Here is a 56,830-nt window from a genome sequence, read left to right as displayed (position 1 = left end):
CTTTGTGTCGAGTTCAGACAAGCCGCCGCCACGCCGTTGGCCAGCAGCTGATCGACCTGGTCCTTCATCAGCGAGATCAGCGGTGAGACCACGACCGTCAGACCGCCCATGACCAGCGCCGGCACCTGATAGCACAGCGACTTGCCGCCACCGGTCGGCATGACCACCAGGCAGTCCCGGCCTTCGAGCGCCGTCTCGATAATCGTTTCCTGGCCAGGACGGAACTGCTGGTAGCCGAAGGTCTCTTGTAAAACCTGCTTAGCCAGCGATTCCTGATTTAATACTTCCGCCTGTGCCACGTTGACCCCATTTGCCTGAAAAGAAAACAGGCGCTATTTTCAGCGCCTGCGAGCCAGAGTGCAACGATTAAAACAGATCGTTGAGCATTAGCCCGACGCCGACGCGCGTTTGGTTAAAGTTATAGTCGATAAGCGACTCGCCATAGCCGCTGTAGATCTGCGTATAGGCGCGAACATGTTTGGTAATGGGATAGCTCACGCCAAGTTCCGCCCCGCCGTAGCCGGTGTTCCAGTTGTATTGCCCCTGCGCGCTGAGGATCGCCTCTCCCAGCTGGTAGCCCACCTTCAGCCGGTAATAGCCCATATATTTGGTGATATCCGGGTTATCATCGGTGTTGCCCACCACATACCAGGGCTTCACTTCCACCAGCCAGTTACCGTTTTGCGCCATCAGGCGGGCATAAAGCCGATTCCAGCTGCGCGAGGTGGGGTCGGAACGCCCATTCGAGTCGTGGTTATACCCCATCTCGATATCGCGCAGCGTCCAGCCGGCAAACTGGTAGTCGGTCGCAAAGCCCAAAAACAGCTGGGGTTCATAATTGGTTTCGCGAAACGGCGCCGACTCTTTGCTGTTAGAGAGCTGCCACCAGGATTTCTGGGTATAGGACGCGCCCAGCAGCGAATTATCGCCCAGGATACCGCGCCACAGCGGGAACGCCAGGCTTAGCTGAAACTTCACTTCATCTTTACGGGCATTTTCGGCCCAGTCATAGCTGCGGATCGCCTCTTTATTGAGGTCGCTGGTCCACGTATAGAGCAGATAGTTGCTCTCATAAGGGTAGAGCAGGAAAGGATTATCATGGTCCTGGAGCAGGTTGGCGATAATGCTGCCGCGCACTGCCGGTTTGTCGTGTACCGACGCGTCCTGCGCCATAACACCGGCCGGTAGCGCGCACAGCGCCACCAGGCAGGCCAAAGAGATACGCATGCTGGTCTCCTGAAAAATAGTTTTTATTTTTGTTTAACCTGAAGCCATTCTACCTGTTTATTAATCACCTGCCCCCTAATCCGCTCCGAAAGTGGAAATCAATATTTTAGAAGCATAAAATCAACATTTTATTAACGAATGGAACCGGTGTTATGTCTGAACTTACTGCCGAAGCAGCCCTGAAACTGGTAGGGGAGATTTTCGTCTATCACATGCCGTTTAACCGCGCCCTCGGTCTCGAACTGGAACGCTACGAAAAAGCGTTTGCCCAGCTTAGCTTTAATAATCAGCCGATGATGGTCGGCAACTGGGCGCAAAGCATTCTGCATGGCGGGGTGATCGCCTCCGCGCTGGACGTTGCCGCTGGCCTGGTCTGCGTCGGCAGTACCCTTACCCGCCATGACACCATCAACGAAGAAGAGTTGCGCCAACGGCTTTCCCGTATGGGAACCATCGACCTGCGCGTGGACTACCTGCGTCCGGGCCGCGGCGAACGTTTTACCGCCACTAGCACCCTGCTGCGCGCCGGCAATAAAGTGGCGGTTGCCCGCGTGGAACTGCATAACGAAGCTCAGGTCTATATTGCCAGCGCAACGGCCACCTATATGGTGGGTTGATTGGCCAAAATCGAGTAACATCACTCTCTTTGGCAATGGATTTTACCGATGGATGCGAAACAGACGCGGTTGGGGATCATTCTGGCCCTCGCCGCCTACTTTATCTGGGGTATCGCGCCAGCGTACTTCAAACTTATCTACTATGTTCCCGCCGATGAAATTCTAACCCATCGCGTGATCTGGTCTTTCTTCTTCATGGTGGCGCTCATCAGCGTCAGCCGCCAGTGGCCACAGGTGAAAAAGCTGCTGAAAACGCCGCGCAAGATCTTCCTGCTGGCGCTCTCGGCAGTGCTGGTCGGCGGTAACTGGCTGTTGTTCATCTGGGCGGTGAATAACCACCATATGCTGGAAGCCAGCCTCGGCTACTTTATCAACCCGCTGGTGAATATTTTGTTGGGGATGATTTTCCTCGGCGAACGCTTCCGTCGTCTGCAGTGGCTGGCGGTGCTCCTCGCCTTTTGCGGCGTGCTGGTCCAGCTGTGGACCTTTGGTTCGCTGCCGATAATCGGTCTTGGGCTGGCTTTCAGTTTTGCCTTTTACGGCCTGGTGCGAAAGAAAATTGCTGTCGATGCGCAAACCGGCATGCTGGTGGAAACGCTGTGGCTGCTGCCGGTGGCGGCAATCTGGTTGTTCGGCATCACCGACAGCCCGACCAGCCATATGGGCGAGAACCCCTGGTCGCTCAATCTGCTGCTGATGGCCGCGGGCGTGGTGACCACCATCCCTTTGCTGTGCTTTACCGGGGCGGCAACGCGTCTGCGGCTCTCCACGCTGGGCTTTTTCCAGTACATCGGCCCAACGCTGATGTTCCTGCTGGCGGTGACGTTCTACGGCGAAGTGCCGGGCAAGGATAAAATGGTGACCTTTGGCTTTATCTGGGTCGCGCTGGCGGTGTTTATCGTCGATGCGCTGTATACCCAGCGCCGGTTGCGCAGAGGCTAAGCCTGCATCAGCCAGTAAAGAAGGGAGCCGACGCTCCCTTTTTTTACAGCCAGTTTTTACGCTTGAAGTAGAGATATGGCGCCAGGCCGGCCAGCATCATAAACACGATGGCTCCCGGATAACCAAAGCTCCAGTGTAGTTCCGGCATAAATTCAAAGTTCATCCCGTAGCTGGAGGCCACCAGAGTTGGCGGCAGGAATACCACCGAGACCACCGAGAAGATCTTGATGATGCGGTTCTGCTCGATATTGATAAAACCCATCGCCGCCTGCATCAGGAAGTTCACCTTCTGGAACAGCGATTCGTTGTGCGGCAGCAGAGATTCGATATCGCGCAGGATCTCCCGCGCCTGCTCCAGCTGGCCCGCCGGCAGGCGCGCCTTGCGCACGAGGAAGTTCAGCGCGCGCTGGGTATCCATCAGACAGAGTCGCACCTTCCAGCCGATATCTTCCAGTTCCGCCAGCGTCGACAGCGCTTCGTCGTACTCGTCGCCCTGATGGCCTTCCATAATGACGCGGCTCAGCTTTTCCAGGTCGCTGTAGATGTTTTCAATTTCATCCGCCAGCTGCTCGATTTTGGTCTCGAACAGGTCGAGCAGCAGTTCGTAGGCGTTGCCGTCGACCAGCGTCTGGTTACGCACGCGCATACGGTAGAGGCGGAAAGCGGGTAGTTCGCGCTCGCGCAGCGTGAACAGGCGGCCTTCGCGGATGGTAAACGCCACGGTAGAGTTGCCGGCGTGATCGTCGGCATCTTCAAAAAAGAAGAACGAGTGGATGTGTAACCCGTCTTCATCTTCAAAGAAACGCGCGGAGGCTTCGATATCTTCCAGTTCCGGGCGCGTCGCCAGGTTTTGACCCAGTTCCGTCTGCACGCGGCTTCGCTCATCGTCGTCAGGCTCGACCAGATCGACCCACACCGAGCTGGCGAGGTGTTTGATCTCATCGGCTTCCAGGCGCGTTAAACGATTGTTTTCCAGTTGAAATGCGCTCAGCATGACCGGGACTCCCAATGCAAAAAAATTATCGGACAGTTCGGTGGGCACACAGAAACAAATTGGGTTTCAGACCATTAAGCCTGACTCAGCGCGACGGGAATGGGGCAGGTCGCTGACAACCGCTAAGGCTATCAGCATAAGAGGATAGCCTTAGGAGTTGTTCCTGAATGACAGGAAGTTGAGCCAGCATCTACTGGGTGTGTCCAAGGCGAATGTCCTCTTAGCGTAATCGTGCGCGCATGTTACGCCAGCGCAAAATCGGCGTCAACACGCAACGGAACGCGAAAGCGCAAATCAGGCGCCTTAACGTATAAAGGTAGCAGAATATTACAAAATAATGATATTTTTCTTAAAGTTACACTGCCTCCAGCCGGGCGTAAGCCGCCACCAGCCATTTGATTCCCTGGCCCTGAAAAGCCACCTGCAGTCGGCTGTGCTCGCCGCTGCCTTCGAGGTTGACAATAGTGCCTTCGCCAAACTTCGGATGCCGTACGCGCTGGCCTAACTTGTAGCCGGTATCGCTCTCGGCAATCGGCGCGCCCAGTCGCTGATGGTTTACCGGGCGGCTCACCGTGGCTCGCAGACGCACTTCTTCTACGCACTCCTGCGGCAGCTCGCCGATAAAGCGCGACGGGCGGTGATAAACCTCTTTCCCGTACAGACGGCGGGTTTCCGCATAGGTCAGCGTCAGCTTCTGCATGGCGCGCGTTACGCCGACGTAGGCCAGGCGACGCTCCTCCTCCAGGCGGCCGCCTTCATCAAGGGCCATCTGGCTCGGGAACATCCCTTCTTCGACGCCGACGATGAACACCTGCGGGAACTCCAGCCCTTTCGCCGAGTGCAGGGTCATCAGCTGAACCGCGTCCTGCCAGGTGTCCGCCTGCCCCTCGCCCGCTTCCAGCGCGGCGTGGGAGAGAAACGCCTGCAGCGGCATCAGATCTTCATCTTCTTCGTTGTAGCTGAACTGGCGCGTCGCCGTCACCAACTCCTCTAAGTTTTCAATACGGGTCTGGCCCTTCTCGCCTTTCTCCTGCTCGTACATCGCGCGCAGGCCGGAGTCTTTAATCACCCGATCGGTCTGAACGTGCAGCGGCATATCGGTGGTCTCCTGCGCCAGCGCGTCAATCAGCTCCATAAAGCGCTGCAGGGCGCTGGCGGCGCGACCGGCCAGCGCTTTTTCTTTCAATAGCTCACGACTGGCCTGCCACAGCGTCAGCTGGCGATCGCGCGACGTCTGGCGCACCACGTCCAGCGTGCGGTCGCCAATGCCGCGGGTCGGCGTATTGACTACGCGCTCAAAGGCCGCGTCGTCGTTGCGGTTGGCGATAAGGCGCAGGTAAGAGAGCGCGTCTTTGATTTCCTGACGCTCGAAGAAGCGCATGCCGCCGTAGATACGATACGGCATGCTGGCCTGCAGGAGGGCCTCTTCCAGCACACGCGACTGGGCGTTACTGCGATAGAGAATGGCGCATTGCTCCAGCGCGCCGCCGTTCTCCTGCCAGGTTTTAATTCGGTTCACCACAAAGCGCGCTTCGTCGAGATCGTTGAAGGCGCAGTACAGCGAAATCGGCTCGCCGTCGGCGCCGTCGGTCCACAGCTTTTTGCCCAGCCGACCGTTGTTGTTTTCAATCAGGGCGTTGGCAGCGCTAAGAATATTGCTGGTTGAACGATAGTTCTGCTCCAGGCGAATAGTTTCCGCGCCGGGGAAGTCGTTAAGGAAGCGCTGAATGTTCTCGACCTGCGCGCCGCGCCAGCCATAGATAGACTGATCGTCATCGCCGACGATCATCACCTTGCCGGTATCGCCCGCCAGCAGGCGGATCCAGGCGTACTGAATGTTGTTGGTATCCTGGAATTCATCGACGAGGATATTGGTGAAGCGCTCGCGGTAGTGCTGCAGGATATGCGGTTTGTTCAGCCACAGCTCGTGGGCGCGCAGCAGCAGCTCGGCGAAATCCACCAGCCCGGCGCGGTCGCAGGCCTCCTGGTAGGCCTGATAGACCTTCTGCCAGGTCTGCTCGACCGGATTGCCGTAGCTCTGAATATGATGCGGGCGCAGCCCTTCATCTTTCTGGCTGTTGATGTACCACATCGCCTGGCGCGGCGGCCACTGTTTCTCATCGAGGTTCATCGCCTTAATCAGACGCTTCAGCAGACGCAGCTGGTCTTCGCTGTCGAGGATTTGGAAGTCCTGCGGCAGGTTGGCATCCAGATGGTGCGCGCGCAGCAAACGGTGCGCCAGGCCGTGGAAGGTGCCTACCCACATGCCGCCCTGGGTGGTGCCCATCAGCTGGCCGATACGGTGACGCATCTCCGCCGCCGCTTTGTTGGTAAAGGTCACCGCCATAATGGAATACGGGGAACAGTTCTCCACGCTCAGCAGCCAGGCGATACGGTGCACCAGAACGCGCGTCTTACCACTGCCCGCCCCTGCCAGAACCAGCATATTGGTGCGCGAGGCCGCTACGGCTTCACGCTGTTTGTCATTAAGGCTGTCGAGCAGGTAAGAAACGTCCATTGGCACCGCCGGAAGAGAAGGGGTTCCACGAACCCCTGTTAATATATACAGAGTGACTGGTGATTATATCAGCGAGGTCAGAGATGCCAACCGTGAAATTTCAATATGCGGCAGCAGGCGGCTGTCCGCGGTGTGCATCAGGTCCGCGCCTTGCGGTTTGATCCAGCAGGCCTGCATCCCACAGCGAATAGCGCCGGCCACGTCGGTAGTCAGATCATCGCCGACGTGCAGAATCTGCCCGAGCGGCACATTCAGACGCTCCGCCGCAAGGTGGTACATGTCGGCAAACGGCTTGGAGCGGCCATCCGGCCCGGCGCGCAGCACGAAGCGGAAATAGTCGCTCAGACCGAACAGTTCCGGGCGGGCGTTGCCATTGGTAATCGCCACCAGCGGCCACTTCTTCGCCAGCTTCGCCAGCGTATCGTGCGTTTCCTGCGGGACATCGACGCGGCTGCGCCAGTGGGCGAAGTGTTCCATCGCCGCATCGGCCCCCGCTTTCGCCGCTTCGGCGGAGAGCCCGGCATTACGCATACCTAACTCCAGCGCACGGTGGCGCCAGACGGTCACGTCATGATAAATCTCAGGTTCAGCAGCCAGCAGCGTCTGACGCAGCTGATTAAGCTCATGGGCGTCGAACTGGCTGAGCGAAGGATGGTAGCTGCGCACAAAGGCTAGCGACTCGTGCATCGTCCGGTCAATCACCGGGCGGTTATCGTAAAGGGTATCGTCCAGGTCAAACGTCAGCGCGGAAATCTGGCCCAGAGGTCGGTAAAAACGCATTATTTCCCCCGTTTAGCGCGCGGATGCGCGGCATCGTACACCGAGGCAAGGTGTTGAAAATCAAGATGGGTATAGATTTGGGTGGTGGAGAGGTTAGCATGCCCCAGCAGCTCCTGCACGCCGCGCAGATCGCCGCTCGACTCCAGCATATGGGTGGCAAAGGAGTGGCGCAGCTTGTGCGGGTGCACATGGCTGTTCAGCCCCTGCTTAATCCCCCACTCGGCGAATCGCTTCTGTACGTTGCGCGCCGAAATACGTTTGCCCAGCTTCGACAAAAACAGCGCGTCGTCGTCGGTACCGAACAGGCCGCGCAAATCCAGCCAGTGCTCAATCCATGCCACCGCGTTGCGACCGATCGGTAAACGGCGCTCTTTGCTGCCTTTGCCCATCACCCAGACCTCACCGCTTTCGAGATCGAGGTGTTTGATATCCAGGTTGACCAGTTCGGACAAACGCAATCCCGCGCCGTACATCACCTCCAGCATCGCCCGATCGCGCACCGCCAGCGGATCGTTGAGATCGATATCCAGCAGTCGATTGACGTCATCGACGTCAATATTTTTTGGCAGGTGGCGGGGAATTTTCGGCGCGGCAATCCCCTTCGCCGGATTGGCGCTGAGCTCGCCCTGGCCGACCAGCCAGTCGAAGAAACTGCGCAGCGCCGACAGGCGAAGCGCCAGGCTTGCCGGGCCTAACCCCGCGCGGCGACTACGCACCGCAAAGCTTCGCACCTGAGCGGCATCGCACTGCGACCAGCTTTTCAGGCCCGCCTCATCCGCCAGGGCGATCAGCGCGTCCAGCTGTCGCTGGTAATTCAGTAACGTGATCGGGCTGAGCTGGCGTTCAACGCCAAGATGGCGAAGAAAGCGGGCGACGGCGGAGAAGAGAGGAGAATCGGTCATGCGCGTTCAATCCAGCGCTCCAGCAGGCCGGGCAGCATCTGGGCAATCTCCTGCAACAGCTGCGTCCCCTGCCCTGGCTGATAATGCTGCGCATCGCGGCTGCTGAAGAGCATCACCCCCGGGGCATTATCGCCCCCCAGCAGCGATATCGCCACAGACCCAATGGCCTTCGCCTCCGGCAGCACCACCAGCAGCTCCGGGCCGTTCAGCGGTCCAAGATAGTGGCGCGCCTGGCCCAGACGTTGAATACGGATCGGCTCAAACGCCTGCCGGTTTAATGCCAGATGGGTAAACTTCGAGGGCGCGCCGAGGCGCCAGCAGTCAGGAAACAGGCGCACCGTGGCGCCCGCCAACCCCAGCTCGCGTGCCCAGCGGTGAAGGCGGTTGAGCATATCGTCGAGGCTCTCCGCCGCCGCCAGCCGCGTTTGCAGCTGCAGCAGGCGCTGGAACAGGCTTTCATTAGCGACCGCCTGCTCCATCAGCAGCGACATATTCTCTTCCAGCACATGAATATGGTTACGCGCCCGCATCATGTGCCACTCCACCAGCGAAATCGTACCGCGTACCGGATGCGGGACGCGGAGATGTTCGACCTGGGCGGCATTACGAATAAAAAATTCAGGATGTTGCAACAGATAGTCCACCACTGCGCGATCGTTCAACGCGCTGGCAACCTCCTGCTGTTCTTCCCCGATTGGTTTCATAAATGAATAAATCCATCATAGACATGGGCCGCCGGGCCGGTCATAAACAGCGGCTGGCCCGGGCCTTTCCAGGCGATATCAAGACGACCGCCGGGTAATTCCACGCGTACCGTTTCCGCCAGCAGCCCCTGCTGGATCCCCACCGCCACCGCGGCGCAGGCGCCGCTGCCGCAGGCCTGGGTTTCCCCCGCGCCGCGTTCGTAGACGCGCAGACGGATATGAGACCGGCCGACCACCTGCATAAAGCCGATATTGGCGCGCTCCGGAAAACGCTCATGTCTTTCCATTACCGGGCCGAGAGTTTCCACCGCCGCCGTATCCACATCATCAACCTGGATGACGCAGTGCGGATTTCCCATGGACACCACGCCGCACAATACTGTCTGCTCGGCGGCACGCATGATATAGGTCTTTTCCGCTTTGTTGGCGCGGAACGGCACCTGGGACGGCTCGAAGTTGGGCTCGCCCATGTTCACCCGCACCAGATCGTCTTCCGTTACGCTTAATACCATACGCCCGTTGGCCGTACTCACGCGGATATCACGTTTATTGGTCAGGCCTTTCAGCCGGACGAAGCGGGCAAAACAGCGCGCGCCGTTGCCGCACTGCGACACTTCGCTGCCGTCGGCGTTAAAGATCCGGTAGTGGAAATCCAGATCCGGATCGTAGGGCGGTTCGACGACCAATAGCTGATCGAACCCGACGCCAAGGTGGCGATCCGCCAGGCGGCGAATCAGCTCCGGCGAGAAAAAAACATTCTGCGTTACCGCGTCAACGACCATAAAATCGTTGCCAAGGCCATGCATTTTAGAGAACTGCATCATCTACTCCAGTTGCGCGGAACAGAACGTTATCGTTAGTAATTGACCTGGCTCGGACCACCGGTATCGCCACGATCGTTACGATCCGGCGTTGCGCTCTGAATGCCAGGGTTAACCGGTTTGGTCGGCGGCGGCGCGGTTTTGTCCGCCGGTGGGAAATAGAGAGGCCCTTTCAGACCGCAGCCGGTCAGGCTGAAGATCGCAAACAAAACGGCAAGCGTAGGAAAAACGTTTTTCATTGATAGTTGCCCGTGATTCATTCTTTCTGCTTTCTATCATCGCAGGAGAAGACGTAAAAGCAAGCCTTTAGCATCCGACTGCGCGCGCTTTTGTTTCGCGCTATACTGCGACCCATCTTCAAAAATCAAAAAAGCAGAATCAAATTATGAACGACAGTGAATTCCATCGCCTGGCCGATAGCCTGTGGATGACCATCGAAGAACGTCTGGACGACTGGGACGGCGATAGCGACATCGACTGCGAAATCAACGGCGGCGTGCTGACCATCAGCTTTGAAAACGGCAGCAAAATCATTATTAACCGTCAGGAGCCGCTGCACCAGGTGTGGCTGGCCACCAAACAGGGCGGCTATCACTTCGATCTCAAAGGCGACGAGTGGATCTGCGATCGCAGCGGCGAAACCTTCTGGGATCTGCTGGAGCAGGCGGCGAGCCAGCAGGCCGGTGAGACGGTGAAATTCCGTTAATGACGTGTTTCCCGGATAGCGGCGCATCGCGCCTTATCCGGGCTACCCGACGACTTAGAACCGTAGCCCTGCTAAGCGCAGCGCCAGCAGGGAATATCTGCGGATAGCGGCTCACGCCTTATCCGGGCCAAATCTACGAGTAGCGCTGCTGCAGCACCGGCGAGGCGGTAACGTCCTGGCTGGTGGGTATCGCGGCGGCAATCGCCTGAGTGCGGAAAGGGATCACCTGGGTGCGCCCGTCTACCTCGACAATCTGATAGAACTGCGGCAGGTTGAAGTTGATAAAGCTGGAGCCGTAGGTGAAACGATCGTGCGATGACGAATAGAAGCGGCTGACGTCGCGCACCAGCTCCTCTTTACTGCCCTCGCAGTGATGATAGACCTCGGCGCGGTTGCTCTCATCAAGAATATAGATGTTAAAGCCGCTGTCGTTGTTATCCGCGTCTTCAAAGAAGAACTGAATAATCCCTTCGCTGGCGAAGCCATCCACCACCGCCGGCAGCTTAACGTGATTGGTTTCCACCTGCACCGACAGCCCGTGCAGCTTGTTGTGCGAGATAGCGCCGTAGAACTCAATGGCGTTTTCCAGCTTCTGCACCGAAACGTTAAGCCGCTCGAAGAACAGCCCCCACGTCTGGCCGGAGACGCGCAGCGCTTTGAAGCGCCCGGTATCCTGGCGGGTACTGGAGAGACGCAGTTCGATACATTCGGAGATCATCTGCTGTACGCGGGTGCGGATCAGGCCGCGCAGGTGCTGGCTATAGCAGAACACCTCCACGCTGTCCGGCGGCGCGGCGTCCTGGTGCATTTTGCCGAGGATCGTTTTCAGCGCCTCGATCATCGCCTGCTCGCCGTTAAAGTGCAGCGTACGCACTTCGTTCCACGAGTTGCGATACAGCAGGTCGACGCTGCCGATCAGGCATTTTTGCTCTTCGCCGAAGCTGAAAACATCCAGCTTACGGAAATCGAAGTGCACCACCTGGTTACGGAAGGCCGCGGTTGGGTCATATTCGAGGTTGACGATAATCGCCAGGTGGCGGATTTCGCACGGGCTGTACAGCGCCTTTGGCGTCGGCGCCGGCAGGCGCAGCGGGAAGTGGTGCGACACGTCGGCCACCATCTCCTGCAGCTTCGCCAGATCGACGATGCCGTTGCCCTTAATAAACAGGCGGGTGCGTGAGGTCAGCAGGCCGTTAAACCAGGCCCAGGCCACCAGCTTATTAAGATAACGGTTATATTCCAGCGGCTGATGGCTGATGATCGATTCCATGTCCGGCGCGCGGTTGTACAGATACCAACCGGTACGGTTGGCGCGGCCCGGCGGCACGTGGATAAAGGTCAGGTTCGGTTCCGACAGATCCGGCGAAATTTGCGGGTTTACCAGCGTCACTTTCCCCGGCAGCGCTTCAAAGGCCGCATACAGCTTACGGGTCAGCACGCCAATATCCTGCGGGCTGGCGGAGACGCTAAGGTTATTGCGCCGCGCGAAGCGGATCAGATTACGATAGCTCTGCATCATGGCGTCGAGCAGTTCGTTGTGCGCCTTGCGCACTTCATCGATTTTCCAGTTGGCGCGGTTGTCGAGCATCATCAGACGCTTTTCGTCCCAGCCCCAGGCATTCACCAACTGGCTGACGACTTCGCGACGCCAGCCGACGCAGGCGCGTTCGCGGCTGAGTTTTTCACAAACTTTCAGGTAGAAGCAGCGGCGCACCAGATCGAGGCGGGTTTCATCTTCGATGGCCTGCAGATAGGTGGTCACGCGCTCCAGCATCATGCAGTACGGGTCGAGGCCGAAGGAGACAATCTCCCCGTCGTGCAGACGCTGTTTGATATCTTTCGCTAACAGGCGGTTATTGGGGTATTCCCAGGAGTAGGCTTCCAGCAGCAGCGTTTTCAGCACCGCTTTATAGGGGGAGTCGATACTTTTATACAGCTGCCACAGGCTGGCGCCGAAGTACTCTTCCGCCGACAGCGAACTGAGGCCGCCGAGATCGAGCCATTCGTTAGGCGTCAGCACGCCCTGGGCATACAGCCCCATCACGTAATCATCGTAATGCTCTTCTTCATCGCACGGCACCATATTCCACAGAATACGCTTGCCGGCGAGGCGCACCGCGGTGCGGTAGAACTCATCAAGCAACAGGATATGCTGGGTCGAACCGCAGTCTTCGCCGCCGAGGCTACCGCTTTCGTTATGACGGAAACGGTTTTCGTCGATCAGGAAGAAGCTGACTTCCACGCCGAGCGAGGCAGCCCAGCTCTCAAGCAGGCTGCATTTTCGCTGCAGCAGCTGGCGCTCTTCGCTATCCAGCCAGGCCTGGTGACATACCCAGATATCAAGATCGGAAGAGCAGCTCTGGCCGACGGAGGAAGTACTGCCCATCGAGTAGACGCCGGTGATCGGCAGCTCGCCTTTCGGCGGCTCCTGAGTCTGCATACCGCGATGCAGTTCCAGTTCCTCAAGATAGTGGCGTTGGGTTTCATCAGGCGTGTAGAGGCAAATGCCACGGGGAACGTTACCGTCAAGGTAACCCGGCATCAGCGGGTGATGATAATGTAATAACGTTGGCAGTAGACTGTAAACCTGCTGGAAAGCGGGTCCCATGGCAGCAAGCGCGCGATCCACGCGCAATTGGTTGATGGCATCCAGTCTCTGTTTCAGTGTCTCAATATAGAGGTACAAGACATATCGCCTGATGTTCAAAAACCCGAGGTACAATAGTACGGAGGATTTCAGTATTTCAACAAAAACCGTCACCATTCGTCGTCGGTGTGGTTGTGATGAGCAGCGGACTGACAAATGGTTTAAAACGTGATCAATTTAACACCTTGCTCATTGACCGTAAAGAAAGATGCGCTACATACAAGTGTAGCACCGTTTATTACCTGTAAATTCCTCACTACGCCTCCGGCAACCGCCACGCGCATGAAAGGTTAAAAAAGAGTGGGCCGGAGCCACCTCCCACATAAACCGTGAAAACTAACATCCGTAAGACAACAATGTTAGGATGGATAGTGGTCGATAATGACGGTAACAAGCATGTTAGACAAAGTTTTGAAAATTGCCACACGGCAAAGCCCGCTTGCGCTATGGCAGGCGCAGTATGTTAAAGCGCGCCTGGAACAAGCGCATCCCGGACTGAAGGTCGAGCTGGTGCCGATGGTCACGCGCGGGGATGTCATCCTTGATACTCCGCTGGCAAAGGTGGGGGGCAAAGGCTTATTTGTGAAAGAGTTAGAGCTCGCCATGCTCGAAGGGCGCGCCGATATCGCCGTCCATTCGATGAAAGATGTGCCGGTGGAATTCCCGGAGGGCCTGGGGCTGGTGACTATCTGCGAGCGCGACGATCCGCGCGACGCGTTTGTCTCCAATCGCTATGCCTCGATTGACGAACTGCCGGCCGGCAGCGTCGTTGGCACGTCAAGTTTACGCCGTCAGTGCCAGCTGGCCGCCACCCGTCCGGACCTGGCGATCCGCTCTCTGCGCGGTAACGTCGGTACCCGGCTGAGTAAGCTGGATAACGGCGAGTACGACGCCATCATCCTCGCCGCCGCCGGCCTGAAGCGCCTGCAGCTGGAAGCGCGTATTCGCCAGCCGCTGTCGCCTGAGCAATCTCTGCCGGCGGTCGGCCAGGGCGCGGTCGGCATCGAATGCCGTCTTGATGATGCATGGACCCGGGGGCTGTTAGCGCCTCTCAACCATACGGAAACGGCGGTGCGCGTGCGCGCCGAGCGGGCGATGAACACCCGCCTCGAAGGCGGCTGCCAGGTGCCGATCGGCAGCTATGCGGAACTGAAGGACGGGGAACTGTGGCTGCGGGCGCTGGTTGGCGCTCCGGATGGTTCACAGCTGGTGCGCGGCGAACGACGCGGGCCAGCGGAACAAGCGGAAGCCCTCGGCATCTCGCTGGCGGAAGAGCTTCTGGATAATGGCGCCCGCGAGATTCTCGCGGCGGTTTATGATGGAGAAGCCCCGCGATGAGCATCCTGGTCACTCGTCCACTACCGCAAGGAGAAGCGCTGGTCAGCCGTCTGCGGGCCATGGGACGCGTGGCCTGGAGCTTTCCGCTGATAGAATTTACGCCCGGCAGGGAGCTTCCCGCGCTGGGCGATGCGCTTGCCCGACTGGGTCCCGACGATCTGCTATTTGCGCTATCCCAGCATGCGGTGGAATTCGCCCATGCCCGTCTGCAGCAGCAGGGCCTGCCCTGGCCCACTTCTCCGCGCTATTTTGCCATTGGCCGCACGACGGCGCTGGCCCTCCATACGGTCAGTGGGCAGCATATCCATTACCCGTTAGATCGGGAAATTAGCGAAGTCTTGCTACAATTACCTGAATTACAAAACATTGCCGGGAAAAATGCGCTGATCCTACGCGGCAATGGCGGGCGGGAACTCTTAGGCGCGACGCTGACCGAGCGCGGCGCCAGGGTCACATTTTGTGAATGTTATCAACGTAGTGCAAAACATTACGATGGCGCAGAAGAAGCGATGCGCTGGCAATCTCGCGGAGTCACCACGCTGGTGGTCACCAGCGGCGAGATGCTGCAGCAGCTATGGTCGTTAATACCGCAATGGTATCGCGAACAGTGGCTCCTGCACTGCCGCGTTGTCGTTGTCAGCGAACGTCTGGCCCTTCAGGCCCGGGAACTGGGCTGGCAGGAGATTCAGGTTGCCGATAGCGCCGACAACGATGCGCTGCTACGCGCATTACAATAACTCTCAACATTGGAAGCCATAATGACGGAACAACAAAATCAATCCGCCGTGGTTGAAGAGACCAGGGAGGCCGTGGAGACCACACCACAGCCAGAGAACACTGAGAAGAAGAAGGCAGGCAATAAAACCAGCCTGGCGCTCAGCGCGATCGCTATCGCCATTGCGATAGCCGCCGGCATCGGCCTGTATGGCCTGAATAAACAACAGGCCACGCGGCAAAACGCAACTACCTCTGAATTAGCAAGCCAGGTCGCGGCGCTGCAAAAAGCGCAGGAAAATCAAAAAAGTGAACTGGAAGGTGTTATCAAACAGCAGGCCGACCAGCTAAACGAAGCCAAACACCAGCAGGAGACGCTGGCCAAACAGTTGGATGAGCTGCAGCAAAAAGTGGCGGTGATTTCCGGTAGCGATGCCAAAACCTGGCTGCTGGCCCAGGCCGACTTCCTCGTCAAGCTGGCGGGACGTAAGCTGTGGAGCGATCAGGATGTCACCACCGCCGCCGCGCTGCTGAAAAGCGCTGACGCCAGCCTCGCCGACATGAACGACCCAAGCCTCATCGGCGCCCGCCGGGCGATCACCGACGACATCGCCACCCTCTCCGCGGTAAGCCAGGTGGACTATGACGGCATGATCCTCAAGGTTAATCAGCTGGCGAACCAAATCGATAACCTGCGGCTGGCCGATAATAACGATGACGATTCGCCGATGGACGCTGATAGCGATGAGCTTTCCAGCTCTATCAGCGAATGGCGCGTCAACCTGCAGAAAAGCTGGCAGAACTTTATGGACAGCTTTATCACCGTGCGCCGCCGCGATGAAACGGCGGTCCCGCTGCTGGCGCCGAATCAGGATATCTATCTGCGGGAAAATATTCGCTCTCGCCTGCTGGTCGCCGCGCAGGCAGTTCCGCGCCATCAGGAAGAGACCTGGAAACAGTCGCTGGATAACGTCTCGACCTGGGTACGCGCCTATTATGATACCGATGACGCCACCACCAAAGCCTTCCTCGACGAGGTGGATAAGCTCAGTCAGCAAAGCATTACCATGACGGTGCCGGAAACGCTGCAGAGTCAGGCGTTGCTGGAAAAACTGATGCAGACCCGAGTGCGCAACCTGATGGCGCAGCCTGCCGTTACCGCGGGCGGCGCGCCTTCGCCCGCACCTGCTGCGCCGGCCGCCCCCGCTGCGCCGCAAGGAGAGTAACGCATGCTGAAAATTCTTTTACTCTTCGCACTGTTGATCGCCGGGATCGTGCTCGGCCCGATGATCGCCGGGCATCAGGGCTACGTCCTGATCCAGACCGATAATTACAATATCGAGACCAGCGTGACCGGGCTGGTGATCATCCTGATCCTCGCCATGGTGGTGCTGTTCGCCATTGAATGGCTGCTGCGCCGCATTTTCCGCACCGGGGCGCATACGCGCGGCTGGTTTGTCGGCCGTAAACGCCGTCGCGCGCGTAAGCAAACCGAGCAGGCGCTGCTTAAGCTGGCGGAAGGTGATTACCAGCAGGTTGAGAAGCTGATGGCGAAAAATGCCGATCACGCCGAACAGCCGGTGGTGAACTATCTGCTGGCGGCGGAAGCGGCCCAGCAGCGCGGCGATGAAGCGCGGGCCAACCAGCATCTGGAGCGCGCCACCGAGCTGGCGGGCGATGACCTGATCCCGGTGGAAATCACTCGCGTTCGCCTGCAGCTGGCGCGTAATGAAAATCACGCTGCGCGCCATGGCATCGATAAGCTGCTGGAAATTACCCCGCGTCATCCGGAAGTGCTGCGCCTCGCTGAACAGGCATACACCCGCACCGGCGCCTGGCAGTCGCTGCTGGACATCATTCCGTCGATGGCGAAAGCTAACGTCGGCGATGAAGCGCACCGCGCGGCGCTGGAACAGCTGGCCTGGGTTGGCCTGATGGATAAAGCGCTGGCCGATGGCGGCAGCGAAGGACTACGCGAATGGTGGCGCAACCAGAGCCGTAAAACGCGGGCGATGGTGCCGCTGCAGGTGGCGATGGCCGAGCGCCTCATCGAGAGCGACGATCACGATACCGCGCAGCAAATTATCATTGATGGTCTGAAGAAACAGTATGATGACCGTCTGGTGATGCCGATCCCGCGTCTGAAGACCAATAACCCGGAACAGCTTGAGAAAGTGCTGCGCCAGCAGATCAAAGCCGTTGGCGACCGTCCGCTGCTGTGGAGCACCCTGGGCCAGTCGCTGATGCGGCACGGCGAATGGCAGGAGGCCAGCATCGCCTTCCGCGCCGCGCTTAAGCAGCGTCCGGATGCCTTTGATTACGCCTGGCTGGCGGATGCCCTGGACCGCCTGCATCAGCCGGAAGAAGCCGCCGCTATGCGCCGCGATGGACTGCTGCTGACGCTGCAGAATAATCCTCAGCCATAACCTGGCATGGCTATCGCCTCCTGCGGGGCGATAGCCCTTCTCCCCCGCCTTCACATTGACGGATCCCTGAAAGAAAAAAACGCCTGCGCTGAAATCAGGGCAGGCGTTAAAACAGGTCTGTTTGACAACAAATTGGGTGCTTCACTCAACGTAATGTCCATGGTGTTTGATGAGGCATAAATGCGACATCTGTCAGTGGACGATAAGCACCGTAAGAACGGCTCTGCATCATTCCGGAGTTTATGAGGCACGAAGGCGAACATAAGAGATGGAATGAGCATCTACCCGGTTATTATCGCACAGGATCCGGGGAAATTGCATCTACCACAGTGATGAATTGAGAGTTTTCCTGACGCGTATTCTTAAGCAAAGAGAAGATTTTTTATCAGCAAGATCAGAGAAATAAGAGATGGCGGACGGCAGCAGAAAACAAAAAACCCCGCCGAAGCGGGGTTCAAAATTGGTCGGCGAGAGAGGATTCGAACCTCCGACCCACTGGTCCCAAACCAGTTGCGCTACCAAGCTGCGCTACTCGCCGAAATACTGCTTTTTGAATTTTTAGTTCAATTCGTTAAAGTCGTGGTGCGAGGGGGGGGACTTGAACCCCCACGTCCGTAAGAACACTAACACCTGAAGCTAGCGCGTCTACCAATTCCGCCACCTTCGCAAATTCACAACTCTATCAAATAATGGGGTGGCTAATGGGATTCGAACCCACGACAACTGGAATCACAATCCAGGGCTCTACCAACTGAGCTATAGCCACCACTGCAAACCTTTTACGCGGTATTAAAACCACCGCAGCTCCAGCACCGGGTTAATGGTGCGCCCGACAGGATTCGAACCTGAGACCTCTGCCTCCGGAGGGCAGCGCTCTATCCAGCTGAGCTACGGGCGCTTAGCGCCGTTGCGGGGTCGGATAATACGGACTTCCTACCCCGCTGTCTAGTGCCTTTTTAAAGAAAATTATCGTTTGCTCATGCTTTGTTCGTTTTGACGGTTATTCAGCCGTATTATTGACTTGCCCCTGTCTTCCGAGGCCAAACACCTTATAAATCAGGGTGACGGCGGCCAGAAAAATAATGCCGACGAAGAGCGACATGCGGGTTTCATCATTCAGTCCCATCCCGACCAGCACGCAGATCAGGAAGGCCATCGTGAAATAGTTGGCCCACGGAAACAGCAGCGAACGGAACGGATGGCTGGCAATCGCCGCCTGATGCACGCGACGGAAACGCAGCTGACTAATCAGGATCACAAACCAGGGCACCATCCCCGGCAGGACGCTGGCGCTATAGACATAGACGAACACCCGCTGCGGATTAGGAATAATGTAATTCAGGCAGGAGCCCACCAGCAGGATCAGAATCGACAGCGCCACACCGACGGACGGAACGCCGTTGCGCGATACCTTACCGATCGCCGCCGGCAGCTGACGGTTCTTCGCCAGGGCGTACAGCATACGTCCGCAGCTGTACATTCCGCTGTTGCAGCCGGAAAGCGCTGCCGTCAGCACCACGAAGTTGATAATTCCCGCCGCCGCGGTAATACCGATCTTGGCAAACGTCAGTACGAACGGGCTGCCGTTGGAGCCGATTTGATCCCACGGGAAGATAGTGACGATAACAAAAATCGCGCCGACGTAGAAAATCAGGATTCGCCACAGCACTTTGCCCACCGCGCTGCGCAGCGTCACCTGCGGGTTTTTCGCTTCACCTGCGGTAATGCCGATGAGCTCCACCCCCTGATAGGACGCGACCACGATACACAGCGCCGTCAGGAAGCCCTTCCAGCCGCCAGCAAAGAAACCACCATGTTCGGTGAGATTACCAAAACCGATGGAGTGGCCGCCGTTGCCAAAGCCGAAGAAAATGACGCCCAGACCCACGACGATCATCACGATAATGGTGGTCACTTTTATCATGGCGAACCAGAACTCGATTTCACCGTATAGCCGGACCGCCGCAAGGTTCGCCAGCGCCACCAGTCCCACAGCAATTAACGCCGGGATCCACTGCGCCATCTCCGGGAACCAGAACTGCACATAGACCCCGATGGCGGTAATCTCCGAGATCCCCACCGCCATCCACATAAACCAGTAGGACCACGCGGTCAGATAGCCGAAGAAGGGGCTCATATAGCGATGCGCATACACCGCGAAGGAGCCAGTGACAGGCTCAAGGAACAGCATTTCGCCCATTGAGCGCATAATGAAAAAGACGAACAGGCCAGCGATAATATACGCCAGCAGCACGGAAGGCCCAGCCCATTTCAAGGTACTGGCCGCCCCCATAAACAACCCCACGCCAATCGTCCCGCCAAGGGCGATCAGTTCAATATGCCGGGCCTCCAGTCCACGCTGGAGCTCCGCTTTTTTCTCAGTCATATATCCTCTTGTGTTTGCCGTATTCCGGGTACTCCCGGTTATTGTTATTAACTGAAACCATAGCCTTGCCGACGCGCAGGTCTCCCCGGCGCGTATGAAGCCTGCGAATGGTTAATTAATTTTGCGGAAATGGCAAATAAAGTATCAGGCGAGTGAAGAGATTACACAGAATATGTATGCAAACTCGCCTGGTTGCAGTGGAATATCAGAGCTTACCGGAATAATGCCAACGTAAATAGCGCAGCAGACGGAACTGTCTTTTGATACGACTCGGCTGCAAAAGCAGGCGATAGAACCACTCCAGCCCCAGATCCTGCCAGAACTTCGGCGCCCGATGGACGTGCCCGGTAAAAACATCGTAAGTGCCGCCGACGCCCATATACAGCGCGTGCGGATACAGGCGCCGGCAGTCGCGCATGAAGATCTCCTGGCGCGGCGACCCCATCGCGACGGTGACGATTTTCGCCCCGCTGTCGCGAATGCGTTCGAACAATGCCTGGCGTTGCTCAGGGGTGAAATAACCGTCCTGGCTGCCGACGATGTTCACCTGCCAGCGCTGACGCAGCCTGGATTCTGTCTGCGCCAGGACCTCAGGTTTACCACCAACCAAAAACACCGGTGTCCCTTCAGCGCCGGCGCGCTGCATTAACGCTTCCCAGAGATCGGCCCCGGCGACGCGGGATACCTGGGCCTGCGGGTATTTTTTGCGCAGCGAACGCACCACGCTGATGCCATCGGCATATTTAAACTCCGCCGCCTCAATCAGCGCCCGTACCTCCGGGTTATCCTCTACGGCCAGCATTTTCTCAGCATTAATGGCTACCAGCGTCCCCTCCCGGAGCGCGCCGTCGGCAAACAAATAATCCAGAGCGTGCTGCATATCGCGCCAGCCTATGAGCTGCAGCCCTCTTAACAGGTACAACGGCGCGGAAATGGTCCCAGTCATGTCCATCCTTCTCAGACTTGCGGTTGCGAAAGCGGTTTTACGCGCTTATGAATCAGTCCCACGCTATCCAGGAACCAGTACAGCAGTTTCGCCGCCAGCAAGCAGATACCAAAGATCACGAGGAAAAACACCACGCGGGAGCCGAACGAATCCAGCCCCTCGCGCGCCAGCACTATCATGTTGAAGATAGCGCCGAAACAGAAACTGTGCAGGATAGCCGCTTTATAGCGATTGCTCTCCCGGTTGCCCAGCTCATACAGCCAGTCGAACCATTTAATAATCAACCCTACCGCCACGGCGCCCAGCGGTACGAACCAGACGCCGCCCATCACCACCAGCGAGCCAATCAGCGTCGGCGAGATCGCCAGCCCCGAATGGTTGTTTAATACTTCCCAGGTAAAGTAGTTGGCGGTATTGAGCACCATCGTCGGGCGACCGTGCCACATCCAGCTGGGGATAAAGACGTAGAAGTCGCGGATCATCGGCGCCAGACCCTGGAAATCGATCTTGTCGTAGTTCTGCAGCAGCAGCGCCAGGTTCTCCCACGGTGAGAAGGTGTCGCGCGTGAGATACAGAAAGGTATAAAACGCTTCGTCGCCGCTGACGTTCATCCCGTAGCGCTTCAGCGCCAGCCAGAACATGCCGACAATACCCAGCACACCCGCCGCCGCCAGCATCCACAGGCTGATCCAGCCGCGAATAATACCGATGAACAGAAAGATGGCGAAGGCGATGATGATATTGGCGCGGGTCCCGCCGACGATGGCGTAGGTCAGCAAACCAAAGGCCACCGTGCTGACGAGGAAGAAGATCCACGCCTTATAATCCTGGCGCAGAAAATAGACCACCAGCATCGCCGGAATAAAGAAGTAAAAGAAGCGCTTCAACGCCACGCCGGACACTTCAGCAGAGAAAATCTGGCTGTAAGAGTTGAGCTTAAACAGCAGGAAACCGTTGTGGGCGAAGAAGATGCCGACGCACAGCAGCGCCAGCCCCATCAAAATGCCCCACGCCAGATGGGTTTCCACCCGGTTCATGGTAAACAGCGGGCGATGCGCAACCTCACGCGATGCCGAACGCAGCCGCGTTTTATAGGTCACGTAGTAGACTGCGTAGAAGCACACCGCGATCAGCAGCGTCTGCAGCAAAATCTCCGGCGGCGCCACGCTGACGTCAAAGCGGAACACCAGAATACTGGTCAGCGGGAAGCCGAAGAAAAAGGTCAGCAGAAACAGCAACGAGAAAAAAACGTTGAAGTTAAAGCGTACCCGACGGAACTCAAACCAGGTGGCGGTGGCGATGAACAGCGTCGACAGCAGCCAGACCACCAGCAGCCCGCTAAATTGCATTAACGTCATGCCTGCCCCTCCGCCGCTAACCGTAGCGCCCGCCGCCAGCCCGTCAGATAGTTCGGCCGGAAGAAGGCGATAGCGGATTTATCCACGCTCGCCAGCTGACGCTGCGCTTCGCGCACCACGCTGACGTCCAGCGCGTCGCTGGTGAACAGCACCGGCACATGCTGCTCGGCCATATCCTGCCAGAACGGGTTTTCCCGATTGAGCACGCAGGGGATGCCCGCCTGAATCAGCAGACACAGGGTGCCGATCCCCTGCTGGCGGGCAAACAGAAAATAGCCCAGATCGCAGCGGCGCAGCAGCGCCAGATAATCATGAAACTCCAGCTTCTCGCTGAGGATCTGCAGATGCTCACCGCTAAACAGCGCCGCCCCCGCCTCGCGAACCTCATTGATATAGGCGTCGTTATTCGCTGGATAGCCCATCGGCACGATCACGTTTACCGTATCGCCAAACTGCTGATGGATTGCCTTCAGCGCGGCAATATGTTCATTGCTGCGATCCCCGGAGTTGCCCACCAGAATAGTCAGGGTATCACCGCGCGGAGCGTTATCGGCCAGGGTATTCAGCGCCGGATCCATACGGGTCGGGAAGTAGAGCAGCTCGCCCGGGACGCGCGGATGGCGGTTAGCGAACCAGCTGAGATCGCCGCGGGTGGCGAAAACGCGCCCTACCCGCCCCTGCGCCATACGGCGCAGCGGATAGAACAGGCGAAACTTCAGGCTGGCAGAATTTTCATACAGATCCGCCCCCCAGATATGCCAGTTAAACTGCGACGGGCGGATGCCGCCGCTCAACAGCGCCAGCCACAGCCCGGTATTGAACTGGCCGTGGAAGAAAAAGCGCTGCTGGCGGTTGGCTTTCGCGGTAGCAATCACTGCCTGCGCCAGCGCCTTTTTCCCCGGATAACAGGTGACATCCAGCGCCGGATACCCATCACGCACGCTGGCCTCATCACCGACGATCATAAATCTCCTGGCCTGCGGGTCGGCGGCCAGTTCGTCGTTAAAGAACCGCAGTACGGTCTGGTTATGATGCGGGATATCCGATCCCAGTACATGTATCAGTGCTGTCATGCCCGTTTACGCCAGAGTAAAAACACGCCACTACAAAGGGCGAAATAAACAATATAAGTGGCCATATATGCCTGCGCCGCGCCAACCGCGCCGTGCGCCGGTATAAGCCAGTGTGAGAATGCGGTCAGCAGTGCGAACTGGCTGATTTCCGTCAGAATATAAAAACGCAGCGACGCTTTGGCGATCACCAGATAGCCATAGACGTAAGCGCCTACTTTTAAAACGTCGCCCACCAGCTGCCAGGCAAACAGGTCACGCATCGCGGTAAAGCGATCGGAAAACAGCAGCCAGATGGCAAAATCGCGCAGCAGCCAGACCGTCAGGCTCGCCGCCGCTACTGCCGGCAGGACGAATTTCAGCGACTTGACTATCTCGCGGGTGATATCCGTTTTGGCGCTCAGCCGCGACAGCGTCGGCAGCAGATAGACGCTAAACGAGGCGGTAATAAACTGCAGGTAGGCATCGGAGATGCTGCTCACCCCCTGCCAGATCCCGACCGCCTCCCAGCCGTAATGCGCCGCCAGCAGATTACGCATCATCACATAGGCTACCGGCAGGGTCACCGAGGTTATCAGCGCCATCAGGGTAAATTTCGATAGCTGTCCCGCCAGACCGTTATCCCAGCGCGGACGCAGGGCGCTCAGCGGGATATTACCCCGCCGCCAGAGCATAATACCCGCCGGGACCACCACCAGCGCTGGAACTAACGCCAGCCCCAGCAGCGCGCCCTGATAGCCTCCCAACACGTAGCAAGCATAGTAAGCCGCCACGCCGATCAGGCTCCCGGCAATCAGCGAGAAGGCGTTACCCGCCGCATCGCGAAAGCCTTTCATCAGCGCCAGCAGGAAATTCGCCCAGGCGATCCCCATCTGCACCAGCGCCACCAGGCGTACCAGCCCCTGATAGTGCGTATGGCCGAACAGCCCCTGGCTTATCGGCGCCGCCGCCAGTAAAAATACCAGCGCCAGCAGGGTGGAAAAGCCAAGCACCATCGCCGACGAGGTGCCCACCACCTGCTTCAGGCGCGGGGGATCGTCGTGATGCTGCGCCACCAGCTTCGTGACGCCATTAAATATCCCGGCCCCGGCCAGCACGCCGAGTACGGTGACCAGTTGCCGGAAGTTACCGGCCTGGCCAACGCCCGCCGGCCCAAACGAGACGGCCAGCAGCTTGACGACCAGCAGACCGGCGCCGATTTTGACCAGCGTCGATGCCGCCGTCCACAGTGAGGCTTTTGCTAACGACATATCAGGAGAAGTAGCTCAGCAGCGAGTTAATCACCGTCCGCTGGTTCACCACAGACAGATTGTAAAACAGCGGCAGGCGTACCAGACGCTCGCTCTCCTGAGTGGTGTAGCGGTCTTCACCGCGGAATTCGCCGAACTGTTCGCCTGCCGGGCAGCTGTGCAGGGGAATGTAATGGAATACCGCGAGGATCTCCGCCTCTTTCAGCCAGGCGATCAGTCTGCTGCGATCCTCGATATCACGCAGCTTAATGTAGAACATGTGCGCGTTTTGCCCGCAGTCGGCCGGAACCGTCGGCAGTTCGATACGCCCGGCGCGCGCCAGCGGCAGCAGCGCATCATAGTAGTTCTGCCACAGGGCCAGGCGCTGCTGGTTGATGCGCTCCGCCGCTTCCAGCTGCGCCCACAGATAGGCGGCCTGCAGGTCGGACATCAGATAGCTGGAGCCAATGTCCCGCCAGGTATATTTATCCACCAGGCCGCGAAAGAACTGGCTGCGGTTGGTGCCTTTTTCGCGAATAATCTCCGCGCGTTCCACCAGCGTGCGATCGTTGATCAGCGTCGCCCCGCCCTCACCGCCGGCGGTGTAGTTTTTGGTTTCATGGAAGCTGAAGCAGCCGATATGGCCGATGGTGCCCAGCGCGCGCCCCTTGTAGGTGGACATCACCCCCTGCGCGGCGTCTTCCACCACAAACAGGTTGTATTTGTCGGCGATGGCCATGATGGTGTCCATCTCGCAGGCTACGCCGGCATAATGCACCGGGACAATCGCCCGGGTTTTATCGGTGATGGCGGCTTCGATGAGCGTTTCGTCGATATTCATCGTATCGCGACGGATATCAACGAAGACGATTTTCGCCCCACGCAGCACAAAGGCGTTGGCGGTGGAGACAAAGGTATAGCTGGGCATAATCACTTCGTCGCCCGGCTGGATATCCAGCAGCAGCGCGGCCATCTCCAGCGAAGCCGTGCAGGAAGGGGTCAGTAGCGCTTTTGCCGTGCCAAATCGCTGCTCCATCCACTGCTGGCAGCGGCGCGTAAAGCCGCCGTCGCCGCACAGCTTGCCGCTGTTCATCGCAGACTGCATGTAATCAAGCTCGGTTCCAACCACCGGCGGCGCGTTAAATGGGATCATGGGGGTCACCTGTATAGCCAGTAGGCGGTGCTTTCCACGTTAGCACCGCTGAGAATATAACGTTTAAGCGCGGCGGTGTTGCCCATCTGGGTCGCCACCCGCAGTGTAGAAAGTCCGCGCGAGGCGGCCCAGTACCGCGCCGCCTGCATCAACTGCGCCCCGGCGCCGCGTCCGGCCAGCAGGCCGATACGCGCTTCGGTCGCAGTGATCTGCCGCAGGGAGACAAAGGCGCGAATATCGCCCTCAGGATGGCGGTAAATCAGGCACTGATGATCGAAGGTGCCGCGCACCGCATTTTCAATCCACTGGGCATAGAAGCGGCCGCTGGCGTCGGCAGCGTACCAGGGCGCGCGAAAGCGGCTCATGGCAAATGCCTGCGCCGCCTGCTCGCGCAGCGGCGCAATATCCGCTTCCACGGCGACGTCTGCGCCGGCATCTGCAGGGCTGCCCACCGGCAGCGCCAGATCGACCTCACCTTCCACCAGCTGAAAACCCAGCCGCTGCAGCGCGTCCAGCCGGACGGTGTCGCTGGCGGCGATCTTCGCCTGCACTCGCGACCACCCCGCCAGCGCCTCAGGCGTCAGCCGCGGCGCGTGCTCGTCAAAGCGCACGATCGCGCTGTTCACGGCAAAGAAGCGGTTCTCCCACTCCAGGGGGTCAATACTGGCGCGGACGGGCACGGAGCAGATCCAGCAGATATTGGCCGTAGCCGGTTTTTTCCAGCCGCTTCGCCGCACGTTTGACGCCGTCGTCGTCCAGCCAGCCGTTACGCCAGCCGATCTCTTCCAGACAGGCGATTTTAAAGCCCTGGCGCTTCTCGACGGTCTGCACGAACATGCTGGCCTCGATCAGGCTATCGTGGGTGCCGGTGTCCAGCCAGGCAAAGCCGCGTCCAAGCAGTTCGACAGTCAATGCGCCATCCTCCAGATACATCTGGTTGATGGAGGTGATTTCCAGCTCGCCGCGCTCGGATGGTTTGACCCGTTTGGCATACTCCGTCACCTTGCCATCGTAGAAATAGAGACCGGTGACCGCCCAGTTCGACTTCGGCTGCTTCGGCTTCTCTTCCAGCGATAGCGCACGGAAGTTATCATCAAACTCCACCACGCCAAAGCGCTCAGGATCCATCACCTGATAGCCAAAAATCGTCGCCCCTTCCGTGCGGGCAGCGACGCTGCGCAGCTTCGGGCTAAAGCTTTGGCCGAAGAAGATATTGTCGCCTAACACCAGACACGCCGGTTCGCCGTTAAGAAAGGCTTCGCCGATGATAAACGCCTGGGCTAAACCATCCGGCGTCGGCTGTACGGCATAGTGCAGCGCAATGCCAAACTCTGAGCCATCGCCGAGCAGGCGCTGGAAATCACGTAGGTCGTCCGGCGTGGTGATAATCAGGATCTCACGGATCCCGGCCAGCATTAATACCGACAGCGGGTAGTAGATCATCGGCTTATCGTAGATCGGCAACAGCTGCTTCGATACGCCGCGGGTGATGGGATGTAGCCGCGTTCCGGAACCGCCCGCCAGAATAATACCTTTCATCATTCCCCCCAGAGATGATTAGCTTTGCAGCCCAAGACGCTCGCCCTGATAGCTTCCGTCCTGAACCCGACGCCACCAGGCCTCGTTCGCCAGATACCACGCCACGGTCTTACGCATACCGGAGGTGAAAGTCTCTGCCGGCGTCCAGCCCAGCTCGCGGGCAATCTTCGAAGCATCAATGGCATAGCGCAGATCGTGGCCCGGACGATCGGCAACGAAGGCGATCAGATCGCGATAGTGCGCCACGCCCTGCGGCTTATCCGGCGCCAGCTCTTCCAGCAGCTGACAAATGGTTTCCACCACCTCGATATTTTTCCGTTCGTTATGACCGCCGATATTGTAAGTTTCGCCCGGTTCGCCGCGGGTCGCCACCAGATACAGCGCTCTGGCGTGATCTTCCACGTACAGCCAGTCGCGGATCTGTTGTCCATTGCCATACACCGGCAGCGGCTTGCCCGCCAGCGCGTTAAGGATCGTCAGCGGGATCAGCTTCTCGGGAAAGTGATACGGGCCGTAGTTATTTGAGCAGTTGGTGATAAGCGTCGGCAGGCCATAGGTTCGCAGCCAGGCGCGCACCAGGTGGTCGCTGCTGGCTTTCGAAGCCGAATAGGGGCTGCTTGGCGCATAGGGCGTGGTCTCGGTAAAGAAATCATCGCTGCCGTGCAGATCGCCATACACTTCATCGGTGGAGATGTGATGGAAGCGAAACGCCGATTTTTGCGCCGTAGCCAGGGTATTCCACCAGCTACGGGCCGCCTCCAGCAGCGTATAGGTGCCCACGATATTGGTCTCGATAAACGCCGCCGGGCCGTCAATCGAACGATCGACATGGCTTTCCGCCGCCAGGTGCATCACCGTATCCGGTTGATGCTGACGAAAAATGCGATCCAGCTCGGCGCGGTCGCAGATATCCACCTGTTCAAAGGCGAAACGCGCATCCTGCGCCACCGGCGCCAGCGACATTAAATTGCCGGCGTAGGTCAGTTTATCCACCACCACCACGCGATCGGCGGTGTGCTGGATAATCTCCCGCACTACCGCCGAACCAATGAAGCCCGCGCCGCCGGTGACCAGAATGGTTCTCACCGCCACACTCCTTTGGTGTCGACGATAAACGCCTGGGTGACGCTATCGCCGCTAACGGCTTTAAATTGGTTATGATCGACCAGCATCACCAGCACATCGGCGCTGGCCAGCGCCGCCTCAAGGGTCGCCAGCGTACACAGTCCATCGAGTTTCTTCGGCAGCGCGTGAATGTTGGGCTCAACCACCTGGGTCGTGCCGCTGTGCCAGCGGGCAATCTGCGCGGCAATTTCCATCGCCGGACTTTCGCGCAGGTCGTCAATATTCGGTTTAAAAGCGAGGCCAAAACAGGCGATCGTCAGTTCGCTGGCCCGCTTGTTGGTGGCATTCAGGCAGTCCGCCACCTGCGCTTTCACCTGTTCGATAACCCATTCCGGCTTGTGGTCGTTGACCTCGCGAGCGGTGCGGATCAGACGCGCCTGCTGCGGGTTTTGCGCCACGATAAACCATGGGTCGACGGCGATACAGTGGCCGCCAACACCCGGGCCCGGCTGCAGGATATTGACGCGCGGATGGCGGTTCGCCAGGCGGATCAGCTCCCAGACGTTAATCCCCTGGTCGGCGCAAATCAGCGACAGCTCGTTGGCAAAAGCGATGTTGACGTCGCGGAAGCTGTTTTCCGTCAGCTTGCACATCTCGGCGGTGCGCGAGTTGGTCACCACGCATTCGCCTTCAAGGAAGATTTTATACAGCTCGCTGGCGCGAGCGGAGCAGACCGGCGACATGCCGCCGATAACACGGTCGTTTTTAATCAGCTCGACCATCACCTGACCGGGCAATACCCGCTCCGGGCAGTAGGCGATATTCACGTCCGCCGCTTCACCCACCTGCTGGGGGAAGCTAAGATCCGGGCGCATCTCCGCCAGCCACTCGGCCATCTGTTCGGTCGACCCGACCGGTGAGGTGGACTCGAGGATCACCAGCGACCCTTTCTTTAACGTCGGCGCAATGGATTTGGCGGCCGACTCGACAAACACCATATCCGGCTCGTGGCGATCTTTAAACGGCGTCGGCACGGCAATCAGGTAAGCATCCGCCTCCACCGGAGTGGTGGTGGCGCTTAAATACCCCTGCTCGACCGCGGTCTTCACCACGCTCGCCAGATCTGGCTCCACGATATGAATCTCTCCACGGTTAATGGTCTCCACGGCATGTTGATTAACATCAACGCCGACCACCCGCTTCTGCCGGGAGGCGAACGCGGCAGCGGTTGGCAGCCCGATATAGCCAAGGCCAATCACTGAAATGGTAGAAAAACTCATAGCGTTACCTGATTATTTTTAAGTGCAGACAAAATGCGACGACATGCTTCGCCATCGCCATAGGGATTATGCGCGCGGCTCATCGCCTGGTATGCAGCATCATCCTCCAGCAGTCGCGTCACTTCCGCGACGATGCGCTGGCTGTCGGTGCCCACCAGACACACGGTGCCGGCGGCCACCGCTTCCGGACGTTCGGTCATATCGCGCATGACCAGCACCGGCTTACCCAGCGAGGGGGCCTCTTCCTGAATGCCGCCGGAATCGGTCAGGATCAGCCAGGCGCGATCCATCAGCCAGACGAACGGCAGGTAATCCTGCGGTTCAATCAACATCACATTGTCAATATGACCAAGAATACGATTCACCGGCTCGCTGACATTAGGATTCAGGTGAACCGGATAGACAATCTGCACCTCAGGGTGGGTATGGGCTATCTCGGCCAGCGCCTGGCAGATCTGTTCAAAACCGAGCCCAAAGCTTTCCCGCCGGTGGCCGGTAACCAGAATCATCTTTTTACCGTGGCTGATGAAAGGATAGCGCTGCAGCAGGGTCTCCCGTAGCGCTTCATCACCCAGCACCCGATCCCGCACCCAGAACAGGGCGTCAATGACCGTATTCCCGGTAACCGTGATGCGACTGTCGGCAATATTTTCCCGCAGCAGGTTCTGCCGCGAGGTTTCCGTGGGGGCGAAATGGTATGTCGCCAGATGGCCGGTCAACGTACGGTTGCCTTCTTCCGGCCACGGCGAACTTAAATCGCCGGTGCGCAGGCCGGCCTCTACGTGACCCACCGGTATCCGCTGGTAAAACGCCGCCAGGCTCGCCGCCATGGTGGTGGTGGTATCGCCATGCACCAGCACCACGTCGGGTTTAAACGACTCCAGCACCGGCTTCAGCCCTTCAAGGATGCGACAGGTGATCTCGGTCAGCCCCTGCCCCGGCTTCATGATGTTGAGATCGTAGTCCGGGACAATAGAGAAAAGTTTCAACACCTGATCGAGCATCTCCCGATGCTGCGCGGTCACGCATACTTTCGCCTCAAAATGAGGATCCTTTGCCAGCGCATGGACCAGAGGCGCCATCTTGATGGCTTCCGGCCTCGTGCCAAATACAGTTAGTACTTTCACATCGATTCTCTTCGATTAGGCGATGAAGGTCATCTGCCCTTCACCACAGGCCGCAATCACAGGACACGACGACGCGATAACGCCACGCCTGCGCCGATGAGCGCACCCACAATCCCCCACATCACCATCAGAAATACACGGCGCGGGCTATCGCGTTTTACAGGTTCTTCCGGCGTCCGCAAATACCGGTAAGTCTGAAAACGCGGATCTAACGTTGGACCGACGTTCAACGTGCTCAGCATGGCGCGGTTCTGGTCGTAATCGAGGTCATATTCCGGCCCGACGGCCTGCAGGTTTTCCAGCCTGGCCTGCAGCATCGGCCTGCCCAATAAAAATAGCTCTGAATCCGGCAACTGATCGGCAGGAACATCCGTTTCGCTACGTGAAATATTGTGCTGCTGAGCCACCTTCAGCGCCTGCTCCACGCTGTGCGTCCGGCGGTTGAAGATGGCCTCGGCCACCTCTTCCTGGCGCTTCACCTGCGCCTTCATCTGCACCGTCCGCGCCGCCCAGGCGCCTTTAAGTTCGTCGTTAAGATGGCCTGCCGCCCGCTGGCTGGCGAAGGCCACATACTGACGCAACAGATTATTGGCATCCTGCCCGGTCTCGGCGGTCAGTTTGACGCTGTCGTTAATGCTCTTGGCCGCATCGCCTGGCATAAACTGGATATTGTTAATCAGGTCATCCAGCATCGCCGCATCAGCGCGGGCATTACCCGACTGACGCTGCTTGTAGTAGTCCGTTTGCAGCCAGAAATCGCGCCGGGTATCCCAAGAGGCCAGCTGCATGATGAACTCTTTATACGCTTCATCCATGGCGGAAGGCTGGTCGACCGAGGCGAGGTCGGCTTTAATGTCCAGATTGCGTAAGAACTGCTGTTGGGAATAGTATCCCCCCAACATATTGACAGTAGGCCGATCGGTGATCGCCGTGGCGCTCCACTCCTGGCGAGCAAAGAAGGTGTACACCAGCACGATGGCGGCGAAGAGTACGGCGCCGCCGACTATCCAGCCTTTTCCTGCCCATAAAGCGCGAAACAGCCCGCGAATATCCAGCTCGTTCTCAACGTTCACTGCTTGTGCTCCCGGTAATGGTTGAGTCATCACATCCCCAGCTCTACTTGGTTAGTTTCGGATTATTGCCGCTGTGTCGCCGAATTCTGCGTCTGATGCGCTTAACCAGGCGCGCCACTTTCCAGGCGCGCTTAATACAGTAGCCATAAAGAAAGAAGGCTACCAAAAAGAGAATTAACATCACCCATTCCGGCACAATGCGGGTGTACTCCGCCACGACGCCAACCAGCGCCAGCAGGGCGGCGGCCAGGGTAATCAGGACAAACGCCTGGCGGGAAGTAAACCCGGCGCGCATGATCAAATGATGAATATGCTGACGGTCCGGTGAGAAAGGACTCATGCCTTTGCGCAGGCGGCGATACATAATCGCCACCATGTCCATCAGCGGGATAGCGATAATCCACAGCGCGGTCACCGGGCTAATGGGATGCGTTTTACCTTGCGTGGTTTCCAGCAGGATCCAGATGATGGTGAAGCCAATCATCGTGCTGCCGGCGTCACCCATAAAGACTTTATAGCGGCGGCCGAGGGCGCCAAGATTGAGAAGAATATAGGGTAGAATGGCGGCGATCATCGCGAAACACCACATCGCCAGGCTGTACTGACCATCAAACCAAAGGATAATCCCGGTCGCCGCAAAAGAGACCGATGACAGTCCGCCGAGCAGGCCGTCGATACCATCGACCATGTTGAACGCATTGATAGCGGCCCAGACGGCAAACAGCGTCAGGAAGAAGCCGAAGGGCCCCAGCACCAGTTCCCACGAGCCAAAAATAAAGCCCAAACTACTCAGATGCAGATTCCCTGCCATCATCATAATCACGGCGATCGCGGCCTGAATGACCGCGCGAATTTTCACGCTGATGTCGAAGCGATCGTCAAGCGCGCCAACCAGCACCAATACCCCCGCGCAGGCCAGATACAGCGAGGCGTGAGGAATATAATAATCGGCGATGGCGAAAGTGAAACAGATACCTGCATAAACTGAGATACCACCGACCAACGGAATCAACCCCTGATGCCGTTTGCGATAGTTGGGTTTATCCACTAACCCGATCTTTTTTGCCACTTTCCGCACGACAAAAATAAAGAGGGTCGTGAATAAGAAAATACTGATTAATTCAGTAATAGCAGTGAGTAAATTCACAACGCATGTGCTCTCAGCATAGTTAATCCGGGAAGTATAGCGATGATGCCCCAACTCCAGAAGGGGAAAAGCAGAACATTACAAATTTATTGTATAGATTTTAGTCTGTTAAAGCTGTCTCCGCCTGCTATCCGGCGCCATTATACGACAACTTTCGTCCCGCTTTCTCTGTCTCTGGATCATACAAACCCAAAAATGAAAACGCCACGCAAAGGCGTGGCGTTTTTGGCTTTTTTTACCTTACGAGCGCTTCATCATATCGAAGAAGTCATCATTCGTCTTGGTCATTGCCAGCTTATTGATGAGGAATTCCATCGCATCAATCTCACCCATCGGATGGATAATTTTGCGCAGGATCCACATTTTCTGCAGCTCTTCCTGAGTGGTAAGCAGCTCTTCTTTACGGGTACCGGAACGGTTGTAGTCGATAGCCGGGAAGACGCGTTTTTCAGCAATCTTACGAGAGAGGTGCAGTTCCATGTTACCGGTGCCTTTAAACTCTTCGTAGATAACTTCGTCCATTTTGGAACCGGTGTCGATCAGCGCCGTGGCGATGATGGTCAGGCTACCGCCCTCCTCGACGTTACGTGCCGCACCAAAGAAACGCTTCGGACGGTGCAGGGCGTTGGCGTCCACACCACCGGTCAACACTTTACCGGAAGCCGGAACCACGGTGTTGTAGGCACGCGCCAGACGGGTAATGGAGTCGAGCAGGATGATAACGTCTTTCTTGTGTTCAACCAGACGTTTCGCTTTCTCAATAACCATCTCGGCAACCTGCACGTGACGGGATGCCGGCTCGTCAAAGGTGGAAGCAACCACTTCACCTTTCACCAGACGCTGCATCTCGGTCACTTCTTCCGGACGTTCGTCGATCAGCAGTACCATCAGGACACAGTCCGGGTGGTTGTATGCGATGCTCTGCGCGATGTTCTGCAGCAGCATGGTTTTACCGGCTTTCGGCGGCGCGACGATGAGGCCACGCTGGCCGCGGCCAATCGGGGAGGCCAGATCCAGTACGCGAGCGGTTAAGTCTTCGGTAGAACCGTTACCACGCTCCATACGCAGGCGAGAGTTCGCGTGCAGCGGCGTTAAGTTCTCGAACAGGATCTTGTTACGCGCGTTTTCCGGCTTGTCGTAGTTAACTTCGTTAACTTTCAGCAGCGCAAAGTAACGTTCACCCTCTTTCGGAGGACGAATCTTACCGGAAATGGTGTCACCAGTGCGGAGGTTGAAACGGCGGATTTGGCTGGGGGATACGTAGATGTCGTCAGGGCCGGCGAGGTAGGAGCTGTCTGCGGAGCGGAGGAATCCAAATCCATCCTGCAGTATCTCCAGTACGCCGTCGCCAAAGATATCTTCGCCACTCTTCGAATGCTGCTTGAGGATGGCAAAAATAATATCCTGCTTACGCATACGAGCCAGGTTTTCCAGCCCCATATTTTCGCCGAGAGTAATCAGCTCAGAAACCGGCGTATTCTTTAATTCGGTAAGATTCATAGTGGTGTGGGTTCTTAAACTCGGGGTAAATCTCGAACTTAATGTTGTGAATGGTATGGCAGGAACTTCCATGCCTGTTAACGGCCTTCATCTCGTGTCTGTACGTTGCCTGGTCACAGGAAAGAACGCAGAACTGAAACGACTAGACGGAATGAGTGAAAAGCCCGGAATTATTAGCTTCACGCGCATTTATGCGGGATGCTTCGGGTAAAACAAGATTCAAACAAGGTATGTTTAAAACGAAGTCTGTGGATTAACTTAGCACGACTCCAGCCGGGCGTCCAGAGTTCCGCAAAAAATAGGAATCTGGACGCCGGAACAGCAATTCGCTTACGCCAGGTTAGCGTCGAGGAACTCTTTCAGCTGACCCTTGGACAGGGCGCCAACTTTAGTGGCCGCCACTTCGCCGTTTTTAAACAGCAGCAGGGTTGGGATACCGCGAATGCCGTATTTCGGCGCAGTGCCCGGGTTCTGGTCAATGTTCAGCTTAGCTACGGTCAGTTTGCCCTGATACTCTTCAGCGATCTCATCCAGAATCGGGGCGATCATTTTGCACGGACCACACCACTCTGCCCAGAAATCGACGAGGGTCAGCCCGTCAGCCTTGAGTACGTCCGTGTCAAAACTGTCGTCAGTCAGGTGAATAATTTTATCGCTCATATTTAACTCCACAGGAATAAGCCTGGTGTGTTGGTGTCGTAGCCATCAACGACGCGCTGCGGCTACGTTATGCACGCTATTCTTCAGGATACCTCAATTCTCTGGCCTGCCAACTGGCGCAATCCATCATGGACTCGCCTGTTGACGCCAGGGTGCCCGAACGCGAACTGCATGCTGCAGATTTATCGCTCCCGACTCGCTTAGTAGTCTAAGCTATCCTGGATTCGTTCAGTTACCGTAGACGTACCTTGAATAATTTCGTACACCGCCAACGAAAGGTTGACGTTATTTCACCGGATACGCTTTCTTAATGCAATAGTTAGCTGATATTCTACCACACTATGAGCAAAACACATTTAACAGAACAGAAGTTTTCCGACTTCGCCCTGCACCCGGCAGTCATTGAAGCCCTTGAAAAGAAAGGGTTTCATAATTGCACACCCATTCAGGCCCTCGCCCTTCCGCTGACGCTGGAAGGCCGCGATGTCGCCGGGCAGGCGCAAACCGGTACCGGTAAAACGATGGCGTTCCTGACGTCAACGTTTCATTATCTTCTCTCTCACCCGGCTATCGCCGATCGCCAGGTTAACCAACCGCGCGCGCTGATTATGGCGCCGACGCGTGAACTGGCGGTACAGATCCACGCCGACGCTGAGCCACTGGCGCAGGCCACCGGTCTGAAGCTGGGTCTGGCTTACGGCGGCGACGGCTACGATAAGCAGTTGAAAGTGCTGGAAAGCGGCGTCGATATTCTGATCGGCACCACTGGTCGTCTGATCGATTACGCGAAGCAGAACCACATTAACCTCGGCGCCATTCAGGTTGTCGTGCTGGACGAAGCCGATCGCATGTACGATCTCGGCTTTATTAAAGATATCCGCTGGCTGTTCCGCCGCATGCCGCCGGCCACTCAGCGCCTGAACATGTTGTTCTCCGCGACCCTTTCTTATCGCGTCCGCGAACTGGCGTTCGAACAAATGAATAACGCCGAGTACGTTGAAGTCGAGCCGGAACAGAAGACAGGCCACCGTATTAAAGAAGAGCTCTTCTACCCGTCCAATGAAGAAAAAATGCGCCTGCTGCAGACGCTGCTGGAAGAAGAGTGGCCCGATCGCGCCATCGTCTTCGCCAATACCAAGCATCGTTGTGAAGATATCTGGGGGCATCTCGCCGCCGACGGCCATCGCGTAGGTCTGCTGACCGGCGACGTGGCGCAGAAAAAACGTCTGCGTATTCTCGAAGAATTTACCCGCGGCGACCTCGATATCCTGGTCGCGACTGACGTTGCCGCTCGTGGTTTGCACATTCCGGCCGTGACCCACGTCTTTAACTACGATCTGCCGGACGACTGCGAAGATTACGTTCACCGCATCGGCCGTACCGGTCGCGCTGGCGCCAGCGGTCACTCCATTAGCCTCGCCTGCGAAGAGTATGCGCTGAATCTGCCGGCGATCGAAACCTATATTGGTCACTCAATTCCGGTCAGTAAGTACAACCCGGACGCGCTGATGACCGACCTGCCTAAACCGCTGCGTCTGACCCGTGCGCGCCCAGGCAACGGCCCGCGCCGTAACGGTCCACCGCGCAATCGTCGTCGTTCAGGTTAAGAGATCTATGCCATACGCTCAGTCATTCAGAATCTGCCAGGGCGACCTTCCTCTGGCGACCCGCTCAGTGATGTGGATCGGGCCTAAGCGCCCCGCCGACCAGGGAGCCTTCTGAACGATGAAGAGTATGAGCTCCACCTCGCTATATGCCGCCATTGATTTGGGCTCCAATAGTTTCCATATGTTGGTGGTGCGCGAGGTGGCGGGCAGCATCCAGACGCTGAGCCGCATTAAGCGTAAGGTTCGACTGGCCGCCGGCCTGAATAGCGACAACACCCTCTCCGCAGAAGCGATGGAACGGGGCTGGCAGTGCTTACGCCTGTTTGCCGAGCGCCTGCAGGATATTCCGCCGACGCAAATCCGCGTCGTGGCCACCGCCACGCTGCGTCTTGCCGTCAATGCGGGAGAGTTTCTGGCGAAAGCGCAGGAGATCCTCGGCACTCCAGTGCAAGTGATCAGCGGCGAAGAAGAAGCGCGCCTGATTTACCAGGGTGTCGCCCACACCACCGGCGGCGCCGATCAGCGCCTGGTGGTCGATATCGGCGGTGCCAGCACCGAGCTGGTGACCGGGACCGGCGCACAAACAACCTCGCTGTTTAGCCTGTCGATGGGCTGTGTCACCTGGCTTGAACGCTATTTTGCCGACCGTAGTCTGACGAAAGAGAATTTCGATCTCGCCGAAGCGGCTGCGCGCGAGGTGCTACTGCCCGTCGCCGATGTGCTGCGCTATCACGGATGGAAAGTGTGCGTTGGCGCCTCCGGCACCGTTCAGGCTCTGCAGGAAATTATGATGGCGCAGGGGATGGATGAACGAATCACCCTCGCCAAACTCCAGCAGCTTAAACAGCGCGCTATCCAGTGCGGACGTCTGGAAGAGCTGGAGATCGAAGGCTTAACCCTTGAGCGGGCGCTGGTGTTTCCTAGCGGGCTGGCGATCCTGATCGCTATCTTCAGCGAACTGAATATTCAGTGTATGACCCTCGCGGGCGGCGCGTTACGCGAAGGCCTGGTGTACGGCATGCTGCATCTCTCCGTTGAGCAGGACATCCGCAGCCGCACGCTGCGTAATATTCAGCGTCGTTTTATGATCGACACCGAACAGGCCCAGCGCGTCGGCGGCCTTGCCAGTCATCTGCTCAGTCAGTTGGATGGCAGCTGGGAGCTGGATCCGCTAAGCCGTGATTTACTCCTTAGCGCCTGTGCGCTGCATGAGATTGGGCTGAGCGTGGATTTTAAGCGCGCGCCGCAGCACGCCGCCTATCTGGTCAATAACCTCGACCTGCCGGGCTTTACCCCGGCGCAGAAGAAGCTGATTGCCACGCTGCTCCTTAACCAGACTAACGCTATCGACCTCTCTTCGCTTCATCAGCAGAATGCCGTCCCGCCGCGGGTGGCTGAGCATCTGTGTCGTCTGCTGCGACTGGCAATCCTGTTTGCCAGCCGGCGGCGCGACGATCTGTTGCCCGCCATTCAGCTGACCGCTCAAGACGAACAACTGACGCTGATATTGCCGGGAAACTGGCTGGATGAACATCCGCTGGGTCGGGAGATGGTCGATCAGGAGTGTCAGTGGCAAAGCTACGTCCACTGGATACTTCGGGTCGCCAGCGGCGATACGCTGAAATAATATCCAGCCAGGAGGGCGGATGCGGGAAGAACTGGATTTCAAATCGCTACGCTTTTTCTCTGCGCTCTACCGCTTGGGCAATGTTTCCCCAGCAGCGGACGCGCTCGATATCAGCCAGCCCACCGGCAGCCTTTTGCTGAAAAAACTACGAGATCATTTTGCTGACCCGCTGTTTGTCCGGGTCGGGCAGCGGATGATCCCGACGCCGCGAGCGGACGCGATCGCCCCCACCATCTCGACTCTTCTCCAGCTTGCCGATAACGATTTAGCGGTCAAACCTGAATTTCTTCCCCAGCAGAGCCAGCGTAATTTTACGATCGGTATGACCGATATCAGCCAAATGACGCTGCTGCCTTTATTGCAAATTGCGCTCCAGCAGCAGGCGGCGGACGGGATCACCTTTACGGTACAGAATCTGGATGAGCAGACCCTCAACGCCCTCGAATCCGGGAAATGCGATCTCGCGATCGGCTATCTGACGCAGCTTCCGGAAAGCGTCTACCAGCAACATCTCTTCGATCAATCATATGTCTGCCTGGCTGCGGAAAACCATCCTCGCATTCGCGCACAGCTCCGCGCCGAAGACTGGCGCCAGGAAAAGCATCTGGCGATCCGCGTGGAGGGGACTGCCCATGGCGATATGGATAAGCTGCTTGATGAGCACCACATGCCCCGGCGCATTGCGCTAACGTTACCAAGTTTTTTAGGTACCGGTGAGCTGGTGGCCGAAAGCGATATGATTGCCGTCGTCCCGGAACAGGTGGCGCGGCATATCACCCGGCGCTATCCCTGCCGCAGCTGGCCGCTGCCTTTTCCCCTCGCCAAAATCGCCATCCGTCAGGTCTGGCATCAGCGGCTGCACCGCGATCCCGGACATATCTGGCTACGCTCGCTGATCGCTACGCTTGCCGATCCCGCACAGCAGAGTACTTCTATTAAAATCTAAGTAACAAAATACGCCCGTGTATTGGTTTTATTAATAACCCCTATTACGTTTGGTTTATTGCTGGTAATACGTGAAAGCTTTTATTCTCCTCGCATCAAGCCACACTGACTCATATCGCAAGGAAAATATCATGCGCGGAAAAATTGCTTTAGAAGAACACGTATCCACTCCTGAAAATAACCGTCTGTGGGATTCATCTGGTGAAGCAGGTCGTAACGGCACAGAATATATGAAAGATGTTGAACGCCGCCTGCTGGATCGCAGCATTCAGCTGGAAGAAATGGCGCAGCGTCATATTGATCATGTAATTCTTTCTCTGACTTCACCTGGCGCCCAGTCTATTTTAGATAAAGCCAAAGCCGTCTCTTTTGCCCGCGATACCAACGATTTTATCGTTGAGAATTATGTTAAGCCAAATCCGGACAAATTCAGCGCCTTCGCCACCCTGGCATTGCAGAACCCGGAAGCCGCGGCGGAAGAGCTGGAGCGCGCCGTGAAAAAGTTAGGCATGAAAGGTGCGCTGATCAACGGCTACACCAACGTTAAAGATAGCGAGCATGGCCTGTATCTTGATGACGAATCCATGCTGGTATTCTGGGATAAGGTCAACGAGCTGAACGTGCCTGTCTATCTGCATCCTCGTGAACCGCTGGAAGGCCCGGCGCGTGGCATCTATACCGGTTACGAAAGCCTGATCGGCTCTGCCTGGGGCTTCGCTCAGGAAACGGCAGTGCATGCTATTCGTCTGATGATGAGCGGTCTGTTCGATCGTTATCCTAACCTCAATCTGGTGCTGGGTCACCTCGGCGAAGGGCTGGTACATATGCTGCCGCGCACTCAACATCGTCTCTATCGTCAGCGTTTCGGCTGCGGTCTGGGTAAAGCGGAAAAACCGTTAATGCACTACCTGCAGAATAACTTCATCGTTACCACCAGCGGCCATTTCAATACCCATTCACTGAATAATGCTATTGAAGTCATGGGCGCCGATCGCGTGATGTTCTCTGTCGATTATCCGTATGAAGATATTCATCAGGCCTGCGACTGGTTTGATCCTTTAGAACTTGAAGCAGGCCTGAAAGAGAAAATCGCCTGGGGTAATGCCAGCCGCGTATTTAACATTAAATAATTAATTTAAATATTTCAGGGCCTGTATATTCAGGCCCTGATTTTTATTAGAGAAAATAAATTATGGCTATAGGTATATTTGTCTGTAGCGGCTCGCTTCTCGTTGGTGCGCTGGCGGGCGCTTCACTGAATCGTTTTATTCCGGAACATTTCAAAAAAACCTTACCGTTGATCGCCGGACTGATCTCAATCAGTATGGGCATATTCTTTGTCAATAAATTGCATAACCTGCCGCCGATTGCCCTGGCTATTATTGTCGGCACGATTATCGGCGGCCTGTTGAATATTGAAAAATGGATTGAACGAGCCGGAACAACGCTGCGCAGCCCCATTGAACGTATCTTTCCGGCGCAGTCCAGCGCCAGCGTCGGTGCGGAAGATTTTATGAATCAGTTTATCGCCGTGCTGATCCTGTTCTGCGCCAGCGGTACCGGCATCTTCGGCGCCTTAACCGAAGGGATGACCGGCGACCCGACCATTCTGCTGACCAAGTCGATCCTCGACTTTTTTACTGCCGCGATTTTCGCCTCCACGCTGGGGTATATCATCACCGTGATCTTTATTCCCCAGCTGATTGTTTTCGTTATCCTGTTTTTCGCGGCAACCTTTATCATGGCGTTAATCAATCCGTCGATGATCGCCGACTTCACCGCCTGCGGCGGCATCATTATGCTGGCGACCGGTTTCCGTCTGTGCGGGATCCGTGCCTTCCCTACCGCCAATATGCTGCCCTCGCTAATACTGGTGATGCCCTTCTCCGCCGCCTGGCAGCAGTTTATCGCCTGAGACGCTAAGCTTTTTTCGCCTTTGCCAGCATCGCCCGAATATTAGCGACGTTGGCCTGGCCTTTTTGCATCCGCTCTTCAGGCGTAATGGTTTTGCGTGCCTGCTCCCAGATAAGGTCGTCCTGAGGGAGCTCCAGCAGAAAACGACTCGGTTCAGGACGCACCAGCTCGCCATATTGCCGGCGCTCCTTACAGAGCGTAAAGGTCAGCTCTTTCTGCGCACGGGTGATGCCAACGTAGGCTAACCGTCGCTCTTCATCGACGTTATCTTCATCAATGCTGCTTTGGTGCGGCAGCAATCCCTCTTCCATTCCCACCAGATAAACGTAGGGGAACTCCAGCCCCTTTGACGCATGGAGAGTCATCAGCTGCACCTGATCCAGCTCTTCATCCGATTCGCCGCGCTCCATCATGTCGCGCAGGGTAAAGCGGGTGACCACCTGGGTCAGGGTCATCGGCTCATCGATTTCGCTGCCTTCCAGCATCTCGGTCATCCAGGTAAACAGCTGGTTGACGTTTTTCATGCGCATTTCCGCGGCTTTCGGGCTGGGCGAGGTTTCATACAGCCAGGATTCGTAGTCGATCCCGCGAATCAAATCGCGCACGGCGTTGACCGGCTCGCGTTCGGCCAGCTGCTGGATCTCGCGTAGCCAGTGGGTGAAGCGGGTGAGAGATTCATAGCCGCGCCCGGTCAGCGTCTGGCTGAGACCCATATCAAAGCTGGCGGTGAACAATCCTTTGTTGCGGCCCATCGCCCACTCACCGAGCTTTTGCAGCGTCGCCGGGCCGATCTCGCGCTTCGGCGTGTTGACGATACGCAGGAAGGCGCTGTCGTCGTCCGGGTTGGTCAGCACGCGCAGATAGGCCAGCAGATCTTTAATTTCCGGACGCGAAAAGAACGACGTGCCGCCGGAGATTTTGTACGGGATGCGGTTCTGCATCAGCATCTTTTCAAAGACCCGCGACTGGTGATTGCCGCGATAAAGAATCGCGTAGTCTTTGTAATTGGTTTTATTAATGAAGTGGTGGGCGATCAGCTCCCCGGCCACGCGCTCCGCTTCATGATCTTCATTGTTGGCGGAGAGCACTTTCAGCTCCGCGCCATATCCCAGTTCGGAGAACAGCCGCTTTTCAAAGACGTGAGGGTTATTGGCGATCAAAATGTTGGCGGCTTTCAGAATACGCCCGGATGAGCGGTAGTTCTGCTCAAGCTTGATCACCTGCAGCGCCGGGAAGTCCTGGCTGAGCAGCACCAGGTTCTGCGGCCGCGCGCCGCGCCACGAGTAGATCGACTGGTCGTCATCGCCCACCACGGTAAAGCGCGCCCGCTGACCCACCAGCAGTTTCACCAGCTCATACTGGCTGGTATTGGTATCCTGATACTCATCTACCAGCAGGTAGCGGATCTTATTTTGCCAGCGCTCGCGCACCTCCTCGTTGCGCTGCAGCAGCAGCGTTGGCAGCAGGATCAGATCGTCAAAATCGAGGACATTGCAGGCCTTCATGTGCGCGTCGTATAGCCCATAGCAGTGGGCGAAAATACGATCCCGTTCGCCTTTCGCGCCAGCGGCGGCCTGCGCCGGGGTTTTTAGATCGTTTTTCCAGTTAGAGATCGTCGAGATCAGCTGCTGAAGCACCACTTTGTCATCTTCGATCAACCCTTCGGTCAGTTCCTTAAGCAGCGCCACCTGATCGGTATCGTCGAATAAGGAAAAGTTAGACTTCATACCCAGCGCAGCGTATTCCCGCTTAATGATATCCAGCCCCAGGGTGTGGAAAGTGGAGATCATCAGGCCACGCGCCTCTTTGCGCCCCAGCGTTTGCCCAACGCGCTCTTTCATCTCGCGCGCGGCTTTATTGGTAAAGGTCACGGCCGCGATATGGCGCGCCTGATAGCCGCAGCCGCGGATCAGGTGGGCGATTTTATTCGTAATAACGCGGGTCTTACCGGAACCGGCGCCCGCCAGCACCAGGCACGGTCCGGTGACGAATTCGACGGCTTGTTGTTGGCCAGGGTTTAAACGCATGGGAGTCTTGCTCAATCTTCGAACGGGGTGGGGATTGTAGCAGAAAGCGGAGCCGAGATTTACTGACTGATGGTAAAGTGTCAGCCACGCAAACCATCCTGAGAATGATGTCATGGCAAAAAGCGCAGCGGCCCTGCATATCCTGGTCAAAGAAGAGAAACTGGCGCTGGAGATCCTCGCCAAACTGGAGCGGGGCGTCAGCTTCGATCATCTGGCGAAACGCTATTCTAAATGTCCGTCTGGCCGCAACGGCGGCGACTTAGGCGAGTTTCAGCAAGGCGCGATGGTCGGTCCGTTTGATCAAGCCGTCTTCAGCTGTCCGCTGCTCAAACCCTATGGCCCGGTGAAAACCAAATTCGGCTACCACATCATCAAGGTGCTGTATCGCCGCTAGCGCGTGATACTATGGCGCCCTGATTTATCCCAACTCACTCAAGGCGCAATCATGGCTAAAACCGCGGCAGCACTGCATATCCTGGTAAAAGAAGAGAAACTGGCGCTCGATCTGCTCGAGCAGCTCAAAAACGGCGCCGATTTCGGCAAGCTGGCAAAGAAACACTCCATTTGTCCGTCAGGCAAACGCGGCGGCGATCTGGGTGAGTTCCGCCAGGGCCAGATGGTACCAGCCTTCGATAAAGTGGTCTTCTCCTGCCCTGAACTGGAGCCAACCGGCCCGCTGCATACCCAGTTCGGCTACCACATCATCAAAGTGCTGTACCGGAAATAATAAAAAAACCCGGGGATCTTAATCTCCGGGTTTTTGCCTGATGGCGCTTCGCTTATCAGGCCTACTAAACAAATCCATGCCTCTATGGATTTCGGCTTGCCGGAAGGCGGCAAGGAAGTACATCCCCAGGAACAAAGATTACTATGTGACTGGGGTGTACGTACCGTAGCCAACGCATCGGCAAGTCGAAAGACGACGAGGAATTAGCCGGCTACCGCGATACGCTTCATATCGGTCATATAACCGCGCAGTTTCTTACCAACCTGCTCGATAGCGTGGCTGCGAATCGCTTCGTTCACATCGCGCAGCTGCGCGTTATCTACCGCGCCTTCGGCAATCGCTGTGCCCAGGTCGCCGGTCTGCAGGGTGGTCATGAACTCTTTCAGCAGCGGTACGCAAGCGTAAGAGAACAGGTAGTTACCATATTCAGCGGTATCGGAAATAACCACGTTCATCTCATACAGACGCTTACGGGCGATGGTGTTGGCGATAAGCGGCAGCTCATGCAGTGATTCGTAGTAAGCAGACTCTTCGATGATGCCGGAGGCCACCATGGTTTCGAAGGCCAGCTCAACGCCCGCTTTCACCATCGCGATCATCAGAACGCCTTTATCGAAGTACTCCTGCTCGCCGATTTTGCCTTCATATTGCGGCGCGGTTTCGAAGGCGGTTTTGCCGGTCTCTTCACGCCAGGTCAGCAGTTTCTTATCATCATTCGCCCAGTCCGCCATCATGCCGGAGGAGAATTCGCCGGAGATAATGTCGTCCATGTGTTTCTGGAACAGCGGCGCCATGATCTCTTTCAGCTGCTCGGACAGCGCATAAGCGCGCAGTTTCGCCGGGTTGGAGAGGCGATCCATCATCAGGGTGATGCCGCCCTGCTTCAGCGCTTCGGTGATGGTTTCCCAGCCGAACTGAATCAGTTTTTCTGCATACGCCGGATCGGTACCTTCCGCCACCAGCTTGTCGAAGCACAGCAGAGAACCCGCCTGCAGCATGCCGCAAAGGATGGTTTGCTCGCCCATCAGGTCAGATTTCACTTCCGCCACGAAGGAAGATTCCAGCACGCCCGCGCGGTGGCCGCCTGTCGCCGCAGCCCATGCTTTGGCAATCGCCATGCCTTCGCCTTTCGGGTCGTTTTCCGGGTGTACCGCGATAAGCGTCGGTACGCCGAAACCGCGTTTGTACTCTTCACGCACTTCGGTGCCCGGGCACTTCGGCGCCACCATCACCACGGTGATGTCTTTACGGATTTGCTCGCCCACTTCCACGATGTTGAAGCCGTGGGAGTAACCCAGCGCTGCGCCGTCTTTCATCAGCGGCTGTACGGAGCGCACAACGTCTGAGTGCTGTTTGTCCGGCGTCAGGTTAACCACCAGGTCGGCCTGCGGGATCAGCTCTTCATAAGTGCCGACTTTGAAGCCGTTTTCAGTCGCTTTACGCCAGGAGGCGCGCTTCTCAGCGATCGCTTCTTTACGCAGCGCATAGGAGATATCCAGGCCGGAGTCACGCATGTTCAGACCCTGGTTCAGGCCCTGCGCGCCGCAGCCGACGATGACCACTTTTTTACCCTGAAGGTAGCTTGCGCCATCGGCGAATTCGTCGCGCGCCATAAAGCGGCATTTGCCCAGCTGTGCCAGCTGCTGGCGCAGGTTCAGTGTATTAAAGTAGTTAGCCATGTCTGTAACTCCGTGATGTTGTGTCGTGCTTATTGTTCGGTTCGCTTTTGCGAGAATGAACTTACTATATGACAGGAATTTTATTGCGGAAATTGATATATTCACAACGTCACGTTGCATTTTATGAAATACAAAACCGGGGAGTACGCGTCGTGGATTTACGCGATCTGAAAACTTTTCTGCATCTGGCGGAAAGCCGCCATTTTGGCCGCAGCGCGCGGGCCATGCACGTCAGCCCGTCGACGCTTTCGCGCCAGATCCAGCGTCTGGAAGAGGACCTCGGCCAGCCGCTGTTCGTGCGAGATAATCGCACGGTGACCCTTACCGAAGCCGGGGAAGAGTTACGTACCTTTGCCCAACAGACTTTATTGCAGTATCAGCAGCTTCGTCACGTCATCGATCAGCAGGGCCCTTCGCTCTCCGGCGAGCTGCACATCTTCTGCTCCGTCACCGCCGCCTATAGCCATCTGCCGCCGATCCTCGACCGCTTTCGCGCCGCGCACCCCTCGGTGGAGATCAAGCTCTCGACCGGCGACGCCGCCGACGCTATGGAGAAGGTCGTCACCGGCGAAGCCGACCTGGCGATTGCCGGTAAGCCGGAGACTCTGCCAGGGTCGGTGGCGTTTTCGATGCTGGAGAACCTCGCCGTGGTGTTAATTGCCCCGGCCCTTCCCTGCCCGGTGCGCAACCAGGTGACCGTCGAGCGCCCCGACTGGTCGACAGTGCCCTTTATCATGGCCGACCAGGGGCCGGTACGTCGGCGCATCGAGCTGTGGTTTCGGCGGCATAAAATCAGCAATCCGTCGATCTACGCCACCGTCGGCGGGCACGAAGCGATGGTGTCGATGGTCGCCCTGGGATGCGGCGTGGCGCTGCTGCCGGAAGTGGTGCTGGAGAACAGTCCGGAGCCGGTACGCAACAGGGTGATGATCCTGGAGCGCAGTGATGAGCAAACGCCGTTTGAGCTGGGTGTTTGCGCACAAAAAAAGCGGCTGCATGAGCCGCTTATTGATGCTTTCTGGAAAATTCTTCCCAACCACTAACCCGCGAGGAAAAAGCGGAATGCCGGGTTATGCGTTTCGTCGTGGCACTCATAGCCCAGCTCATTGAGACGAGTTTCAAAGTCCGGCTCGTGCTCGCCCAACTCGAAGGCCGCCAGTACCCGACCATAGTCAGTGCCGTGGCTGCGGTAGTGGAACAATGAAATATTCCAGTGGGTGCCAAGGGTATGCAGGAATTTCAGCAGCGCCCCCGGCGATTCCGGAAACTCGAAGCTGAACAGCCGCTCCTGCAGCGCTTTTGACGGCCGGCCGCCGACCATATAGCGCACATGCAGCTTAGCCATCTCATCATCAGAGAGATCCACCACGCTGTAGCCGCCGTCGTTCAGTAACTGGAGGATCTCTTTCCGCTCTTCCAGGCCACGACTCAGGCGTACCCCGACAAAAATACAGGCGTCTTTGGCATCGGCAAAGCGGTAGTTGAACTCCGTCACCGAGCGGCCCCCCAGTAGCTGGCAAAACTTCAAAAAGCTACCTTTCTCTTCCGGGATCGTCACCGCCAGCAGTGCTTCGCGCTGTTCCCCGAGCTCGCAGCGCTCGGACACGTAGCGCAGGCCGTGGAAGTTGACGTTGGCCCCGGACAGAATATGAGCCAGACGCTCGCCGCGGATGTTATGCTGGGCGATATACTTTTTCATCCCCGCCAGCGCCAGCGCGCCGGAAGGCTCCGCCACCGCCCGCACATCTTCGAACAGATCCTTCATCGCCGCGCAGATAGCATCGCTATCGACGGTGATGATATCGTCCAGATACTCCTGGCATAAACGGAACGTTTCATCGCCGATGCGTTTGACCGCCACGCCTTCGGCAAACAAGCCGACGCGCGGCAGATCCACCGGATGGCCTGCGTCCAGCGCCGCCTTCAGGCAAGCAGAATCTTCCGCCTCCACCGCGATCACTTTGATCTGCGGCATCAGCTGCTTGATCAGCACCGCCACGCCCGCTGCCAGACCGCCGCCGCCCACCGGGACGAAGACGCGGTCAATATGGGCATCCTGCTGCAGCAGCTCCAGCGCCAGGGTTCCCTGTCCGGCGATGACCATTGGGTGATCGAACGGCGGCACCCAGGTAAAACCCTGCTGTTGCGCCAGCTCAATCGCTCTCGCCTTCGCTTCGTCAAAGTTGGCGCCGTGCAGCAGCACTTCGCCGCCAAAGCCGCGAACGGCATCGACTTTGATATCGGCGGTCGCTACCGGCATCACGATCAGCGCCTTAACGCCCAGCCGCGATGCGGAAAACGCCACGCCCTGGGCATGGTTGCCCGCCGAAGCGGTGATCACCCCGTGGGATTTCTGTTCGGCAGTCAGGCTGGACATCATCGCGTAAGCGCCGCGCAGCTTAAAGCTGTGTACCGGCTGGCGATCTTCACGCTTCACCAGAATAACGTTATCCAGCCGCGACGAGAGCTTATCCATTTTTTGCAGCGGCGTTTTCTGCACCGCTTCATAAACCGGCGCGCGCAGCACTGCTCGCAGGTACTCGGCGCCCTCAGGGGCGCCGGACAAGGGTTGTGAATCCGCCATGATTAGCCACCCAGCTTGGATTTATCGCGTACCGCGCCTTTGTCGGCGCTGGTCGCCAGGCTGGCGTAGGCGCGAAGGGCAAAGGAGACCTGACGCTGGCGATTCTTCGGCGTCCACGCCTGGTCGCCACGCGCCTCCTGGGCTTCACGACGCGCCGCAATTTCCGCATCGCTCAGCTGCAGCTGGATGCTGCGGTTCGGAATATCAATCGCGATCATGTCGCCATCTTCAATGAGCGCAATGTTGCCGCCGCTCGCCGCTTCCGGAGAGACGTGACCGATAGAGAGCCCTGAGGTGCCGCCGGAGAAACGGCCATCGGTGATCAGCGCGCACGCTTTGCCCAGCCCCATCGACTTCAGGAAGCTGGTGGGGTAAAGCATTTCCTGCATCCCCGGCCCGCCTTTCGGCCCTTCGTAGCGGATCACCACGACGTCGCCTTCCACGACTTTACCGCCGAGGATGGCCTCAACCGCATCGTCCTGGCTCTCATATACTTTCGCCGGACCGGTAAATTTCAGGATGCTGTCGTCCACGCCGGCGGTTTTCACGATACAACCGTTTTCTGCGAAATTGCCGTACAGCACCGCCAGGCCGCCGTCCTTGCTGTAAGCGTGTTCCAGAGAACGGATACAGCCTTCGGCGCGATCGTCATCCAGGGTATCCCAGCGGCAGTCTTGCGAGAACGCCTGGGTGGTACGGATGCCCGCCGGGCCGGCGCGGAACATTTTTTTCACCGCATCGTCCTGGGTCACCATCACATCGTACTGTTCCAGGGTCTGCGGCAGCGTCAGGCCAAGGACGTTTTTGACCTCGCGATTCAGCAGCCCGGCGCGGTCCAGCTCGCCCAGAATGCCCAGCACGCCGCCGGCGCGATGCACATCTTCCATATGGTATTTCTGCGTGCTCGGCGCCACCTTACACAGCTGCGGCACTTTGCGGGAGAGCTTATCGATATCGCTCATGGTGAAGTCGATTTCAGCTTCCTGCGCCGCCGCCAGCAGGTGCAGAACGGTATTGGTGGAGCCGCCCATGGCGATATCCAGCGTCATAGCGTTCTCAAAGGCCGCCTTGCTGGCGATATTGCGCGGCAGCGCGGAAGCGTCATCCTGCTCGTAATAGCGTTTGGTCAGCTCCACGATACGTTTCCCGGCGTTTAGGAACAGCTCCTTACGATCGGCGTGGGTCGCCAGCAGAGAGCCGTTGCCCGGCTGTGACAGGCCCAGCGCTTCGGTCAGGCAGTTCATGGAGTTCGCCGTGAACATCCCGGAACAGGAGCCGCAGGTCGGGCAGGCGGAGCGTTCCACCTGATTACTCTGCTCGTCGGACACTTTCGGATCCGCCCCCTGAATCATCGCATCCACCAGGTCAAGCTTGATGATTTTATCTGACAACTTGGTCTTCCCGGCTTCCATCGGGCCGCCGGAAACAAAGATCACTGGAATGTTCAGGCGCAGGGAGGCCATCAGCATCCCCGGGGTGATTTTGTCGCAGTTGGAGATACAAACCATGGCATCAGCGCAGTGGGCGTTAACCATATACTCCACCGAGTCGGCGATCAGCTCGCGGGATGGCAGTGAATAGAGCATACCCCCGTGGCCCATAGCGATCCCATCATCCACTGCGATGGTGTTGAATTCTTTGGCCACGCCACCGGCGGCTTCAATCTGCTCGGCAACCAGTTTGCCGAGATCGCGCAGGTGCACGTGCCCGGGGACAAACTGGGTAAAGGAGTTAACGACGGCGATAATCGGTTTGCCGAAATCGGCATCGGTCATTCCGGTTGCGCGCCACAACGCGCGGGCGCCCGCCATATTGCGGCCATGTGTGGTGGTGGCGGAACGGTACTTAGGCATGCTCTTTTTACTCCCATCTGTGTTTATTAAATGGGACGGTGCGTGCCGTCCCATTTTTAATTACTTACTTACCGGATCCAACCAGCCCCATTTATCTTGTGTTTCACCGGTGAAGAGGCCAAAGAAGGCTTCCTGAATGCGTTTGGTTACCGGACCGCGACGGCCTGCGCCGACCTGGATGCCGTCCACGCTGCGTACCGGGGTGATTTCCGCCGCAGTGCCGGACATGAAGACTTCATCCGCCAGATACAGGGATTCACGGGACAACACCTGCTCGCGGACTTCGATACCAAGATCTTTCGCCAGCTTGATAATGGCGTCGCGGGTAATGCCCGGCAGCGCGGAAGAGGTAAACGGCGGGGTGAACAGTACACCGTCCTTCACTTCAAACAGGTTTTCCCCTGCGCCTTCGGAGATATAGCCGTTAACATCGAGGGCGATACCTTCCTGATAGCCATGGCGACGCGCTTCACTGCCAACCAGCAGCGAGGAAAGATAATTACCACCGGCTTTCGCTGCCGTCGGGATAGTGTTCGGCGCCGCGCGGTTCCAGGAAGAGACCATTGCATCGATCCCCTGCTCAAGCGCTTCTGCGCCGAGGTAGGCTCCCCATGGGAACGCCGCGATGATCACGTCAGTGTTGTAACCTGGAGGCGGGTTTACCCCCATGCCGACATCGCCAACAAACACCAGCGGACGGATATAAGCGCTGGTCAGATTATTGGTTCGAATGACTTCGCGGCAGGCTTCCATCAGTTCGTCGACGCTCTGGGAGACCGGGAAACGATAAATTTTGGCTGAATCATGCAGACGCTGCATATGTTCGCGATGACGGAACACCACCGGGCCTTTGTGCGAGTCGTAGCAACGGATCCCCTCGAATACCGAGGTACCGTAGTGCAGCGCATGGGACATCACATGAACTTTCGCTTCGCCCCACGGAACCATCTCGCCATTGAACCAAATGTAATCAGCTTTTTTCGTCGTCATTTTTCTTCCTTTGCGCTCAGGCGCGGATTTGTTGTGATGTGGGTTGCTGGATCTCGACGCAGGCAACGTCGACCAGTTTGCTTAATTGACTAAACAGTAATTCGACAGGCCGCGGGCTGGCAACGGTCAATTCGATATTTATGTTCTGTGCGTCCGGCGCGGTTTCCATGTTCATTGCGCAGATGTGGAAACCCCGGTGGCGGACAACGCGCAGCACGCGCTCTAAGGTTTCCGGGTTGAAACGTGCCTGTAAAGCGACCTGATGTTGCATCATGATAATTTCTCCAGCATTTCAGAGTTACTGGCGCCGGGCGGCACCAACGGCCAGACATTCTCAAGTTCGTCGATTGAGACATGAAGCAGGTATGGCCCCTGGCTCGAAAGCATGGTGTCGAGTGCCGCTTCAACCTGGTCTTTACGGGTGATGTGTTGGCCAGGAATACCGAAGGCGCTGGCCAGCGTGAGGAAATCAGGGTTATCAGTCAGAGTGGTTTCGCTATAACGTTCCTGGAAAAACAGCTGCTGCCATTGTCGAACCATCCCTAACCGCTGGTTGTCGAGTAACACGATCTTCAGCGGTAACTGCTTGCGTTTAACGGTGCCCAGCTCCTGTACATTCATCATGAAGGAGCCGTCACCGGAGATACAGATCACCGTATCGTTAGGGCGCGCCACCTGGGCGCCAACGGCGGCCGGCAGGCCAAAGCCCATGGTGCCTAAGCCGCTGGAGGTGATAAAGTTTTCCGGGCGGGTATAGGTCATATGCTGAGCCGACCACATTTGGTGTTGGCCAACGTCGGTGGTCACCACGCTGTCCGCCGGTTTGCGGTCGGAAAGCTGCTTCAGCAGCAGCGGCGCGTAGATTGCCTCACCGGGATGATCGTAACGCCAGGCATGCTCGGCACGCAGTGCGGCACTCCGCTCGCGCCAGCCATCGATAGCTAACGGCTGCTGCAGCGCCGGCAGCAGGCAGTTCAGATCGCCTGTCAGACCGATATGCGCCTGACGCAGCTTGTTCAGCTCCGCCGGATCGATGTCTATGTGGATCACTTTGGCATGCGGTGCGAAGGTATTGAGCTTACCGGTCACGCGATCGTCAAAGCGCGCGCCGACGGCGATCAGCAGATCGCACTCCTGTACCGCCAGGTTGGCCGCCTTAGTGCCGTGCATTCCCAGCATGCCGAGATAATAGGGATAATCAGCATCCACCACGCCCAGCCCTTTCAGGGTGCAGGTTGCCGGCATCCTGGTCACCGCCAGGAATTCGCGCAAAGCCGGTACCGCCTGCGCCATGCCGACCCCGCCGCCAACATACAGCATCGGTTGCTGCGATTGGGCCAGCATTTGCAGAGCCTGCGCCACTTCCGCCTGCGGAAATGCCATCTCATCGGCGACGGTAGAGAAATGGGGATCGAGGTCGCCCTGCGCCATCTGAATATCCTTAGGGATATCAACCAGCACCGGACCTGGACGGCCTGAGTTTGCCACCTGGAAAGCCTCGGCAATAACCCGCGGCAGTTCGTCCAGAGACTGCACAAGGAAACTGTGCTTAGTACAGGCCAGTGACAAACCGAGAACGTCTACTTCCTGGAACGCATCCGTGCCGATGAAGGGTGCGGCCACCTGGCCGGTGATAGCTACGATGGGAATAGAGTCAAGCAGGGCGTCCGCCAGGCCGGTGATCAGATTGGTCGCGCCCGGGCCGGACGTCGCGATACACACCCCGGTTTTACCGGTTGCTCGCGCATAACCAATGGCCGCCATGGCTGCCCCTTGCTCATGCCGGCACAGCAGGTGCTCCACGCCGCCGTCATACAGTGCATCGTAAACCGGCATAATTGCGCCACCCGGATAGCCAAAAACTGTGTCGACTCCCTGTGTCCGCAAAGCATGTACCACCCACTGCGCGCCATTCATAGTTAGTTCCCCGTCATAAATCGGGAGAAACAGAATTTTATGCTAAAAGTCATCATCTGCTCCTCGCTTAGGTTATTTCAGTTATAAAAAAACCCCCGGACCTTTCGGTGCGGGGGTCTTAGTTCGTTAAGGCTTGATTTCTAAGCCTTTCCTCGTCCAAGTGCAGCCCCGCACGGTGGGATAATAATCACCACCACGCTAATCACGACCAGGCTAATCACTCGTAGAAGGGCTGTCATTTTCTATACTTTCTGGCTTCTTGTTCGAAGGAATACCTAAAGAGTTACCACAGACATCACATAAAGCACAAGATTTTTTTATATCTTCGTTGCTGATCAGCCTAACGGTTTCAATAAAAATAATTGTTTTATATGAAAAAAATCAAAAATGAAAAAAATTCAGTTTTCTCACCCCTGCCGCGCTCTTCGGCGCCCTCTTTGCCAACATAGCTCTGTTTTGCGATCAAACGTCCATTTTCGGCTAAATGTAACGATATGCCGCGAAAAGTATGGATACGCAGTTCTAAATTCGCACTTTTTCCGTTCTCGCTTTACGTCATGCCAACCATAATTCTTCTCTGTCCAGGAGGTTTTATGTCGCTCGCTATCGTCTATACTCGCGCGGCGCTCGGTATCGAAGCGCCATTGATTACCGTTGAGGTTCATCTCAGCAACGGTCTTCCTGGTCTAACTATGGTCGGGCTGCCGGAAACCACCGTGAAAGAGGCCCGCGACCGGGTCCGCAGCGCCCTGATCAACAGCGGCTACGCTTTTCCTGCGAAGAAGATAACCATTAACCTGGCGCCAGCGGATCTGCCCAAAGAAGGCGGACGATACGATCTGCCCATCGCTCTCGCGCTTCTCGTTGCCTCAGAGCAGCTCAACACGACGCGACTGAATCAATATGAGTTTGTGGGCGAACTCGCCCTTACAGGTGGGTTACGAGGCGTTCCAGGGGCGATCCCCAGCGCAATGGAGGCCATCAAAGCCGGCCGGCGCATTGTCGTCTCCTCTGACAATGCGGCGGAGGTCGGCCTGATCGGCGGCAGCGATTGTCTGGTCGCCGACCATCTGCAGGAGGTTTGCGCATTTCTTGCGGGGCAGACATCGCTTTCGCCGCCTCTCGCCGAGGCGCCTGCTCGGGATGAACGCTACGAAGATCTGCTCGATGTTATCGGCCAGCAGCAGGGCAAACGAGCGCTGGAGATTGTGGCCGCCGGTGGTCACAATCTGCTCCTGATAGGCCCGCCCGGGACCGGGAAAACCATGCTAGCCAGCCGACTCCCCGGTCTCCTGCCGCCATTAAGCAATCAGGAAGCGCTGGAGAGCGCGGCCATACAGAGTCTGGTCAACCTCCACACTGCAAAGACGCGGTGGCGTCAGAGGCCGTTCCGCGCCCCCCACCATAGCGCCTCGCTGGCAGCGATGGTGGGCGGCGGCTCGATACCGGTCCCCGGTGAGATTTCCCTGGCCCATAATGGCGTGCTGTTTCTTGATGAACTGCCGGAGTTTGAGCGGCGGGTACTGGATGCGCTACGCGAACCCATTGAGTCAGGCAAGATCCACATATCACGCTCGCGCGCCAAAATTAATTATCCGGCGCGCTTTCAGCTTATTGCAGCGATGAATCCAAGCCCGACAGGACATTATCAGGGTAAACATAATCGTGCATCGCCGGAGCAGACATTGCGCTACCTTGGACGCCTGTCAGGCCCCTTCCTCGACCGCTTCGATCTTTCCTTAGAGATCCCATTGCCGCCGCCAGGAATACTGAGTCAGGGCTCGCAGGGCGAAGAATCGAGCGCAACGGTCCGGCAGCGGGTGCTGGCGGCGCGTGAACGACAAATGCTCAGGCAAAATAAACTCAATGCCCATCTTGAGAATCGTGAAATGAAGAACTGCTGTCGCTTAAGGCGGGAGGATGCTGTCTGGCTGGAACAGACGCTAACGCAGCTGGGGCTTTCTATTCGCGCCTGGCAGCGTCTGTTAAAGGTTGCGAGAACCATTGCCGATCTGGCAGAGGTTGAAGAGATTGAACGCTGTCATTTGCAGGAGGCGCTCAGCTATCGGGCAATTGATCGGATGCTCAACCATCTGCAGAAAATGATGGCGTAAAAAAAGGGCTTACGCCCTTTTTTCTTAGTCATCGCTTTCGGTGTAATCGTCAGCGCCTTCCATCTGCGGTTTGCCGCCGGACAGAGTATGGAAACGCTTCGGCCGCTTGATACGCGCCATATACTTAATCCATACGCGTTCTGCTTCCGTCACCGGCTCACGTTCACCACGGCACACCGAGACAAATTGTTTTTCATCTTCGGTAACAGGTTCGCGCTTACCCAGTTCCAGTTCGTTAAAGGCATAACCATGACGTTCCAGCAGTTGCGCCTCTTTGATGGTGAAATCACCGTGACGGGAGAACCCGCGTGGATAATTTTTATTGTCGAAAAAACGATTAGTCGTCGTAAAGCTTTCCGCCATCCTACACGCTCCTGATTCTTTGGCCGAGCTATTTATGGCGCGGAGTATTAGTTACGCTTGACAGAGCGTCAAACAAAACATTTAAATCATCACGACAAATAATTTTGTGGAGAACGGTGTGGATACGGAATTGCTCAAGACTTTCCTGGAAGTGAGTAGAACTCGTCACTTTGGGCGAGCAGCAGAGGCGCTTTATCTGACACAGTCAGCAGTCAGCTTTCGTATTCGTCAGCTGGAAAATCAACTTGGTGTGAATCTGTTCACCCGTCATCGTAATAACATCCGCCTGACGACCGCCGGCGAAAAGCTCCTCCCCTATGCCGAAACGCTCATGAATACCTGGCAGGCTGCGCGCAAGGAGGTGGCACACTCTTCGCGACATAATGAATTCTCCATTGGGGCCAGCGCCTCCCTGTGGGAATGTATGCTTAACGGCTGGCTCGGTACCCTCTACAGCGCACCTTACAATCTCCAGTTTGAAGCCCGTATCGCGCAGCGGCAGTCGTTGGTTAAACAGCTTCACGAACGCCAGTTGGATCTGCTGATCACCACCGAATCGCCGAAGATGGATGAATTAAGCAGCCAGCTGTTGGGTAATTTTACTCTTGCCCTGTATTGCGCATCGCCTGCAAAAAACACAAATGAATTGAATTACTTGCGCCTTGAATGGGGGCCTGATTTTCAGCAAAACGAAGTGGGACTGATAGGAAGCGATGATGTTCCGCTGCTCACTACCTCTTCAGCTGAACTGATCTATCAGCAATTATCGCGCCTGAACGGCTGCTGTTGGCTACCTGCTCGCTGGGCGAAAGAGAAGCATGGGTTACATACGGTCATGGACAGCGCTACGTTATCCCGTCCACTTTATGCGATCTGGTTACAAAATAGCGATAAGCAGGCGCAGATCCATGAGATCCTGAAAAACCCTATTCTGGAATAAACGCTACTCTCCATGGACGGAGATCAGCAAGGTATTTTCGTCGGGGATATTGCCAATGGAGATTAGAGATAAAAAAAAATCCTTTGCCTGAGCAAAGGATTCTTATAAATGGCAGGGGCGGAGAGACTCGAACTCCCAACACCCGGTTTTGGAGACCGGTGCTCTACCAATTGAACTACGCCCCTAAAATTTTCTTACCATTAAGCCTGCTATTTGAGCAGGCTTAATGTTAAATAAGTGGCGGAACGGACGGGACTCGAACCCGCGACCCCCTGCGTGACAGGCAGGTATTCTAACCGACTGAACTACCGCTCCACCGAATTTCTTCGCTTTATTACCACCGGTTGTCACCCCGGCTTACTGCAATTTGATGCCTGGCAGTTCCCTACTCTCACATGGGGAGACCCCACACTACCATCGGCGCTACGGCGTTTCACTTCTGAGTTCGGCATGGGGTCAGGTGGGACCACCGCGCTAGTGCCGCCAGGCAAATTCTTTGTGCTCAGTACGCAATTCTTTATCGCATCAGCTGCGTTGCCTGCGCTCGTAAAGTCAGTCACATACTTCAGTATGCTCCTTCCTTTCCGTCGCTTGTCGCCTTGCTGCTGCGCAAATTATTGCGTACTCAACTCTGAATCTAAGCTGAAAACTCTCTCAATCCACCAAAACATCTT

Annotated in this window: 53 protein-coding genes, 6 tRNA genes and 1 rRNA gene (1 of these 60 cut by a window edge); 17 read left to right on the top strand and 43 right to left on the bottom strand. The window is 57.1% G+C overall.

Annotated features, from left to right (window positions below; all coding sequences use genetic code 11):
• Together recQ and pldA are read right to left on the bottom strand one after the other, a co-directional pair.
• Positions 1-299: the beginning of an ATP-dependent DNA helicase RecQ gene (gene recQ, locus KHQ23_RS08465; RefSeq protein ID WP_004152055.1), read on the bottom strand. It extends 1,528 nt beyond the left edge of the window; the window shows 299 of its 1,827 coding nt (coding positions 1-299); it begins with the start codon at positions 297-299; the stop codon falls past the left edge of the window.
• A gap of 67 nt (positions 300-366) precedes the next feature.
• A complete protein-coding gene (gene pldA / locus KHQ23_RS08460) occupies positions 367-1,227 on the bottom strand; it encodes a phospholipase A (RefSeq protein ID WP_002883408.1) in 861 nt (286 codons plus the stop codon).
• A 152-nt stretch (positions 1,228-1,379) separates the two neighbouring features.
• Between pldA and yigI the strand changes: the two genes are divergently transcribed.
• Both yigI and rarD read left to right on the top strand, forming a co-directional pair.
• A complete protein-coding gene (gene yigI / locus KHQ23_RS08455; protein WP_002883404.1) occupies positions 1,380-1,844 on the top strand; it encodes an acyl-CoA thioesterase YigI in 465 nt (154 codons plus the stop codon).
• A 48-nt stretch (positions 1,845-1,892) separates the two neighbouring features.
• Entirely contained in the window at positions 1,893-2,786 is an 894-nt protein-coding gene (gene rarD, locus KHQ23_RS08450) for an EamA family transporter RarD (protein WP_004187777.1), read from the top strand.
• A gap of 43 nt (positions 2,787-2,829) precedes the next feature.
• Here the strand turns inward: rarD and corA are convergent, their stop codons facing one another.
• From corA to KHQ23_RS08415, 8 genes are all read right to left on the bottom strand, one after another.
• Complete coding sequence (corA, locus tag KHQ23_RS08445; protein ID WP_002883400.1) at positions 2,830-3,780, bottom strand: magnesium/cobalt transporter CorA; 951 nt, start codon at positions 3,778-3,780, stop codon at positions 2,830-2,832.
• A gap of 150 nt (positions 3,781-3,930) precedes the next feature.
• The gene (gene ysgD, locus KHQ23_RS26610) at positions 3,931-3,987 is read right to left on the bottom strand and encodes a YsgD/CorL family protein (RefSeq protein WP_349815745.1); all 57 of its coding nucleotides are present in this window, start codon (positions 3,985-3,987) and stop codon (positions 3,931-3,933) included.
• A gap of 148 nt (positions 3,988-4,135) precedes the next feature.
• Positions 4,136-6,298 (bottom strand): DNA helicase II, encoded by a 2,163-nt coding sequence (uvrD, locus tag KHQ23_RS08440; protein ID WP_002883398.1) that lies wholly within the window; start codon positions 6,296-6,298, stop codon positions 4,136-4,138.
• 63 nt (positions 6,299-6,361) lie between these two features.
• Entirely contained in the window at positions 6,362-7,078 is a 717-nt protein-coding gene (gene yigB / locus KHQ23_RS08435) for a 5-amino-6-(5-phospho-D-ribitylamino)uracil phosphatase YigB (protein WP_002883397.1), read from the bottom strand.
• Positions 7,078-7,980, bottom strand: a complete 903-nt coding sequence (gene xerC / locus KHQ23_RS08430; protein WP_002883396.1) for a tyrosine recombinase XerC — start codon at positions 7,978-7,980, stop codon at positions 7,078-7,080. Before xerC ends, yigB begins: the two co-directional genes overlap by 1 nt.
• Entirely contained in the window at positions 7,977-8,684 is a 708-nt protein-coding gene (locus KHQ23_RS08425) for a DUF484 domain-containing protein (protein ID WP_002883395.1), read from the bottom strand. Before KHQ23_RS08425 ends, xerC begins: the two co-directional genes overlap by 4 nt.
• Positions 8,681-9,505 (bottom strand): diaminopimelate epimerase, encoded by an 825-nt coding sequence (gene dapF / locus KHQ23_RS08420; protein WP_073553616.1) that lies wholly within the window; start codon positions 9,503-9,505, stop codon positions 8,681-8,683. The genes KHQ23_RS08425 and dapF overlap by 4 nt, the downstream gene beginning before the upstream one ends.
• Before the next feature lie 35 nt (positions 9,506-9,540).
• Positions 9,541-9,744, bottom strand: coding sequence for a lipoprotein (locus tag KHQ23_RS08415; RefSeq protein WP_002883392.1), 204 nt, complete (start codon positions 9,742-9,744; stop codon positions 9,541-9,543).
• A gap of 146 nt (positions 9,745-9,890) precedes the next feature.
• On the opposite strand from KHQ23_RS08415, the gene cyaY reads away from it, so the two are divergent.
• On the top strand, positions 9,891-10,211 hold the full coding sequence (cyaY, locus tag KHQ23_RS08410) for an iron donor protein CyaY (RefSeq protein WP_002883389.1): 321 nt from the start codon (positions 9,891-9,893) through the stop codon (positions 10,209-10,211).
• A gap of 133 nt (positions 10,212-10,344) precedes the next feature.
• Here the strand turns inward: cyaY and cyaA are convergent, their stop codons facing one another.
• The gene (cyaA, locus tag KHQ23_RS08405; protein ID WP_002883383.1) at positions 10,345-12,897 is read right to left on the bottom strand and encodes a class I adenylate cyclase; all 2,553 of its coding nucleotides are present in this window, start codon (positions 12,895-12,897) and stop codon (positions 10,345-10,347) included.
• Between the two features lie 357 nt (positions 12,898-13,254).
• On the opposite strand from cyaA, the gene hemC reads away from it, so the two are divergent.
• From hemC to hemY, 4 genes are read left to right on the top strand one after another with little or no spacing between them, the layout of a single operon-like run.
• Positions 13,255-14,196: a hydroxymethylbilane synthase gene (gene hemC, locus KHQ23_RS08400; RefSeq protein ID WP_002883381.1), complete on the top strand. Its 942-nt coding sequence runs from the start codon at positions 13,255-13,257 to the stop codon at positions 14,194-14,196.
• The gene (gene hemD / locus KHQ23_RS08395) at positions 14,193-14,933 is read left to right on the top strand and encodes a uroporphyrinogen-III synthase (protein ID WP_002883380.1); all 741 of its coding nucleotides are present in this window, start codon (positions 14,193-14,195) and stop codon (positions 14,931-14,933) included. The genes hemC and hemD overlap by 4 nt, the downstream gene beginning before the upstream one ends.
• A gap of 21 nt (positions 14,934-14,954) precedes the next feature.
• Positions 14,955-16,136, top strand: coding sequence for a uroporphyrinogen-III C-methyltransferase (gene hemX / locus KHQ23_RS08390; protein WP_004150429.1), 1,182 nt, complete (start codon positions 14,955-14,957; stop codon positions 16,134-16,136).
• A 3-nt stretch (positions 16,137-16,139) separates the two neighbouring features.
• Positions 16,140-17,336, top strand: a complete 1,197-nt coding sequence (hemY, locus tag KHQ23_RS08385; protein ID WP_009483984.1) for a protoheme IX biogenesis protein HemY — start codon at positions 16,140-16,142, stop codon at positions 17,334-17,336.
• Between the two features lie 461 nt (positions 17,337-17,797).
• Here the strand turns inward: hemY and KHQ23_RS08380 are convergent.
• The 19 genes from KHQ23_RS08380 to trxA form a co-directional block, all read right to left on the bottom strand.
• A tRNA-Pro gene (locus KHQ23_RS08380) sits at positions 17,798-17,874 on the bottom strand.
• A gap of 42 nt (positions 17,875-17,916) precedes the next feature.
• A tRNA-Leu gene (locus KHQ23_RS08375) sits at positions 17,917-18,003 on the bottom strand.
• Between the two features lie 23 nt (positions 18,004-18,026).
• Positions 18,027-18,102, bottom strand: a tRNA-His gene (locus KHQ23_RS08370).
• A 55-nt stretch (positions 18,103-18,157) separates the two neighbouring features.
• Positions 18,158-18,234: transfer RNA gene (locus KHQ23_RS08365), tRNA-Arg, on the bottom strand.
• A gap of 102 nt (positions 18,235-18,336) precedes the next feature.
• Positions 18,337-19,722 carry an amino acid permease gene (locus KHQ23_RS08360; RefSeq protein WP_002883322.1) on the bottom strand — a complete coding sequence of 462 codons (1,386 nt, stop codon included), beginning with the start codon at positions 19,720-19,722 and terminating at the stop codon, positions 18,337-18,339.
• Between the two features lie 205 nt (positions 19,723-19,927).
• Complete coding sequence (gene wecG / locus KHQ23_RS08355; protein WP_004181648.1) at positions 19,928-20,668, bottom strand: lipopolysaccharide N-acetylmannosaminouronosyltransferase; 741 nt, start codon at positions 20,666-20,668, stop codon at positions 19,928-19,930.
• An 11-nt stretch (positions 20,669-20,679) separates the two neighbouring features.
• Positions 20,680-22,026 carry an ECA oligosaccharide polymerase gene (wzyE, locus tag KHQ23_RS08350; RefSeq protein ID WP_004146500.1) on the bottom strand — a complete coding sequence of 449 codons (1,347 nt, stop codon included), beginning with the start codon at positions 22,024-22,026 and terminating at the stop codon, positions 20,680-20,682.
• Complete coding sequence (locus KHQ23_RS08345) at positions 22,023-23,099, bottom strand: TDP-N-acetylfucosamine:lipid II N-acetylfucosaminyltransferase (RefSeq protein ID WP_004177944.1); 1,077 nt, start codon at positions 23,097-23,099, stop codon at positions 22,023-22,025. The genes wzyE and KHQ23_RS08345 overlap by 4 nt, the downstream gene beginning before the upstream one ends.
• Complete coding sequence (gene wzxE, locus KHQ23_RS08340; protein ID WP_002883312.1) at positions 23,096-24,346, bottom strand: lipid III flippase WzxE; 1,251 nt, start codon at positions 24,344-24,346, stop codon at positions 23,096-23,098. The genes KHQ23_RS08345 and wzxE overlap by 4 nt, the downstream gene beginning before the upstream one ends.
• A gap of 1 nt (position 24,347) precedes the next feature.
• Positions 24,348-25,478 carry a dTDP-4-amino-4,6-dideoxygalactose transaminase gene (gene rffA, locus KHQ23_RS08335; RefSeq protein WP_002883310.1) on the bottom strand — a complete coding sequence of 377 codons (1,131 nt, stop codon included), beginning with the start codon at positions 25,476-25,478 and terminating at the stop codon, positions 24,348-24,350.
• 5 nt (positions 25,479-25,483) lie between these two features.
• Positions 25,484-26,158 (bottom strand): dTDP-4-amino-4,6-dideoxy-D-galactose acyltransferase, encoded by a 675-nt coding sequence (rffC, locus tag KHQ23_RS08330; RefSeq protein ID WP_004146507.1) that lies wholly within the window; start codon positions 26,156-26,158, stop codon positions 25,484-25,486.
• Positions 26,136-27,017: a glucose-1-phosphate thymidylyltransferase RfbA gene (gene rfbA / locus KHQ23_RS08325; RefSeq protein ID WP_002883307.1), complete on the bottom strand. Its 882-nt coding sequence runs from the start codon at positions 27,015-27,017 to the stop codon at positions 26,136-26,138. Before rfbA ends, rffC begins: the two co-directional genes overlap by 23 nt.
• A gap of 18 nt (positions 27,018-27,035) precedes the next feature.
• Complete coding sequence (gene rffG, locus KHQ23_RS08320) at positions 27,036-28,103, bottom strand: dTDP-glucose 4,6-dehydratase (RefSeq protein WP_004181645.1); 1,068 nt, start codon at positions 28,101-28,103, stop codon at positions 27,036-27,038.
• The gene (gene wecC / locus KHQ23_RS08315; RefSeq protein WP_004186361.1) at positions 28,100-29,362 is read right to left on the bottom strand and encodes a UDP-N-acetyl-D-mannosamine dehydrogenase; all 1,263 of its coding nucleotides are present in this window, start codon (positions 29,360-29,362) and stop codon (positions 28,100-28,102) included. The genes rffG and wecC overlap by 4 nt, the downstream gene beginning before the upstream one ends.
• On the bottom strand, positions 29,359-30,489 hold the full coding sequence (gene wecB / locus KHQ23_RS08310; protein ID WP_002883297.1) for a non-hydrolyzing UDP-N-acetylglucosamine 2-epimerase: 1,131 nt from the start codon (positions 30,487-30,489) through the stop codon (positions 29,359-29,361). The genes wecC and wecB overlap by 4 nt, the downstream gene beginning before the upstream one ends.
• Before the next feature lie 56 nt (positions 30,490-30,545).
• Complete coding sequence (gene wzzE / locus KHQ23_RS08305) at positions 30,546-31,592, bottom strand: ECA polysaccharide chain length modulation protein (protein ID WP_002883296.1); 1,047 nt, start codon at positions 31,590-31,592, stop codon at positions 30,546-30,548.
• 13 nt (positions 31,593-31,605) lie between these two features.
• On the bottom strand, positions 31,606-32,709 hold the full coding sequence (wecA, locus tag KHQ23_RS08300; protein WP_047694025.1) for a UDP-N-acetylglucosamine--undecaprenyl-phosphate N-acetylglucosaminephosphotransferase: 1,104 nt from the start codon (positions 32,707-32,709) through the stop codon (positions 31,606-31,608).
• Positions 32,710-32,949: 240 nt separating this feature from the next.
• Entirely contained in the window at positions 32,950-34,209 is a 1,260-nt protein-coding gene (rho, locus tag KHQ23_RS08295) for a transcription termination factor Rho (protein ID WP_002883293.1), read from the bottom strand.
• Between the two features lie 330 nt (positions 34,210-34,539).
• Positions 34,540-34,869, bottom strand: a complete 330-nt coding sequence (gene trxA / locus KHQ23_RS08290) for a thioredoxin TrxA (protein WP_002883224.1) — start codon at positions 34,867-34,869, stop codon at positions 34,540-34,542.
• Between the two features lie 341 nt (positions 34,870-35,210).
• On the opposite strand from trxA, the gene rhlB reads away from it, so the two are divergent.
• The 5 genes from rhlB to KHQ23_RS08265 all read left to right on the top strand — a co-directional run bounded on the left by rhlB (position 35,211) and on the right by KHQ23_RS08265 (position 40,963).
• Positions 35,211-36,476, top strand: a complete 1,266-nt coding sequence (rhlB, locus tag KHQ23_RS08285; RefSeq protein ID WP_002883222.1) for an ATP-dependent RNA helicase RhlB — start codon at positions 35,211-35,213, stop codon at positions 36,474-36,476.
• Between the two features lie 118 nt (positions 36,477-36,594).
• A complete protein-coding gene (gene gppA / locus KHQ23_RS08280; RefSeq protein WP_004150419.1) occupies positions 36,595-38,103 on the top strand; it encodes a guanosine-5'-triphosphate,3'-diphosphate diphosphatase in 1,509 nt (502 codons plus the stop codon).
• Between the two features lie 19 nt (positions 38,104-38,122).
• Positions 38,123-39,049, top strand: a complete 927-nt coding sequence (locus KHQ23_RS08275; RefSeq protein ID WP_002883211.1) for a LysR family transcriptional regulator — start codon at positions 38,123-38,125, stop codon at positions 39,047-39,049.
• A gap of 130 nt (positions 39,050-39,179) precedes the next feature.
• Positions 39,180-40,178, top strand: a complete 999-nt coding sequence (locus tag KHQ23_RS08270) for an amidohydrolase family protein (protein ID WP_004181642.1) — start codon at positions 39,180-39,182, stop codon at positions 40,176-40,178.
• Positions 40,179-40,240: 62 nt separating this feature from the next.
• On the top strand, positions 40,241-40,963 hold the full coding sequence (locus tag KHQ23_RS08265; protein WP_002883185.1) for a DUF554 domain-containing protein: 723 nt from the start codon (positions 40,241-40,243) through the stop codon (positions 40,961-40,963).
• 4 nt (positions 40,964-40,967) lie between these two features.
• On the opposite strand, the gene rep is transcribed toward KHQ23_RS08265, so the two are convergent.
• Positions 40,968-42,989 carry a DNA helicase Rep gene (gene rep / locus KHQ23_RS08260; protein ID WP_004181641.1) on the bottom strand — a complete coding sequence of 674 codons (2,022 nt, stop codon included), beginning with the start codon at positions 42,987-42,989 and terminating at the stop codon, positions 40,968-40,970.
• A 112-nt stretch (positions 42,990-43,101) separates the two neighbouring features.
• Between rep and ppiC (KHQ23_RS08255) the strand changes: the two genes are divergently transcribed.
• Positions 43,102-43,383: a peptidylprolyl isomerase PpiC gene (gene ppiC / locus KHQ23_RS08255; protein WP_002883181.1), complete on the top strand. Its 282-nt coding sequence runs from the start codon at positions 43,102-43,104 to the stop codon at positions 43,381-43,383.
• Between the two features lie 51 nt (positions 43,384-43,434).
• Entirely contained in the window at positions 43,435-43,716 is a 282-nt protein-coding gene (gene ppiC, locus KHQ23_RS08250) for a peptidylprolyl isomerase PpiC (protein WP_002883180.1), read from the top strand.
• Positions 43,717-43,919: 203 nt separating this feature from the next.
• Here the strand turns inward: ppiC (KHQ23_RS08250) and ilvC are convergent, their stop codons facing one another.
• Positions 43,920-45,395, bottom strand: coding sequence for a ketol-acid reductoisomerase (gene ilvC, locus KHQ23_RS08245; protein WP_002883178.1), 1,476 nt, complete (start codon positions 45,393-45,395; stop codon positions 43,920-43,922).
• A 152-nt stretch (positions 45,396-45,547) separates the two neighbouring features.
• Here ilvC and ilvY point away from each other — a divergent pair, with 152 nt between their 5' ends.
• Entirely contained in the window at positions 45,548-46,438 is an 891-nt protein-coding gene (gene ilvY, locus KHQ23_RS08240; RefSeq protein WP_002883176.1) for an HTH-type transcriptional activator IlvY, read from the top strand.
• On the opposite strand, the gene ilvA is transcribed toward ilvY, so the two are convergent.
• The 7 genes from ilvA to ilvL all read right to left on the bottom strand — a co-directional run bounded on the left by ilvA (position 46,435) and on the right by ilvL (position 52,978).
• Positions 46,435-47,979: a threonine ammonia-lyase, biosynthetic gene (ilvA, locus tag KHQ23_RS08235; RefSeq protein WP_002883174.1), complete on the bottom strand. Its 1,545-nt coding sequence runs from the start codon at positions 47,977-47,979 to the stop codon at positions 46,435-46,437. The genes ilvY and ilvA overlap by 4 nt on opposite strands.
• Before the next feature lie 2 nt (positions 47,980-47,981).
• The gene (gene ilvD / locus KHQ23_RS08230; RefSeq protein ID WP_002883173.1) at positions 47,982-49,832 is read right to left on the bottom strand and encodes a dihydroxy-acid dehydratase; all 1,851 of its coding nucleotides are present in this window, start codon (positions 49,830-49,832) and stop codon (positions 47,982-47,984) included.
• Between the two features lie 60 nt (positions 49,833-49,892).
• Positions 49,893-50,822 (bottom strand): branched-chain-amino-acid transaminase, encoded by a 930-nt coding sequence (gene ilvE / locus KHQ23_RS08225; RefSeq protein ID WP_032422068.1) that lies wholly within the window; start codon positions 50,820-50,822, stop codon positions 49,893-49,895.
• A gap of 16 nt (positions 50,823-50,838) precedes the next feature.
• Positions 50,839-51,096 (bottom strand): acetolactate synthase 2 small subunit, encoded by a 258-nt coding sequence (ilvM, locus tag KHQ23_RS08220; protein ID WP_002883170.1) that lies wholly within the window; start codon positions 51,094-51,096, stop codon positions 50,839-50,841.
• A complete protein-coding gene (ilvG, locus tag KHQ23_RS08215) occupies positions 51,093-52,739 on the bottom strand; it encodes an acetolactate synthase 2 catalytic subunit (protein ID WP_211776961.1) in 1,647 nt (548 codons plus the stop codon). The genes ilvM and ilvG overlap by 4 nt, the downstream gene beginning before the upstream one ends.
• A 2-nt stretch (positions 52,740-52,741) precedes the next feature.
• Positions 52,742-52,792 carry a peptide IlvX gene (gene ilvX / locus KHQ23_RS26605; protein WP_175426296.1) on the bottom strand — a complete coding sequence of 17 codons (51 nt, stop codon included), beginning with the start codon at positions 52,790-52,792 and terminating at the stop codon, positions 52,742-52,744.
• A gap of 87 nt (positions 52,793-52,879) precedes the next feature.
• A complete protein-coding gene (ilvL, locus tag KHQ23_RS08205; protein WP_001311244.1) occupies positions 52,880-52,978 on the bottom strand; it encodes an ilv operon leader peptide in 99 nt (32 codons plus the stop codon).
• Positions 52,979-53,332: 354 nt separating this feature from the next.
• Between ilvL and KHQ23_RS08200 the strand changes: the two genes are divergently transcribed.
• Entirely contained in the window at positions 53,333-54,853 is a 1,521-nt protein-coding gene (locus KHQ23_RS08200) for a YifB family Mg chelatase-like AAA ATPase (RefSeq protein ID WP_004181640.1), read from the top strand.
• A gap of 24 nt (positions 54,854-54,877) precedes the next feature.
• On the opposite strand, the gene KHQ23_RS08195 is transcribed toward KHQ23_RS08200, so the two are convergent.
• Positions 54,878-55,216, bottom strand: coding sequence for a DUF413 domain-containing protein (locus tag KHQ23_RS08195; RefSeq protein ID WP_004146520.1), 339 nt, complete (start codon positions 55,214-55,216; stop codon positions 54,878-54,880).
• A gap of 118 nt (positions 55,217-55,334) precedes the next feature.
• Here KHQ23_RS08195 and hdfR point away from each other — a divergent pair, with 118 nt between their 5' ends.
• A complete protein-coding gene (gene hdfR / locus KHQ23_RS08190; protein ID WP_032435727.1) occupies positions 55,335-56,156 on the top strand; it encodes an HTH-type transcriptional regulator HdfR in 822 nt (273 codons plus the stop codon).
• Positions 56,157-56,265: 109 nt separating this feature from the next.
• Here the strand turns inward: hdfR and KHQ23_RS08185 are convergent.
• The 3 genes from KHQ23_RS08185 to rrf all read right to left on the bottom strand — a co-directional run bounded on the left by KHQ23_RS08185 (position 56,266) and on the right by rrf (position 56,644).
• Positions 56,266-56,341: transfer RNA gene (locus tag KHQ23_RS08185), tRNA-Trp, on the bottom strand.
• 53 nt (positions 56,342-56,394) lie between these two features.
• Positions 56,395-56,471 (bottom strand) — tRNA-Asp (locus KHQ23_RS08180).
• A 57-nt stretch (positions 56,472-56,528) separates the two neighbouring features.
• A 5S ribosomal RNA gene (gene rrf, locus KHQ23_RS08175) occupies positions 56,529-56,644 on the bottom strand.
• Positions 56,645-56,830: the final 186 nt, after the last annotated feature.

The sequence above is a fragment of the Klebsiella sp. 64 genome (genome assembly GCF_018223915.1).
Taxonomy (GTDB): domain Bacteria; phylum Pseudomonadota; class Gammaproteobacteria; order Enterobacterales; family Enterobacteriaceae; genus Klebsiella; species Klebsiella pneumoniae.
Note: the sequence above shows the minus strand (reverse complement) of the source record. Positions and strands in the feature narration are given on the sequence as shown.

Coding starts and splice junctions, on each gene's coding strand:
- pldA (WP_002883408.1), bottom strand. CDS start 1,227: ATGCGTATCTCTTTGGCCTGCCTGGTGGCGCTGTGCGCGCTACCGGCC.
- yigI (WP_002883404.1), top strand. CDS start 1,380: ATGTCTGAACTTACTGCCGAAGCAGCCCTGAAACTGGTAGGGGAGATT.
- rarD (WP_004187777.1), top strand. CDS start 1,893: ATGGATGCGAAACAGACGCGGTTGGGGATCATTCTGGCCCTCGCCGCC.
- corA (WP_002883400.1), bottom strand. CDS start 3,780: ATGCTGAGCGCATTTCAACTGGAAAACAATCGTTTAACGCGCCTGGAA.
- uvrD (WP_002883398.1), bottom strand. CDS start 6,298: ATGGACGTTTCTTACCTGCTCGACAGCCTTAATGACAAACAGCGTGAA.
- yigB (WP_002883397.1), bottom strand. CDS start 7,078: ATGCGTTTTTACCGACCTCTGGGCCAGATTTCCGCGCTGACGTTTGAC.
- xerC (WP_002883396.1), bottom strand. CDS start 7,980: ATGACCGATTCTCCTCTCTTCTCCGCCGTCGCCCGCTTTCTTCGCCAT.
- KHQ23_RS08425 (WP_002883395.1), bottom strand. CDS start 8,684: ATGAAACCAATCGGGGAAGAACAGCAGGAGGTTGCCAGCGCGTTGAAC.
- dapF (WP_073553616.1), bottom strand. CDS start 9,505: ATGCAGTTCTCTAAAATGCATGGCCTTGGCAACGATTTTATGGTCGTT.
- KHQ23_RS08415 (WP_002883392.1), bottom strand. CDS start 9,744: ATGAAAAACGTTTTTCCTACGCTTGCCGTTTTGTTTGCGATCTTCAGC.
- cyaY (WP_002883389.1), top strand. CDS start 9,891: ATGAACGACAGTGAATTCCATCGCCTGGCCGATAGCCTGTGGATGACC.
- hemC (WP_002883381.1), top strand. CDS start 13,255: ATGTTAGACAAAGTTTTGAAAATTGCCACACGGCAAAGCCCGCTTGCG.
- hemD (WP_002883380.1), top strand. CDS start 14,193: ATGAGCATCCTGGTCACTCGTCCACTACCGCAAGGAGAAGCGCTGGTC.
- hemX (WP_004150429.1), top strand. CDS start 14,955: ATGACGGAACAACAAAATCAATCCGCCGTGGTTGAAGAGACCAGGGAG.
- hemY (WP_009483984.1), top strand. CDS start 16,140: ATGCTGAAAATTCTTTTACTCTTCGCACTGTTGATCGCCGGGATCGTG.
- KHQ23_RS08360 (WP_002883322.1), bottom strand. CDS start 19,722: ATGACTGAGAAAAAAGCGGAGCTCCAGCGTGGACTGGAGGCCCGGCAT.
- wecG (WP_004181648.1), bottom strand. CDS start 20,668: ATGACTGGGACCATTTCCGCGCCGTTGTACCTGTTAAGAGGGCTGCAG.
- wzyE (WP_004146500.1), bottom strand. CDS start 22,026: ATGACGTTAATGCAATTTAGCGGGCTGCTGGTGGTCTGGCTGCTGTCG.
- KHQ23_RS08345 (WP_004177944.1), bottom strand. CDS start 23,099: ATGACAGCACTGATACATGTACTGGGATCGGATATCCCGCATCATAAC.
- wzxE (WP_002883312.1), bottom strand. CDS start 24,346: ATGTCGTTAGCAAAAGCCTCACTGTGGACGGCGGCATCGACGCTGGTC.
- rffA (WP_002883310.1), bottom strand. CDS start 25,478: ATGATCCCATTTAACGCGCCGCCGGTGGTTGGAACCGAGCTTGATTAC.
- rfbA (WP_002883307.1), bottom strand. CDS start 27,017: ATGAAAGGTATTATTCTGGCGGGCGGTTCCGGAACGCGGCTACATCCC.
- wecC (WP_004186361.1), bottom strand. CDS start 29,362: ATGAGTTTTTCTACCATTTCAGTGATTGGCCTTGGCTATATCGGGCTG.
- wzzE (WP_002883296.1), bottom strand. CDS start 31,592: ATGACTCAACCATTACCGGGAGCACAAGCAGTGAACGTTGAGAACGAG.
- rho (WP_002883293.1), bottom strand. CDS start 34,209: ATGAATCTTACCGAATTAAAGAATACGCCGGTTTCTGAGCTGATTACT.
- trxA (WP_002883224.1), bottom strand. CDS start 34,869: ATGAGCGATAAAATTATTCACCTGACTGACGACAGTTTTGACACGGAC.
- rhlB (WP_002883222.1), top strand. CDS start 35,211: ATGAGCAAAACACATTTAACAGAACAGAAGTTTTCCGACTTCGCCCTG.
- gppA (WP_004150419.1), top strand. CDS start 36,595: ATGAAGAGTATGAGCTCCACCTCGCTATATGCCGCCATTGATTTGGGC.
- KHQ23_RS08275 (WP_002883211.1), top strand. CDS start 38,123: ATGCGGGAAGAACTGGATTTCAAATCGCTACGCTTTTTCTCTGCGCTC.
- KHQ23_RS08270 (WP_004181642.1), top strand. CDS start 39,180: ATGCGCGGAAAAATTGCTTTAGAAGAACACGTATCCACTCCTGAAAAT.
- KHQ23_RS08265 (WP_002883185.1), top strand. CDS start 40,241: ATGGCTATAGGTATATTTGTCTGTAGCGGCTCGCTTCTCGTTGGTGCG.
- rep (WP_004181641.1), bottom strand. CDS start 42,989: ATGCGTTTAAACCCTGGCCAACAACAAGCCGTCGAATTCGTCACCGGA.
- ppiC (WP_002883181.1), top strand. CDS start 43,102: ATGGCAAAAAGCGCAGCGGCCCTGCATATCCTGGTCAAAGAAGAGAAA.
- ppiC (WP_002883180.1), top strand. CDS start 43,435: ATGGCTAAAACCGCGGCAGCACTGCATATCCTGGTAAAAGAAGAGAAA.
- ilvC (WP_002883178.1), bottom strand. CDS start 45,395: ATGGCTAACTACTTTAATACACTGAACCTGCGCCAGCAGCTGGCACAG.
- ilvA (WP_002883174.1), bottom strand. CDS start 47,979: ATGGCGGATTCACAACCCTTGTCCGGCGCCCCTGAGGGCGCCGAGTAC.
- ilvD (WP_002883173.1), bottom strand. CDS start 49,832: ATGCCTAAGTACCGTTCCGCCACCACCACACATGGCCGCAATATGGCG.
- ilvE (WP_032422068.1), bottom strand. CDS start 50,822: ATGACGACGAAAAAAGCTGATTACATTTGGTTCAATGGCGAGATGGTT.
- ilvM (WP_002883170.1), bottom strand. CDS start 51,096: ATGATGCAACATCAGGTCGCTTTACAGGCACGTTTCAACCCGGAAACC.
- ilvG (WP_211776961.1), bottom strand. CDS start 52,739: ATGAATGGCGCGCAGTGGGTGGTACATGCTTTGCGGACACAGGGAGTC.
- ilvL (WP_001311244.1), bottom strand. CDS start 52,978: ATGACAGCCCTTCTACGAGTGATTAGCCTGGTCGTGATTAGCGTGGTG.
- KHQ23_RS08200 (WP_004181640.1), top strand. CDS start 53,333: ATGTCGCTCGCTATCGTCTATACTCGCGCGGCGCTCGGTATCGAAGCG.
- KHQ23_RS08195 (WP_004146520.1), bottom strand. CDS start 55,216: ATGGCGGAAAGCTTTACGACGACTAATCGTTTTTTCGACAATAAAAAT.